Origin of the sequence: Ekhidna sp., from assembly GCF_040223195.1 — a bacterium.
GTDB lineage: Bacteria > Bacteroidota > Bacteroidia > Cytophagales > Cyclobacteriaceae > Ekhidna.
Genome location: NZ_JAVKDX010000021.1, coordinates 57672 through 115342 on the forward strand (window position 1 = coordinate 57672; position 57671 = coordinate 115342).

The 57671-nt window shown below is 43.4% G+C and carries 55 protein-coding genes, 1 tRNA gene and 1 pseudogene (2 of these 57 cut by a window edge); 44 read left to right on the plus strand and 13 right to left on the minus strand.

The window, feature by feature from the left end; translation table 11 throughout:
- Positions 1-552, plus strand: partial view of a DUF349 domain-containing protein gene (locus tag RLN88_RS12755; protein WP_350221794.1) — the 3' portion only. It extends 1464 nt beyond the left edge of the window; only the last 552 of its 2016 coding nucleotides appear in the window; its start codon lies off the left edge, out of view; it ends in the stop codon at positions 550-552.
- Positions 553-734: 182 nt separating this feature from the next.
- Positions 735-808, plus strand: a tRNA-Thr gene (locus tag RLN88_RS12760).
- Between the two features lie 120 nt (positions 809-928).
- Here the strand turns inward: RLN88_RS12760 and RLN88_RS12765 are convergent.
- Complete coding sequence (locus tag RLN88_RS12765; RefSeq protein ID WP_350221795.1) at positions 929-1423, minus strand: hypothetical protein; 495 nt, start codon at positions 1421-1423, stop codon at positions 929-931.
- A gap of 150 nt (positions 1424-1573) precedes the next feature.
- Here RLN88_RS12765 and RLN88_RS12770 point away from each other — a divergent pair, with 150 nt between their 5' ends.
- The 19 genes and pseudogenes from RLN88_RS12770 (at position 1574) to RLN88_RS12860 (ending at position 21137) form a co-directional block, all read left to right on the plus strand.
- A complete protein-coding gene (locus tag RLN88_RS12770) occupies positions 1574-2887 on the plus strand; it encodes a TolC family protein (RefSeq protein WP_350221796.1) in 1314 nt (437 codons plus the stop codon).
- 20 nt (positions 2888-2907) lie between these two features.
- On the plus strand, positions 2908-3978 hold the full coding sequence (locus tag RLN88_RS12775) for an efflux RND transporter periplasmic adaptor subunit (protein ID WP_350221797.1): 1071 nt from the start codon (positions 2908-2910) through the stop codon (positions 3976-3978).
- A 28-nt stretch (positions 3979-4006) separates the two neighbouring features.
- Complete coding sequence (locus RLN88_RS12780; protein WP_350221798.1) at positions 4007-7204, plus strand: efflux RND transporter permease subunit; 3198 nt, start codon at positions 4007-4009, stop codon at positions 7202-7204.
- 27 nt (positions 7205-7231) lie between these two features.
- A complete protein-coding gene (locus RLN88_RS12785; RefSeq protein ID WP_350221799.1) occupies positions 7232-7537 on the plus strand; it encodes a hypothetical protein in 306 nt (101 codons plus the stop codon).
- Positions 7538-7680: 143 nt separating this feature from the next.
- Positions 7681-7866, plus strand: coding sequence for a YgaP family membrane protein (locus RLN88_RS12790; RefSeq protein ID WP_350221800.1), 186 nt, complete (start codon positions 7681-7683; stop codon positions 7864-7866).
- A 100-nt stretch (positions 7867-7966) separates the two neighbouring features.
- Positions 7967-8596, plus strand: coding sequence for a Crp/Fnr family transcriptional regulator (locus RLN88_RS12795; RefSeq protein WP_350221801.1), 630 nt, complete (start codon positions 7967-7969; stop codon positions 8594-8596).
- Positions 8597-8850: 254 nt separating this feature from the next.
- Positions 8851-9171: a rhodanese-like domain-containing protein gene (locus RLN88_RS12800; RefSeq protein ID WP_350221802.1), complete on the plus strand. Its 321-nt coding sequence runs from the start codon at positions 8851-8853 to the stop codon at positions 9169-9171.
- Positions 9172-9236: 65 nt separating this feature from the next.
- A complete protein-coding gene (locus tag RLN88_RS12805; protein ID WP_350221803.1) occupies positions 9237-9401 on the plus strand; it encodes a hypothetical protein in 165 nt (54 codons plus the stop codon).
- Positions 9385-9606 (plus strand): hypothetical protein, encoded by a 222-nt coding sequence (locus RLN88_RS12810; RefSeq protein WP_350221804.1) that lies wholly within the window; start codon positions 9385-9387, stop codon positions 9604-9606. Before RLN88_RS12805 ends, RLN88_RS12810 begins: the two co-directional genes overlap by 17 nt.
- 132 nt (positions 9607-9738) lie before the next feature.
- Positions 9739-11391 carry a sensor histidine kinase gene (locus RLN88_RS12815; RefSeq protein ID WP_350221805.1) on the plus strand — a complete coding sequence of 551 codons (1653 nt, stop codon included), beginning with the start codon at positions 9739-9741 and terminating at the stop codon, positions 11389-11391.
- Positions 11384-11827, plus strand: a complete 444-nt coding sequence (locus tag RLN88_RS12820; protein WP_350221806.1) for a response regulator — start codon at positions 11384-11386, stop codon at positions 11825-11827. Before RLN88_RS12815 ends, RLN88_RS12820 begins: the two co-directional genes overlap by 8 nt.
- Positions 11828-11845: 18 nt before the next feature.
- Positions 11846-13615 carry a hybrid sensor histidine kinase/response regulator gene (locus RLN88_RS12825; protein ID WP_350221807.1) on the plus strand — a complete coding sequence of 590 codons (1770 nt, stop codon included), beginning with the start codon at positions 11846-11848 and terminating at the stop codon, positions 13613-13615.
- A 12-nt stretch (positions 13616-13627) separates the two neighbouring features.
- Entirely contained in the window at positions 13628-14266 is a 639-nt protein-coding gene (locus tag RLN88_RS12830) for a response regulator (RefSeq protein ID WP_350221808.1), read from the plus strand.
- Positions 14267-14341: 75 nt separating this feature from the next.
- Positions 14342-17095, plus strand: a pseudogene (locus tag RLN88_RS12835) (sigma 54-interacting transcriptional regulator); the annotation flags it as partial.
- A gap of 60 nt (positions 17096-17155) precedes the next feature.
- A complete protein-coding gene (locus tag RLN88_RS16750; protein WP_502880107.1) occupies positions 17156-17302 on the plus strand; it encodes a helix-turn-helix domain-containing protein in 147 nt (48 codons plus the stop codon).
- Between the two features lie 177 nt (positions 17303-17479).
- A complete protein-coding gene (locus tag RLN88_RS12845; protein ID WP_350221809.1) occupies positions 17480-17899 on the plus strand; it encodes a hypothetical protein in 420 nt (139 codons plus the stop codon).
- A 42-nt stretch (positions 17900-17941) separates the two neighbouring features.
- The gene (locus RLN88_RS12850) at positions 17942-19699 is read left to right on the plus strand and encodes a hybrid sensor histidine kinase/response regulator (RefSeq protein ID WP_350221810.1); all 1758 of its coding nucleotides are present in this window, start codon (positions 17942-17944) and stop codon (positions 19697-19699) included.
- Between the two features lie 155 nt (positions 19700-19854).
- Positions 19855-20616 carry a sterol desaturase family protein gene (locus RLN88_RS12855; RefSeq protein ID WP_350221811.1) on the plus strand — a complete coding sequence of 254 codons (762 nt, stop codon included), beginning with the start codon at positions 19855-19857 and terminating at the stop codon, positions 20614-20616.
- Positions 20617-20813: 197 nt separating this feature from the next.
- Entirely contained in the window at positions 20814-21137 is a 324-nt protein-coding gene (locus RLN88_RS12860; protein ID WP_350221812.1) for a GIY-YIG nuclease family protein, read from the plus strand.
- Positions 21138-21818: 681 nt separating this feature from the next.
- Here RLN88_RS12860 and RLN88_RS12865 read toward each other — a convergent pair.
- The 3 genes from RLN88_RS12865 to RLN88_RS12875 all read right to left on the minus strand — a co-directional run bounded on the left by RLN88_RS12865 (position 21819) and on the right by RLN88_RS12875 (position 24209).
- Positions 21819-22550, minus strand: a complete 732-nt coding sequence (locus RLN88_RS12865; protein WP_350221813.1) for a DUF6261 family protein — start codon at positions 22548-22550, stop codon at positions 21819-21821.
- A 403-nt stretch (positions 22551-22953) separates the two neighbouring features.
- Positions 22954-23931, minus strand: coding sequence for a PIN domain-containing protein (locus RLN88_RS12870; RefSeq protein ID WP_350221814.1), 978 nt, complete (start codon positions 23929-23931; stop codon positions 22954-22956).
- Between the two features lie 2 nt (positions 23932-23933).
- Positions 23934-24209 (minus strand): CRISPR-associated protein Cas2, encoded by a 276-nt coding sequence (locus RLN88_RS12875; protein WP_350221815.1) that lies wholly within the window; start codon positions 24207-24209, stop codon positions 23934-23936.
- Between the two features lie 303 nt (positions 24210-24512).
- Between RLN88_RS12875 and RLN88_RS12880 the strand changes: the two genes are divergently transcribed.
- The 8 genes from RLN88_RS12880 to RLN88_RS12915 all read left to right on the plus strand — a co-directional run bounded on the left by RLN88_RS12880 (position 24513) and on the right by RLN88_RS12915 (position 29306).
- A complete protein-coding gene (locus tag RLN88_RS12880; protein WP_350221816.1) occupies positions 24513-25043 on the plus strand; it encodes a hypothetical protein in 531 nt (176 codons plus the stop codon).
- Between the two features lie 361 nt (positions 25044-25404).
- Positions 25405-25866, plus strand: a complete 462-nt coding sequence (locus tag RLN88_RS12885; protein ID WP_350221817.1) for a hypothetical protein — start codon at positions 25405-25407, stop codon at positions 25864-25866.
- A 35-nt stretch (positions 25867-25901) separates the two neighbouring features.
- On the plus strand, positions 25902-26321 hold the full coding sequence (locus RLN88_RS12890) for a SiaC family regulatory phosphoprotein (RefSeq protein ID WP_350221818.1): 420 nt from the start codon (positions 25902-25904) through the stop codon (positions 26319-26321).
- 26 nt (positions 26322-26347) lie between these two features.
- On the plus strand, positions 26348-26779 hold the full coding sequence (locus tag RLN88_RS12895; protein WP_350221819.1) for a hypothetical protein: 432 nt from the start codon (positions 26348-26350) through the stop codon (positions 26777-26779).
- 10 nt (positions 26780-26789) lie between these two features.
- Positions 26790-27347: a hypothetical protein gene (locus tag RLN88_RS12900; RefSeq protein WP_350221820.1), complete on the plus strand. Its 558-nt coding sequence runs from the start codon at positions 26790-26792 to the stop codon at positions 27345-27347.
- Between the two features lie 32 nt (positions 27348-27379).
- Complete coding sequence (locus tag RLN88_RS12905) at positions 27380-27748, plus strand: LytR/AlgR family response regulator transcription factor (RefSeq protein ID WP_350221821.1); 369 nt, start codon at positions 27380-27382, stop codon at positions 27746-27748.
- 320 nt (positions 27749-28068) lie between these two features.
- The gene (locus RLN88_RS12910; protein ID WP_350221822.1) at positions 28069-28431 is read left to right on the plus strand and encodes a hypothetical protein; all 363 of its coding nucleotides are present in this window, start codon (positions 28069-28071) and stop codon (positions 28429-28431) included.
- Positions 28432-28790: 359 nt separating this feature from the next.
- Complete coding sequence (locus tag RLN88_RS12915) at positions 28791-29306, plus strand: hypothetical protein (RefSeq protein ID WP_350221823.1); 516 nt, start codon at positions 28791-28793, stop codon at positions 29304-29306.
- Here the strand turns inward: RLN88_RS12915 and RLN88_RS12920 are convergent, their stop codons facing one another.
- Together RLN88_RS12920 and RLN88_RS12925 are read right to left on the minus strand one after the other, a co-directional pair.
- Positions 29307-30377 (minus strand): ABC transporter permease, encoded by a 1071-nt coding sequence (locus tag RLN88_RS12920; RefSeq protein WP_350221824.1) that lies wholly within the window; start codon positions 30375-30377, stop codon positions 29307-29309. It lies immediately after the preceding gene.
- On the minus strand, positions 30343-31701 hold the full coding sequence (locus RLN88_RS12925) for an ABC transporter permease (protein ID WP_350221825.1): 1359 nt from the start codon (positions 31699-31701) through the stop codon (positions 30343-30345). Before RLN88_RS12925 ends, RLN88_RS12920 begins: the two co-directional genes overlap by 35 nt.
- A 132-nt stretch (positions 31702-31833) precedes the next feature.
- Between RLN88_RS12925 and RLN88_RS12930 the strand changes: the two genes are divergently transcribed.
- Both RLN88_RS12930 and RLN88_RS12935 read left to right on the plus strand, forming a co-directional pair.
- Positions 31834-34272 (plus strand): ABC transporter permease, encoded by a 2439-nt coding sequence (locus RLN88_RS12930; RefSeq protein ID WP_350221826.1) that lies wholly within the window; start codon positions 31834-31836, stop codon positions 34270-34272.
- Between the two features lie 60 nt (positions 34273-34332).
- Positions 34333-34563: a hypothetical protein gene (locus RLN88_RS12935; RefSeq protein ID WP_350221827.1), complete on the plus strand. Its 231-nt coding sequence runs from the start codon at positions 34333-34335 to the stop codon at positions 34561-34563.
- Between the two features lie 45 nt (positions 34564-34608).
- Here RLN88_RS12935 and RLN88_RS12940 read toward each other — a convergent pair whose 3' ends face one another.
- Positions 34609-35319: an RDD family protein gene (locus tag RLN88_RS12940; protein ID WP_350221828.1), complete on the minus strand. Its 711-nt coding sequence runs from the start codon at positions 35317-35319 to the stop codon at positions 34609-34611.
- Between the two features lie 69 nt (positions 35320-35388).
- On the opposite strand from RLN88_RS12940, the gene RLN88_RS12945 reads away from it, so the two are divergent.
- The 6 genes from RLN88_RS12945 to RLN88_RS12970 are packed head-to-tail and all read left to right on the plus strand — an operon-like array spanning position 35389 to position 41309.
- Positions 35389-36351 (plus strand): stage II sporulation protein M, encoded by a 963-nt coding sequence (locus tag RLN88_RS12945; RefSeq protein WP_350221829.1) that lies wholly within the window; start codon positions 35389-35391, stop codon positions 36349-36351.
- On the plus strand, positions 36332-37219 hold the full coding sequence (locus RLN88_RS12950) for a hypothetical protein (protein ID WP_350221830.1): 888 nt from the start codon (positions 36332-36334) through the stop codon (positions 37217-37219). The genes RLN88_RS12945 and RLN88_RS12950 overlap by 20 nt, the downstream gene beginning before the upstream one ends.
- Positions 37206-37880 (plus strand): DUF4129 domain-containing protein, encoded by a 675-nt coding sequence (locus RLN88_RS12955; protein WP_350221831.1) that lies wholly within the window; start codon positions 37206-37208, stop codon positions 37878-37880. Before RLN88_RS12950 ends, RLN88_RS12955 begins: the two co-directional genes overlap by 14 nt.
- Entirely contained in the window at positions 37877-39022 is a 1146-nt protein-coding gene (locus RLN88_RS12960) for a DUF4350 domain-containing protein (RefSeq protein ID WP_350221832.1), read from the plus strand. Before RLN88_RS12955 ends, RLN88_RS12960 begins: the two co-directional genes overlap by 4 nt.
- The gene (locus RLN88_RS12965) at positions 39019-39990 is read left to right on the plus strand and encodes an AAA family ATPase (RefSeq protein WP_350221833.1); all 972 of its coding nucleotides are present in this window, start codon (positions 39019-39021) and stop codon (positions 39988-39990) included. Before RLN88_RS12960 ends, RLN88_RS12965 begins: the two co-directional genes overlap by 4 nt.
- Positions 39990-41309, plus strand: coding sequence for a DUF58 domain-containing protein (locus RLN88_RS12970; RefSeq protein WP_350221834.1), 1320 nt, complete (start codon positions 39990-39992; stop codon positions 41307-41309). The genes RLN88_RS12965 and RLN88_RS12970 overlap by 1 nt, the downstream gene beginning before the upstream one ends.
- A gap of 51 nt (positions 41310-41360) precedes the next feature.
- On the opposite strand, the gene RLN88_RS12975 is transcribed toward RLN88_RS12970, so the two are convergent.
- From RLN88_RS12975 to RLN88_RS12990, 4 genes are all read right to left on the minus strand, one after another.
- On the minus strand, positions 41361-43529 hold the full coding sequence (locus RLN88_RS12975; RefSeq protein ID WP_350221835.1) for a S9 family peptidase: 2169 nt from the start codon (positions 43527-43529) through the stop codon (positions 41361-41363).
- Between the two features lie 128 nt (positions 43530-43657).
- Positions 43658-44548 carry a 3-hydroxybutyryl-CoA dehydrogenase gene (locus tag RLN88_RS12980; protein ID WP_350221836.1) on the minus strand — a complete coding sequence of 297 codons (891 nt, stop codon included), beginning with the start codon at positions 44546-44548 and terminating at the stop codon, positions 43658-43660.
- 75 nt (positions 44549-44623) lie between these two features.
- A complete protein-coding gene (gene fbaA, locus RLN88_RS12985) occupies positions 44624-45688 on the minus strand; it encodes a class II fructose-bisphosphate aldolase (RefSeq protein WP_350221837.1) in 1065 nt (354 codons plus the stop codon).
- Between the two features lie 377 nt (positions 45689-46065).
- The gene (locus RLN88_RS12990; RefSeq protein ID WP_350221838.1) at positions 46066-46398 is read right to left on the minus strand and encodes a DUF6249 domain-containing protein; all 333 of its coding nucleotides are present in this window, start codon (positions 46396-46398) and stop codon (positions 46066-46068) included.
- A 123-nt stretch (positions 46399-46521) separates the two neighbouring features.
- On the opposite strand from RLN88_RS12990, the gene RLN88_RS12995 reads away from it, so the two are divergent.
- Positions 46522-47067 (plus strand): RNA polymerase sigma factor, encoded by a 546-nt coding sequence (locus RLN88_RS12995; protein WP_350221839.1) that lies wholly within the window; start codon positions 46522-46524, stop codon positions 47065-47067.
- Positions 47064-47399 carry a hypothetical protein gene (locus RLN88_RS13000; protein ID WP_350221840.1) on the plus strand — a complete coding sequence of 112 codons (336 nt, stop codon included), beginning with the start codon at positions 47064-47066 and terminating at the stop codon, positions 47397-47399. The genes RLN88_RS12995 and RLN88_RS13000 overlap by 4 nt, the downstream gene beginning before the upstream one ends.
- 2 nt (positions 47400-47401) lie before the next feature.
- Here the strand turns inward: RLN88_RS13000 and RLN88_RS13005 are convergent, their stop codons facing one another.
- Together RLN88_RS13005 and RLN88_RS13010 are read right to left on the minus strand one after the other, a co-directional pair.
- Positions 47402-47794: a VOC family protein gene (locus RLN88_RS13005; RefSeq protein ID WP_350221841.1), complete on the minus strand. Its 393-nt coding sequence runs from the start codon at positions 47792-47794 to the stop codon at positions 47402-47404.
- 79 nt (positions 47795-47873) lie between these two features.
- On the minus strand, positions 47874-48116 hold the full coding sequence (locus RLN88_RS13010; protein WP_350221842.1) for a hypothetical protein: 243 nt from the start codon (positions 48114-48116) through the stop codon (positions 47874-47876).
- 136 nt (positions 48117-48252) lie between these two features.
- On the opposite strand from RLN88_RS13010, the gene RLN88_RS13015 reads away from it, so the two are divergent.
- From RLN88_RS13015 to RLN88_RS13035, 5 genes are all read left to right on the plus strand, one after another.
- Positions 48253-50391, plus strand: coding sequence for a carboxy terminal-processing peptidase (locus RLN88_RS13015; protein ID WP_350221843.1), 2139 nt, complete (start codon positions 48253-48255; stop codon positions 50389-50391).
- Positions 50392-50416: 25 nt separating this feature from the next.
- Positions 50417-52192 carry a carboxy terminal-processing peptidase gene (locus tag RLN88_RS13020; RefSeq protein WP_350221844.1) on the plus strand — a complete coding sequence of 592 codons (1776 nt, stop codon included), beginning with the start codon at positions 50417-50419 and terminating at the stop codon, positions 52190-52192.
- A gap of 46 nt (positions 52193-52238) precedes the next feature.
- Positions 52239-53147: a DUF4097 family beta strand repeat-containing protein gene (locus RLN88_RS13025; RefSeq protein WP_350221845.1), complete on the plus strand. Its 909-nt coding sequence runs from the start codon at positions 52239-52241 to the stop codon at positions 53145-53147.
- A 110-nt stretch (positions 53148-53257) separates the two neighbouring features.
- Positions 53258-55237 carry an OPT family oligopeptide transporter gene (locus RLN88_RS13030; protein WP_350221846.1) on the plus strand — a complete coding sequence of 660 codons (1980 nt, stop codon included), beginning with the start codon at positions 53258-53260 and terminating at the stop codon, positions 55235-55237.
- 139 nt (positions 55238-55376) lie between these two features.
- Positions 55377-57671: the 5' portion of an ABC transporter permease gene (locus tag RLN88_RS13035; RefSeq protein WP_350221847.1), read on the plus strand. 135 nt of this gene lie beyond the right edge of the window; 2295 of the gene's 2430 nt are visible here — the first part of the coding sequence; the start codon lies at positions 55377-55379; its stop codon lies off the right edge, out of view.

Genomic DNA, 57671 nt, shown 5'->3' on the forward strand with positions numbered 1-57671 from the left:
AAGTTTAAGGCTGCCTGTGATCACTTCTTCAATAGAAGGAGGGAGCAGAATCAGGATCAATTCAAGGCGTTTGAGGACAATCTTCAGTTGAAGTTAAAGATATGCGATCAACTGGAAGAGGCCGGAGCTGGTGATGATGTAAACCTGGATGATATTTATGATCTGGTAGACAACTTTACCTCAATCGGTTTTGTACCGAAGAATGCGATTAAGAAAATAAGAAATCGATTTGATGCTGTGAAAGAGAAGGTGCTTTCCAATGAAGCCATTCATGAGGATGATCGTCAGGATTTGAGAAATCACATAGCGATGGGCAGGTTGAAGAATACACCTGGTGGAGATCAGAAGCTCCATCGCAAAGAGCATTCAATTAAGCGCAAGATATCAAGTATCGAAAATGATATTTCGACATGGAATACCAACATGGAATTCTTTGCTGAATCAGCTACAGCAGACAAGTTAAAAGCAGAGATGCAGGAGCGAATTAGTCAGGCGGAAAATGAGTTGGAAGATTTAAAATCTCAACTTGCAGCAATTTCTGCACAAAATTGAAAAATAGGTTTGCGAAATAGCAGCACCCTGCTATTTTTGCAAACCGTTTTTAGCACCTCAAACGAGAGGTGTAGTTATATAAGATATTGCCTCCATAGCTCAGCTGCGGTTCGACGGTTCGACAAGAGCAACTGACTTGGAATTCACCACCTCAAGCGAGAGGTGTAGTTATATAAGATATTGCCTCCATAGCTCAGCTGGCCAGAGCAACTGACTTGTAATCAGTAGGTCGTTGGTTCGAATCCGACTGGGGGCTCTTGAAAATCAGGCACTTACGAATTTCGTGAGTGCCTTTTTTGTTTTCGGTTTAATCAACCTTAATTCGATCTCCCCTAACTCAATTATATGAGCAGGAGGAATAAGAGGGTTTTTCGCTTTAATCAACCTTTACACGGTCTCCAGAAAGCTTTTCATAAAAATGATGAATATCAAACATTTGCTGTGCCCCTAATTTTTGTCCGGCCTGAGCTGAGAAATACAGGATGATGGCGATTATCGCAAAAATTGGAATTGTCCATAAGATAGATGCGTCGAGCCCCAGACTGAATCGAGTCAATCCCCATAGGCCTATAAACATGGTGAGAATGCCAAGAGCCACATAGCTAAAGAAGAAAATAGCCCAAACGGTCGGGTTGGGTCCGTACAGACCTTTGACAATCACCTGATCGTCTTCCTGCTCAAGGGTCAGGTGAAGCTGCGGTGACCAGAAATGCTGATGGTTGGGATGTATTTTGATGTATACATGTCCTGGCAAGAAGTTGTGAACGAACTGAGTATCCTTTTCCAGATTCTCCACTATTCGCTTCTCCAGTTCCTCCTTATTCCCCTTGTAAATATGCTTAAACCGGGGGCGTATCTTAAAACTTGACATGATGCCAAGCTAGCGCAATGACGCATTGGAAAAAATGATTAATGTCAGTGGTTCTTGCTACTTCACTCTGTATCTACTGCTATTCCTCTGTAACAAACGTTACAATCTCCGCTTTATCACCCACGTACTTTTGCTTAAACGATTTTAAAAATGGACAAAAAACAGTTGATAGCAGGAGTGATGGTGCTGGCAGTAGTGCTTGCAAAAGGGCAGGATACGTTGATGATTTCAAAGACGCAGTTGCTTGAGCAGGTAGCGGCTGAAAACCATCAGATACGAATTGCTGAAATGCAGGCCGAGATGGCTGGAGCTGATTACCAGCAATCGAATTCACTCTACTTGCCACAGGTTTCGGCATCCTATACCGGCATCACCACCAATAACCCCTTGATGGCCTTCGGCTCCAAGCTGAACCAGGAAATTTTGACTCAGGCTGACTTCAACCCGGCCTTGCTTAATGATCCCGATAACGTGGAGAATTTTGCCACGGAGATTCTAATTCTTCAACCTCTATTAAATCTGGATGGAGTATATGGGCGAAATGCAGCCAAAATCCAGAAGGAAGCTTATGAGCTCAAAACCGGGCGGATGAAAGAGTACCTGGAGCTGGAAGCAGTGAAGTGGTACATGCAATTGCAGCTGGCCTACGAAGCTGTGCAGGTGCTTGAAAGGGCTGTTCAGACCTCTCAGGAAGCACTGGACATGATAACTGATTACTATGATCAAGGCATGTTGCAAAAAGCAGACTTGCTCGATGTACAGGTAAGAGCAAATGAGGTTCAAAATCAATTAAGATATGCGAAATCCAACGTGCAGAATACCTCTGATCAGTTGGCTATCCTGCTTGGTGAGAGACCAGGATTGGTGACCTATAAACCTGAAGAACGTGCAGCCATGGAATATGAGCAGTCTTCTTTCCCGATGATGCTACCCGAAGGAAGAAAGGATTTGCTGGCCATGAACAAGTCAGTGCAGGGATACGAAAGTCTAATGCAATCATCCCGTATGAAATTTTTGCCAAGAATCAACGCCTTTGGGAGCTTTCAGCTATATGATAACCAGCCGCTGGGGTTCGATGCTTCCGGTTATGTAATTGGCGCCAAACTTTCCTGGGACATCTTCAAAGGATACACGCAGATAGCACAGGCAAACAAGGCTAAGATTGAAGCTTTAAAAGCACGCGTAGAACAGGAACAATACAGTGCGCAACAGCAAGCTGAATTGAGCAAGGCAAACAGGATGTTTCTGGATGCACTTGAGAAGATAGCATCATCAGAATTAGCCTTTGATCAGGCAAGCGAAGCATATAAAGTACGAAAGGATCGCTTTGAACAGGGGCTCGAAAAAACCAGCGATTTACTCACGGCAGAGACCCAAATGTTCAATAAGGAACTGGAATTCAGGCAGGCGGTATTCGAGTACAACTTCTCAAAAGAGTACCTCCATTTTTTAACAAGACAATAAGAGACATAGACATAAAACAAATGAAAAGAGTAACGTACATATTGATTGCACCGGTTTTAGCAGGATTCCTGGCAGGGTGCGGTGCATCGGAAAATCACTCCATTGCGGAGCTACCGGCTGTTTCAGTAAAGGCCAGTGTTGCGAAATCGCAGCAGGAACAAGCGGTCGTTTCTGTGAGTGGAAAAATGGAAGCCGGAAGCAGCGCCAACATCAGCACACGCATGATGGGCAATGTGAGCAGCGTGAGCGTGCAGCCTGGCGATAAAGTATCCAAAGGCGACTTGCTATTGACCATTTCCAGCACAGACTTGAGCGCAAAAAGGGCACAAGTGGACGCTTCCATTGCCCAGGCTCAGAGCGGCTTTGAAAATGCGAAGAAGGACTTGGAGCGATTCAAAGTGCTATTCGAAAAGGGAAGCGCTTCTGAAAAGGAGCTGGAAAACATGACCACCCGGTTTGAAATGGCGGAGGCCGGGCTTGAAGCGGCTAAGCAAATGAAAGCTGAAGTGGATGCGCAGTTCGCCTATACCAATCTGAGAGCACCTTTTTCTGGTGTAGTGGCAAATACCTTCGTGAAGGTTGGAGACATAACCAATCCGGGAATGCCCCTGGTAACCGTGGAGGGTATTTCGAAATACGAAGCAACGGTGCTTGTTCCTGAGTCTCAGATTTCAGAAGTAAAGGTCGGAGCAGCCGCACAGGTGATCATCAAATCGAATAATAAGGTTCTGGAAGGTACGGTGAAGGAAGTAAGTCCATCCGCAAAGAATACAGGAGGGCAGTTTCTAGTGAAGGTTGATCTTGGAAATGCTGAAGGGGTGCTTCCTGGCATGTTCGTCAATGTGGACATTACAACTGAAGGAACAGCTAAAAGTGCACCGGTTGTCCCCGCATCAGCTCTGGTTCGAAACGGCCAATTGACGGGGCTCTATACTATCAGTGATGAAAGTACCGCAGTGCTTAGATGGGTGAGACTGGGAAAAGAGGAGGACGAAAGAGTGGAAGTCTTGTCTGGCCTGGCAGAAGGTGAGAAGTACATCGTCAGTGCAGAAGGCAAGCTCTTCAATGGAGCTAAAGTATCGGTACAGTAACAGGGGCAAACCTTTAAAAAAAGAAACAATGCAAGAAGGAATATCAGGTAAAGTTGCCAACTTTTTCATCCACTCAAAGCTGACAGTGCTTTTGATGGTGGCGCTGATGATCATTGGTGTATACAGCTCCTTTCTCATCCCCAGGGAGGAGGAGCCACAGATCATTGTGCCGATGGCCGACATCATGGTGGGCTATCCGGGAGCTACTCCGACGGAGGTGGAGCGAAGGGTAGTTAAACCATTGGAAAAAATCATCTCCAACATCAAAGGGGTGGAGCATGTGCATAGCATGGCCATGAATGGCATGGCCGTGATGGTAATCCAGTTTTATGTGGGCGAGGATACAGAGCGATCTTATGTGAAGCTCTATGACGAGTTGATGAAGTACAAGGGAATTCTCCCGGAAACCGTTTTCGAACCCATCGTGAAGACACGCTCCATTGATGATGTACCTATGCTGGGATTGACACTTTGGAGCAAATCCTACGACGATTATCAGCTTCGTTTGCTGGCGGAGGAAGTCACTTCGGAAATTGAGAAGGTCAAAGATGTGGCCATCACCAAGCAGATCGGTGGCAGGCCAAGAGAGCTACGAATCGTAGTAGATAAAGACCAGATGGCAGAAAATGGCGTGGATGTGCTCAGCATCATGCAGATGGTCAAAGCCAGCAACAGCAGCTCCCAATCAGGCAAGTTTGTGCAGTCAGATGAGGAGTTCTTATTGAAAACGGGACAATTCCTTTCCTCTTCAAAAGATGTGGAAGGGATCGTAGTGGGAGTAAATAACGGCTTGCCCGTGTATTTGCACCAGGTAGCCACCGTATTGGATGGCCCAGCCAAACCCAAAGACTATGTAGCATTTGGTTATGGAAAAGCCAATGAAGAATATTCTGAAAGCCCATCCACCTATCCGGCCGTTACCATCTCAGTAGCAAAGGTAAAAGGTGCGGATGCGATGAAGGTGTCAGACAAAATTTTGGAGAGCGTCGCGGACCTTCGAAAAACCCTGATCCCGGATGATGTGGAGGTGGAGATCACCAGAAATTATGGTGAAACTGCCTCACACAAAGTAGGGGAACTGTTGCTTCACCTGGGTGTAGCGATCGTGGCGGTAACTGTGCTGGTGATGTTGGCAATGGGCTGGCGAGGTGGCTTGGTGGTTTTCCTTTCGGTTCCTTTGACGTTCGCATTGACGCTATTCAGCTATTACATGCTGGGTTACACGCTCAATCGGATCACCCTGTTCGCGCTGGTGTTCGTGGTGGGTATTGTCGTGGATGACAGTATCATCATTGCGGAGAACATGCACCGCCATTTCAAGTCGAAGCGACTGCCATTTGCGCAAGCAGCCATCTATGCGATCAATGAAGTGGGGAATCCCACGATTTTGGCAACTTTCACAGTGATAGCCGCAATTCTACCTATGGCTTTTGTATCAGGAATGATGGGACCTTATATGAGTCCTATGCCGATTGGAGCCTCTATTGCCATGATGCTTTCGTTGTTTGTTGCCCTCACTGTGACACCTTATTTAGGTTATCACCTCCTTAGAGAAAAAGAAAAATCAGGTAAGGAAGCTGAAGGCCATCATGATCATGGGGGTGGTTGGATCCATCGGGTGTACAACAAGATCGAAAAACCATTTCTGGAAAGTGGAGTGAAGCGATGGGTAATGCTTGGGATCACAGTAGTGCTACTCTTTGGATCAATGATTATGTTCTTTACTAAATCGGTGGTGGTAAAAATGCTTCCGTTCGATAACAAGAACGAGTTTCAGGTGGTGATTGATATGCCGGAAGGAACCACGCTGGAGCGAACTGCAGCCGTGACTACAGAGATTGCTCAGTACTTGTCTGGAGTATCCGAGGTGGTCAATTATCAGGCGTATGCCGGTACTTCTGCTCCCATCACCTTCAATGGGCTGGTGAGGCACTATGACCTCAGGGGAGGCAGCAACATGGCGGATATCCAGGTCAATCTACTCCATAAGGAGCATCGGTCGGATGACAGCCATACCATTGCGTCTCGTGTGAGACCGGAAGTACAGAAAATAGCTAAGAAATATGGTGCCAATGTCAAAATTGTGGAAGTACCTCCTGGCCCTCCGGTATTGTCAACTCTGGTAGCTGAAGTATATGGCCCGGACTATGCAGAGCAAATTAAAGTGGCCGATCAAGTGAAAGAAATTCTTGAGAATACACAGGATGTGGTAGATGTGGATTGGAATGTGGAAGCCCCGCAAACCGAATTCCAACTGAATGTGGATCGCGAGAAAGCCATGATGTACGGGATCGTTCCTCAGCAGGTGGTGGGCAACCTGACCTACCTGATCGGAGGTCACCCGATTTCGACACTTTATGACGAGCGTGCCGATAATCCGGTAGAGATCACCATGGCGCTGGAAGATAAAGACCAGGCCAGTATAGAAGCCATACAAAGCCTCAAGGTGAGAGGCACGACCGGTCAGATGGTGCCTGTAACTGATATAGTGAAAGTGAAGGAAGCTACACTTCAGCCGACCATATACCGCAAAGATCAGAAGCATGTAGTATATGTGCTTGCCGATATGGCAGGTGAGTTGGAAAGCCCCGCTTACGCTATCCTCGGAATGACGAAGAAGCTGGAGGAGATGGACTTGCCTAAAGGCTATAGCGTGACCGAGCTGTATATGAGCCAGCCGGACGATGAATCAGACTTCACAGTGAAATGGGACGGAGAGTGGCAAATCACCCTGGAGGTTTTCAGGGATCTGGGAGGAGCCTTTGTGGTGGTAATTATTGTGATTTACATGCTTATCGTAGGCTGGTTCCAAAACTTTAAAACACCGATTGTGATGATGCTTGCCATCCCGCTTTCATTGATCGGAATCGTGCTGGGACACTGGCTGCTGGGAGCATTTTTTACAGCAACTTCCTTCATCGGGATGATAGCGCTGGCAGGGGTGATGGTAAGAAACTCCGTGCTACTAATTGACTTCATCGAAATACGGCTGAAGGACGGGGTAGACTTGAAAACGGCCATCATCGAGGCAGGGGCAGTACGTACCACACCCATCTTGCTGACCACAGGAGCTGTGGTGATCGGAGCTTCCATCATCCTGTTCGATCCGATCTTCCAGGGATTAGCCATCTCGCTTGTGGCCGGAGCAATTGTGTCGACCATGCTCACCCTCATTGTGGTACCACTCATCTACTACATGACCGAACGAAAGAAGTGGGAGGCGTAAACCATATAAGACTAAAACACATCAATCATGGAATTATTAATCATAACAGCAGTAAAGGCTTTCGAGGAAGACATCAAAAAGCTTCTGAGAAACAATCAGGTGAAAGCCTATTCACATATGGATGTGAATGGGTACAAAGACCTGTCTGAAGAATCTCAGGAAGACAACTGGTTTGCGTCTGGCACAGGCGAGCATAGATCCTCACTTTTCTACGCTTTTGTAGCTAAACAACATGTGGATGCAGTTCTAGATGCAATCAAAAAATTGAATGACGAACAGGAATCGAAATCACATGTTCATGCGCTAGTGCTGGATATCAAAAAAAGTATTTAACCACCAATTAATAAAGAGTATGAAATGTCCATAAAGCGAGCTATACCAACCGAAGATGAATATCCGGGTAAAAATCAGGATTTGATGCAGTTTCAACCTATCCGGACATTCCATGTGGCCTTTAAAAACCAAATTATATACACATGAAAAACAGATTAATCAGAGCCATAGCAGGCTCATTTATCCTTATCAGCCTATGGTTGGCCATTTATGTCAATATCAATTGGCTGTGGTTCACGGCATTTGTGGGAGCTAACCTTCTTCAATCGTCCATGACTAAATGGTGCCTGATGGAGGATATTCTTGCAAAGCTGGGAGTAAAGGACTGAGGACCATTTGAACCTAATTACATCGATTGTCATTCTTAAGTTGATAGTTTGAAATATCTGCTAATTTTCCTATCCGGAAATCCTAGATAAACAATCAACCATGCAGGAACACATTGATGCAATCCTAAAGAATACAGGTCTTGAGCCTAAGCTGATAGACGAAATTGTGACCATCGGCAGATTGAAGAAAGTGTCTGCCGGTAATGTGGTTATCAGTCCGGATAGCCCTGGCAATGAGATGCCCATCGTGCTTTCCGGACTGCTTAAAGTCATGAGACAGGACCCTGACGGGAATGAGGTGTTTCTTTACTACCTGGAAGGGGGTGAAACCTGCGCCATGTCCATCACCTGCTGCATTGAGGGGCGCAAGGCCTCCTACAAAGTGATGGCAGAAGAAGACTCCACCCTCTGGATGATCCCTATGACCTACATGGATTCCTGGATTAAAAAATATGAGTCTTTTCGCCGGTTTGTTTTTGGTGCCTATCAGACCCGCTTCGATGAGCTTCTGATGACGATTGACAGTGTAGTATTCCATAAGATGGATGAGCGCCTGTACAGATATCTGCTTGATACCAAGCAGGCGACCGGCTCCTATGAAATCCACAAAACCCACGAGCAAATTGCCAATGAACTCAACACTTCCCGGGTGGTCATTTCCCGACTATTGAAAGGCCTGGAGCGGGAAGGAAAAATAGAACAGCACAGAAATAAAATCGAGATTCTTTAAAGTTTCAGGCATTGTTTTATCAGAGCCAATGTAACAAATGTTACACCGTGAATAATGTAGAAATCGTTATTTAGTGTGTGATTATAAGGTCATCTAAGGATGACTGTATTAATAGTTGAGTTAGTAGTTAGAGTGTGATTTGGAGGCCATTTGGTGAGGTGGCCTCCTTTTTTGTTTCACAGTCCCCCGTGTAACAATTGTTACGACCTTCGCGATCCCGATTTTGTACCTTTACAGGGTAAAAAAAGAACAATATGAATTACGAAAACATCGAAGTAAGCAGGTTTGCAACCCTGATGGAAGAAGGAGATCACGTGGTGCTGGATGTTAGGAGCCCGCAGGAGCTGGCCGAAGGATCCATCCCGGGCCATGTCATGATCAACTTTTTCGATCCTGACTTTAGAAATGAAGTGGAGAAATTGGACAAATCAAAAGCCTATTTGATTTACTGCAGGAGCGGAAACCGAAGCGGTCAGGCATGTCACATGATGTCCGCCATGGGGTTTGACAGATTATACAACCTGATCGGAGGCATTGGCGCATGGAACGCACACAGTGCCATGACAAATAGATAGCGACCACCTGACAGATTTTTACAATTCGTGAGGGAGTTTTCTACCTCGCATAACTAAATACAACCATGGATTATATCAGCATACCAGAAGACGACTACAAGGCAATTGAGCAGATGATTGCCAGTACCGAAAGTGTGGTTGGCATAGATGCCAAGCGAACACACATCATCATCATTCACAAATTGTTGGAAATCGAAAAGCGAATGAAAGCCCTTGAAGCCAAACAATAACCTCTCCATGGCCATCATCGCCTCGCTTACTCTGGGCCTTGCTCCATTTTTCCCTGAGCCACATATCTGGGGCAAGCTCAAATGGCTCGCAGGTGGCGCGGTAGGTATGCAGCCCTTGGATTTTCTTGATTTGATCTTTCATGGTGCGCCATGGGTGTATTTGATTGTTTCGATCATCCAACGCATCATAAAGAGACACGCATAATCCAACGGTTCAAATTTGGCGACCGATTCTTAATTAGTAATCTGATCTTTGGTTTCAGTTAATTAATTTCCGTTACTTTTAATGGTAGATTAATCATCATCCTGATTGTGAGTTTAACCAAAGACCAGTATTATGAAGCGGTTATCAGGATTACTAACTCTTGCCCCATTATTGGTTGGTGCAAAGGGTGATGAAGATTTACCAATACCAGAGCAATCTGTTTCAGTTTGCTCAGTACAGCAGGTTCAAAACCCGTCTACAGGAGAATATTTTGCAAATTTATTGACCACATCCAACTGGCCTGCCCGGTGGACCTGTGGGACATGGTCTGCTACGGATGGGTGGATTTATATTATCTCTGACCTCACCATATTCGCAGCGTATTTATCCATCCCCATTATGCTATTCATCTATCTCTGGAGGCGTGATTTGGGGTTATTTAAACTACTCACTTTTTCATTCGGTGTTTTTATCCTGGCATGTGGTTTTACACACCTTATAGACGCAATAATCTTTTGGGAGCCCATATACCGTTTTAGCGGATTTGTCCGGGCCATCACGGCTGTGGTATCTGTAGCTACCGTAGGTCTGATGATAAAATCCATCCCAATTGCGCTTACTTTCAAAAGCCCGAAAGCCTTGCAGCTACAGGTAGACAAGGCTGTCGCTGAGGCGGAGGAGTTAAATAGCATTCTTCAGGAGTCTTTTAGTATTGCCAAGATTGGTACCTGGAAATTGGACCTTAAATCCAATGTGGTTAGCTGGAGTGATTCCTTATACGATATTTATGAAATTCCCTTAGGAACGCCAATTGATTTGGAAGCAAGTCTAGAAATGTATAAAGGGCAGGAAAAGCTAATTCAGGATACAATAGCAAATGCTATTTCTGCCAAAAGCAAGTATAACCTTGAGCTCCTTTTGACGAAACCAAATGGCAGTCAGCTCTGGACAAAAGCAATAGGAATACCTGAGGTAGAGGGTGATGAGGTAGTAAGTATAAGGGGCTATGTAATGGATATTGATGCTAGTAAGCAACTCGAAATTGAACGAAAAAAATCACGGGAAAAGTTGGAGGAGGAGGTGAATGCCAGGACAAGCGAGCTGAAAGCCGCAAATCAGGAGTTGGAGTCGTTTAGCTACTATATCTCCCATGACCTGAGGGCGCCTCTTAGGGCGATCAACGGATTTTCAGAAGCACTTCAGGAGGATTACCGGTCCAAGCTTGATGAGGAAGCAGTAAGATACCTCGATCGTATTGCATACAATAGCCGTAAAATGGGGGATTTGATTGATGATATCCTTGCTTTTAGCCGGATGCATCGCAAGCAGACGAATTTCAAGAAGGTAGACCTGAATGGAGTAATTACGGACATCATCGATCATCTTTTTGTAGAGTCTAAAGCCTTCATCGAAGTGAGTCCACTACCGGAAATTCACGGAGATAAGGAAATGATCAACCAGGTATTCGCGAACCTGATATCCAATGCGATCAAATATTCCTCTAAAGAAGAATCTCCTGCCATAGAAATAGCTGGAGAAGAATACGACGACTCTTATCTGATAAAAATAACTGATAATGGTGTCGGGTTCAATATGCAATATGCTGATAAGCTTTTCATGGTCTTTCAAAGGCTACATGCGGATGAGGAATTTGAAGGGACAGGTGTGGGGCTGGCCCTGTGCCACAAGATCATGAGTATGCATGATGGTGAAATATGGGCGAAAAGTGAAGAGGGAGCCGGGGCGACTTTTTTCTTGAAATTTAAAAAGCAGGTCAATGACTGAATTAAGGGAAATTCAAATAATCCTGGTGGAAGACAGCCCGGATGATGCAGAGCTTACCATGCGTTCCTTGAAAAAGGGCAATGTTGTGAATGATGTTATATGGCTGAAAGATGGGGAAGAAGCGCTGAATTACCTGCTAAGGAAAGGAGCGTATGCGCAGCGTGAATTATTGACCAAACCAAAGCTGATATTGCTGGACTTAAAACTGCCCAAAGTAAGTGGAATAGAAGTACTGGAAGTGATAAAGAAAGATGATGAACTCAAAACAATACCGGTGGTAATTATGACATCATCCAGAGAAAATAAAGATTTGGAAAAATGCTATGAACTGGGAGTGAACAGCTATGTGGTGAAGCCCATTAATTTCAACAAATTTATGGATATGGCCAATGAAGTGAGTATGTACTGGGTCATGATCAACAAAACCCCTGATTGATAAGAAGAAAGGTTGAACATGGATAATAAAAAACAGCCGATCAGAATACTTTACCTGGAGGACAATGAAGATGATGTAGATCTTCTCCGGATCACCCTGAAGAAATCAGACATCTTCCATGAATTGGATTTCGTATCATCCAAGCAGTCATTCTTTGATCTGAAGCTTTCAGATTATGATTTGATCATTACAGATTACAATCTGAAGGACTATGATGGCCTCTCCGCTATTAAATATATCAGAACTCTTGATGAGGCTGTTCCGATAATACTACTATCCGGAACGGTGGGTGAAGAATTGGCTGCTGACTTACTGCGCGCCGGGGCAAATGACTTTGTTCTAAAATCCAACATTAAAAAAATTACAATTGCAATTGAGCGGGTCATCAAGGAGACCTCCATGACCCGCGAAAAACAGCGTTTTCAAAGAGAGCTTTTGGAGAAAAACCTTATTCTGGATACCATCTTTGACAGCTTCGAAGATTTGATCTTCTTAAAGGATGCCAACGGGAGATACCGAAAAGTGAATAAGGCTTTTTGTGAATTCATCAAAATGCATGAGGCAGAATTGGTAGGACACACAGATACGGAGTTGTTCACCGGTAAAATTGCCGAGCAATCCAAAGAACAGGATGAGTATGTAAAGCTATCCGGTAAGCCGGTGACTTATGAAGTGGAAATGACCATCGATAATCAAAGAAAGGTACTTGAAGCTACCAAAACACCCCTCATTATCGATGATGAGGTGACCGGTATAGTCGGCAAGTTCCATGATATCACCACACGAAAGATACTTCTGGACGAAACCATGAAAGCCAAATCCATCCTGAGCCAGGCCGAAAAGCTAACACGCTCTGGGAGTTTTGAATACGACGCTGAACTTGATTTGATTAGCTGCAGCTCCAACCTAAAGCATATCCTCAGGTTACAGATAGCAGGCGATACGATCTCATTCCGAAAGTTGACGCAGCTAGTCAAAGAAGAAGATCGTGGACTTTTTGTAGAGGGGATTAGCAAAGCCATAGAGAATTATGAGGAGTATCATAACGAGCACCGTTTCAGGGTTGAAATGGGAGAGAAATGTTTCATTTACTATTTCAAAGTAGTATTGCGCCCCGACTATAAAGACAAAAAGGGGAAGAGGTTTTATGGTACTATCGTGGACGTAACATCCGAACATGATAACCAAATCTATCAGTTGGAAAGGCAGGAACGTGACCGAAAGGAGATCGCACGTGAACTTCATGACAACCTGGGGCAAAAAATGAATGCCATTTCTATGTTTATCAGCAAGATTTCGGATAATATCCCAGACAATAAAGACCTGCTAAAAGTGAGGAATCTCGCCCATGAATCTATAGACGATCTCGGATACCTCATCAATACTATTTCTGTAAAGCAAATAGAGGAGCACAGTCTGGGCTATGCCATAGACAAACTTATTGGATATATGCCGGAAGATATTTTGATCAATAGGAAATACAATATAAATGAAAAAGTACTCTCCCCCTTCGTCAGGGCACAAATCTATCGGATCGTACAAGAAGCGCTAAACAATATCGTCAAGTACAGTAAAGCATCTGAGGTTCAATTAAGCCTATTACAGGAGGGTGGGGTTCTGAGCCTGAAAATTGACGATAATGGAAAAGGTTTTTCCAAAGAAAAAGTACTTACTGGGAATGGGCTTCAAAACATAATCCATCGGGTAAGGCGCAGCAACGGGCTAGTAGATATAGACTCAAAAATAGGGGAAGGCACTCGAATCAATGTGAAAGTACCGGTGAGCTAAAAAAGTAATGACATGAAAACACTGCTATTGGTGGATGACCACCAGATTATACGAGACGGCATTCGGTTTTATTTTGAAGGTGATAAGGAATTCGTAATTAAAGATGAAGCTGAAAACGGGCTCGATGCACTGGACCTATTGAGGGAGAATGAATACGACATCATCCTTACAGATATCAACATGCCCAAAATGGATGGCTTAGAGTTCATGAAAGCCCTAAAGGAAAACCATCCTGATCAAAAAGTGCTTGTGCTTTCAATGTACAATGAAGCGGGCTATATCAACAAAATGATCGCACTGGGAGCCAATGGCTATGTGTTAAAGAAATCTACCAAGGACGAGCTGGTGCAAGCCATCAAAAAAATCCTGGACGGAGGGGATCACTATTCCGAGGAAGTATACAAAACAATCATTGGAAACATTGCCGGTAGGAAGCCCAAAGAACGACTCACCCTTGAAGCCGAACTTTCTGAGCGTGAAAAAGAGGTGCTGGTGCTCATCGCCAATGAATACTCAAACCAGGAGATTGCAGATAAACTTTTCATCAGCATCCGCACGGTAGAAACCCATAAAAGAAACCTCCTGGAAAAGACCGGATGCAAGAATGTGGCAGGGCTGGTGATGTACGCTGTGGAGCGAAACCTTGTTTAACCTGCCGTTCTTTTTAATCTTTGAAATTTTCATTAACTTATTAGAATCTTCCAATTAAGGAAGATTCATTTTTATATGGATTACCAGCTATTAATCAAAGATTCACCTAACCCAGTAGTCATCCTGAATGTAGATGAGGGTCATTTTGTTGAATGCAACAACAAAGCACTTGATTTTTTCCATCTGACGAAAGAGGAAATACTGAAGAAAAGTCCTTACGAACTCAGCCCCGCAAATATCTATGGACATGAAGCAGAAGCCTATAGTCGGCAAGTCATCCAAGAGGCACTGGCAGGGGCTAATCCAGTGTTCGATTGGATCCACATTGACAAGGAAGGCAATGAAATTCCCTGTGAAGTACGGTTGATCCGTTTTCCTCCCTTTACAAAAAGCCTGGTACGAGGCACCATCATAGATAAGCGGACGGACGCCCAGTTCATTTTGCGCGAAAGTGAAGAACGTCTGCGGCTTACACTGGACTCTGCCAGGTTAGGGTCTTTTGATTGGTATCCAAAGGAAAACCGGCTGACATGGGATGATCACTTATTCTCAATTTTTGAACTTGACCCGAATACCTCCATTGATTTGAATAAGCATTTCTTTGAAATTATTCATCCGGGCGACAAAGAGAGAGTGGAGAGAGAGTTTCAGAAATCAATGGCGAAAAATGGCCCAACAACCAACGAAATTAAATATCGCGTGATCCTAAACGGGACGGTAAAACACCTGCTTGCTCATAGTAGGATGATCCGAGATGATAGCGGAGAGTTGATAAGAATGCTAGGTACCACACAGGATTTCACCGAGTTGAGAGAGTCTGAAGAGAAGCTCAGGCAAAGTGAAAACCTGTTTCGCTCAATCGTTCAGGATCAGGAGGAGATGATCGTGAGATGGAAGCCGGGGGGCATTCGTACGTTTGCTAATCGTGCATATTGTGAAAAATTTAGCTTAACCGAAGAAGAAGTGATAGGTTCCAGCTTTTTCGAGTTAATTGATGAAAAGGATCAGAAAGAGGTAATCCATAAGCTTGAATCCCTCACACCGAAAAACCCAACAGCCACCAAAATTCATCGCGTAAAACTACCTGACGGCTCCACTGGGTGGCAGGAGTGGACGGATAGGGTGCTGTTCAATGAAAATGGCGAGGTAATTGAATACCAAAGCACGGGCAGGGACATTACCGAGATTGTGAAAGCGCGTGAGAAACTGGAAGAAAGTGAAAGACGCTACCGAAACGTCTTTAACCAGCAGTTTCAATTCAGTGCTCTGTTGGATTTGGACTGTAAGATCACCCATATAAATGAACTTGCTCTTAAGACTCAAGGAGTCTTTGAGGATGAGTTCATAGGAAAGCTTTTTTGGGATGTTCCCGGCTGGAAAGGGAATGCTGAAATGCAGAGGAAAGTAAAGCAACAGCTGGATAAATTAAAAAGGGACGAACAACCTCTTTTTGTAGAAGATCAGTTCAAAGACCCAATGGGCAATATGCATTATGCCCAATCACATTATAGTTTGATAAGAAATTCCAATGGCGAAATTGAAAATATCCTGGTGCAAGCTATGGATATCACTGTCCAAAAAAGGGCAGGGCAAGAACTGGAACTAAATGCAAAAAAACTCTCCAGTATCTTCAATGCATCCACCGATATTATGCTGCTGCTGAAGCTGGAAGATAATGGATATGTAGTGGATGAAATAAACGAGGCATCCTTACGTCTCAACAAGTTTTTTGGGGCTAACCTGAGTAGGGAAGATTACCTGGGCATGTCCAGTGAGGTTCTTTTTCGGGAAGTGATGAAGTTGGATCAGACAGAAATAGACAACCGTCACCAAAAATATCTTGAAGTAATAAAAAGCAGAAAACCCATCCATTACCAGCAGGAAATAGAACGAAATGGTGCCGTATTGGTAACTGACATCCTGCTACAGCCAATCTTTAAAGAGCATGAAGTCTCACACCTTCTTGTAAGTGCCAGAGATATCACCGAAGAAACCTTGAGCAGAAGAAAACTGGAAAGTGCATACGAAGAAGTAGCAAAGCTAAAAGCCCAACTTGAGCAGGAAAACATCTACCTGAGGGAGGAAATCAGGCAAGAGCATGATGTTGAGAATATGGTTTTCAAGAGTACTGCATTTCGTAAAGTGCTCAACCAGGTGGAGCAGGTGGCTAAAACCGGTGCTACGGTCCTGATTACAGGAGAAACGGGTACTGGAAAAGAATTGATCGCACGTGCCATTCACAACATCAGCAAGCGATCAGAAAAACCCATGATCAAAGTGAATGCAGCCGCCATTCCCAAAGACCTGATCGAAAGTGAGCTCTTTGGCTTTGAGAAAGGAGCTTTCACCGGAGCTACTGTGGAGAAGCCCGGGAAATTTGAACTGGCAGATGGAGGTACTATATTTCTGGATGAAATTGGCGATATGCCCATAGACCTGCAGGTGAAAATTTTGCGAGTCTTGCAAGAGGGAGAGGTGGAGAGACTTGGGAGTACCTAACCAAAGAAAATTGATATTAGGATCATTACCGCCACCAATAAAGACCTGGATCAGGCCATAAAGGATGGGAAATTTCGAGAGGACCTTTATTTCCGATTGAATGTCTTCCCTATTGAGATACCGCCATTGCGCTCACGACCCGATGATGTCCCCATCCTTGTGGAGCATTTTATAGCTAAGTACAATGTGAAGCATAGCAAGCAGATACAGTCCGTGTCAAAATCAGTGATGAACTTCTTGAGAAATTATGCCTGGCCCGGCAATGTAAGGGAACTTGAAAACATTGTGGAGAGGGCGGTTATTCTATCCCCGGCTAACAGCCTGGAACTACCTGAAATTGTAGACAGTGAGGCGACAAGGGACAAGTGGGAACATGATAATTCACTCGATGTGATTCAGGAAAACCATATCAGAAAAGTGCTGTCCGAATGCCATTGGAAAATTGAAGGGCCTGAGGGCGCAGCGCGGCAGCTGAAAATCAACCCCAGTACCCTGAGGGACAAAATGAAAAAGTTTAACATAAAACGTCCCCGATAAGTATCCACGGTATTTCACGGCCTCAACTATTTATACCGGTTTTACCCTTGGTATTTCGTGGATTTATATTGATAAGCATTTTACTTATGCATATTTAATACTGCTGATCACCAGATAGTTACATGTGCAATTCTATGCGTTTATATACCTGGCACACCCATTGGTATAGGGTTTTGCGTGACAGTTTCAAAGAATCAAATAGAGCTGAAGACCGGCACCCACAGTGTAGAGGATCAGTGTGTGCATTCTGCGTTTTTCATTCCCCCCGGCTGCCCCATGATTGACAGCCGCATGGTCAGGGAGCATATTGAAGCGTTGTGTCAGTTTTTGGACACCAAAGTGTTTTTTATGATTGACTTCACATCGTCAGAGTGCATACTCAGCTTCGATGCATTGAAAGCATGGGGGCAGAGTGGTGACCTAAACACCTATCGGTTGGCAGAGGTCTATGTAGTGGACAGCCTGGCCGATTTGATTTTTCTGAAACAGCACATCCGGTTAAATAAGCTGAGCTACCCTGCCAATGTATTTCAATCTGTTAAACAAGCGAAAGACTGGCTCGGAAAAATCGGAAAAGATCACCACAGTCCTATTTAATTATTTAGAATAAGACACTAGAACTAGTAAATGGAAATGAATATGGAAGGCGTTTGGGAAAGTGATATCAGGATACTCATGCTGGAAGATGATCCGGATGATGTGCTGTTGACCCAGGGGATATTATCAAAATCCGGTATTAGCTATACCATGCGGATAATAGACACAGAGGGAGAATTGAAGGCAGAAGACTTGCATGAATACGATCTGGTCCTCTGCGATTACAATCTCAAAGATTATGATGGCCTTCGGTCAGTTCAATACATCCGTGAGGTCACCGACATTCCGATAATTGTTGTGTCAGGTTCCATCAGTGAAGAGATGGGAGTGGGTTTGCTGGAAGCAGGCGCAAACGAATTTGTAAAAAGGACATGTTTGAATGTACTTCCCCAGGTAGTAAGGAAGGCACTATACCACCATAGCCTCAAAGAGAGGTATGAAGCTTGTGCAAAAAAGCACGATGAGACTTCTCAGATGTTTGATACGCTATTTGATAGCTTGGAAAACCCGGTGTTTATCAAAGACACTGACGGAAGGTACAAGCGAGTAAATGCCGCTTTTTGTCGGCTTTATGAGAGAAGTGAAGCTGAGCTGATAGGCAAATCGGACGATGAGCTCAACTGGATGCATAAAAGTGAACAATTCATCAGGGATGACAGGCACATTTTGGATAAAGGCGTATCGTCCCACTATGAGTTGAATTACCTCAATGAAAAGGGCGAGCGGGTATGTCTGGAAGTCACTAAAAGCCCCATTTTCACTGATGGAAAAATCTCAGGAATACTGGGGCAGGTACGGGACATTACCCGACGCAAGAATGCCATCGCCACAATGGAAAAGTCGCAGTACGTACTGTATCAAACCGAGGAGCTTACCAGGGCAGGCAGTTTTGAATACGATGTGGATTTAGACTTGGTGACATGTTCCAAAAACCTCATGAGGATGCTTGGCCTTCATTCCAGTCAGATATCCCTGGGTAGGCTGGTTCGGTTGATCAAGAAAGAGGACAGGGACATGTTTTTGGATGGGATAAATAACAGCATTGAAACGAAGCGGGAATACAGGATGGAACATCGCTTCATGCTGAATGAGAAGAACCATGGCTATTTTGAAATCCTGTTTCGCCCTGATTACAGGGATGATACAGGCAATACTTTTTATGGGATCATAGTAGATATTACCAAAGAATCCACGGAAAGCATCTCCCGATTGGAATATTATGAGGAATCCAAAAATGAGATAGCCAGAGAGCTGCATGACAACCTGGGACAAAAGCTAAATGCGGCTTCCATGTACCTGGGCAAGATGGAACCATGCGATAGTTGTACGCCTTTGGTTTCCAAGGCAACAGATATTTTACAAGAGGGAATAGCTGATCTAGGCCGCCTGGTCACGGGTATTTCCGTAAAGCATATTGATGATATTTCATTGCAGTATGCGCTGGAGAAATTGACCCTTTGCCTGCCTGAAGAAATGAACCTGAATTTTGAATGCAACATTGATGAGTCTGCCATTTCGAAATTTGTGAAGCGGCAGGTATTTCGTGTGGTGCAGGAGGCTGTAAATAATGCGGTGAAATACAGTCAGGCAAAAAACCTCGACATTACCCTGAATCATGATGGTGGTATCCTAAGTATGACAATAGAGGATGATGGCAATGGGTTTGATATAATGTCTGCCACCAAAGGGAACGGGCTGATCAATATCACGCATCGGGTAAAAAAGTCGAATGGGCTGATCAACATTGATTCGAGAAGAGGAGAGGGTACCAGGGTGATGGTAAAAATGCCGGTGGCCTAGTTCAAAAAGAAACTTGCAGCAAAATATTTAGGTGAGATGCCTCTATCTCAGAGGCAGTGATTAGGTGAGGGCCTGTCCGCCAGCTGGTGGATGGGCTTTTTTATTCTTGATTGGGATCACCAAATTCGCTTCCCACTGATTAAATTAGAAGGGTGATGGAGTTAGAAAAGTTGACGGATCTTTTCCCAAAAGTATATTTCAATATTGGGATACGCTACCTGCTGGCTGCCGGGTTGGCTTTTTTAGTTTTTTATGTACTGTTTCGCTCCAGGTTTCTGACCCGAAGAATCCAGCAGGCTTTTCCCAGAACGGCTGACTATCGAAGAGACCTGCTCTATTCTTTGCTGACCGTATTTTTCTTTACCATTATTGCGCTGCTGACCTTCTTCGTGCTCAGGCCATACACGCTGCTATACGTTTCACTGAGTGACAAGACCGTCTGGTACTGGTTGCTCACGGTTATCCCCATGTTTTTCATCCACGACTTTTACTTCTACTGGGCACATCGGCTCATGCACCACCCAAAACTTTTCAAGGCCGTCCACAAAATCCATCACCTCTCTACCAACCCATCCCCCTGGACAGCCTATGCCTTTCATCCGCTGGAAGCCTTCATTGAGGCCGCCATTATTTTGATACTGGCCTTCACTGTGCCTACCCATGCCTTTGTGATCATGCTCTTCATGATCTTCCAGATCATTTACAATGTGTATGGCCACCTGGGCTATGAGCTCTTTCCGGCCGGCTTTCATAAAACGTGGATCGGAAAATACATCAACACCTCTGTGGCTCACAATCAGCACCACGCCCGCTTCCACGGAAACTATGGCCTGTATACCCTCATCTGGGACAGGCTGTTTGGAACGGTGAGGGAAGATTACGATGCATCGTTTGAGCAGGCAACAGGTAAGCAATGAGGAAAGCAGATGCTGAAACAAGTGCGGGTGGCTAGCCTCAGCATGACGTTCTATTGTTGTTTCTGCTATATTAAAATCCGGACGTCACCCTGAGCAAACCCCTTCGTCACCCTGAGCAAACCCCTTCGTCACCCTGAGCAAACCCCTTCGTCACCCTGAATTTATTTCAGGGTCTAAATTGATGCTTAAATTTAAGTGTGAAATACGGGTATACATACATCCTATCAAATTACAAGCGTACATCCCTGTACATAGGCTCCACCAATGACATAGAGAGAAGAACGTTAGAACATAAAGCAGGCATTGGTTCTTCCCATACTAGCAAGTATCAACTTAAATATTTGATGCACTTTGAAAAGTGCCCTGATATGAGGTCAGCGATTGAGAGAGAACATCAGCTCAAAAATTGGCATAAGGAGTGGAAGTGGAATCTGATTAAAGAGCACAATCCTGACCTTGAAGATTTAGCTGCTGACTGGTTTGCTCAGGAAGACATAAGAGGAGCAGCTGGTCAGAAATAGATGCTGAAACAAGTGCGGTCGGCTAGCCTCAGCATGACGTACTGGATATGGGGACTGCTATCTCAAAACTGGGCGTCACCCTGAACAAACCCCTTCGTCACCCTGAACAAACCCCTTCGTCACCCTGAATTTATTTCAGGGTCTAAGCTTAACATACTTTATCGTCATTAGATGCTGAAACAAGTTCAGCATGACGCACGGAAATAAAGAAATGCTTTTAGTTAAATCGTCTCCTGATCAAACCCTCGTCAACCTGAGCAAGCACCCCTAGTCACCCTGAGCAAGCACCCCTAGTCACCCTGAACTCGTTTCAGGGTCTAAACTTAACCTACTTTATCGTCATTAGATGCTGAAACAAGTTCAGCATGACTTTTCCATTGTTATTTCTGCTACATTAAAATCTGGACGTCACCCTGAATTTATTTCAGGGTCCATGTATGTAGATGCTGAAACATGTGCGGTCGGCTAGCCTCAGCATGACGTACTGGATATGGGGACTGCTATCTCAAAACTGGACGTCACCCTGACCAAACCCCTCCGTCACCCTGAATTTATTTCAGGGTCTATCAAAATAGCGGAGCGGGTTACACGAAGATGCTGAAACAAGTCTAAACCCCTCTCCTGTAGGAGAGGGGCTACTCCTTATCCTTAAGGAGAAGGCCGGGATGAGGTCATTAAATATCACTCAGCCGCTTCCAATTCCTCTCCACTCTCACCCCGCGACTTTCTGGCACGAGCCACCGCCATAATGCTTGTGGTGATGCCGTTGAGTTTGTCGATCAGTGCGCCGTGCGTCCCCGGATCAGTCTCATCCAGGATGTTGATCGCATCCAGCAGGATATTTACGTGCGGCACGGTCTTGCTCTTCGCCTCGCTCAGCGTAGGGTAGTTCTTTTTGGTGTCTTCATCCAGACGGCTATTGTAAATGGTAACAAAATCAGCCTGTGCCTGCTTCAGGTCTGCATAGATGCCATCTGCATGCATAGTAGCCAGTGCTGTCTGATTTTCCGGTTTGTCCAGTTCGGTAAAGAGTGCCTCCAGTTTACCACTCTGCTCCGCATAGCCTAGTGTGTAAAGGCGTGTGCCTGCCTGGTAGATGATGGGCCAAATTTGCTCATAGGCATCCACCAGTGCCTGGTTTTTTCTGCGCTTGTAGGCATCTACCAGATCTTTGAATCCAATAAATAAATCATCCCGAAGCGCATCAGCTGCAGCTACATCATCCACGAGCTTATTTAGGCGCACGGCAGTGATGGCCGCATTCAGGTTGTCAATATCGGTTTGCAGCAGCCCGGTGATGCGGGCGATAAACGGGTCGGCGGCAGACAAGTCAGCCGTGGCGGCCACATACTTACTGGCTGTTTCAGATAGCTCCGCAGGAAGGAGAAAACTGGTTCTTAATTGTTTGATCATCTGTTTGAATTGTTTTAATGTGAAAAAAAATGATTTACAAGTAATGTTATCGGTATTTGCTACGAAATACAAGATACATGGTGATGAAAAACGGTATTGGGGCGAAAAAAATAGACTTTTCTTTAGCTACAGTTGTTTTGAAACAAAAAAAAAGTGGTGCGGACTTCTACCGGCGTTTGGAGGCAAAAAAGATTTTATTTAGAGTTCTACGGATGTTTTGGCGTGAAAAAACTTTTTTTTAGCGTTCTACGAGTGTTTTGCTCCGAAAAAGGCTTTTTTTACACTTCTACGGACGTTTTGGAGCAAAAACGGATTTTTTTGGAGTGGTACGGGTGTTGGAGGGGGAGGGTATGAAGCAATCACAAACTGAGGTGGGGAAGTTACTTTTGTGCTAGAGGAGGGTTTAAAGACCCCCTAGAGCACTAGATTCGGATGATCGTTGGTTAGTTATTGAAACTGATCCTTCAACTGTTGACTCACTAGTTGATTCATCGATTTCAGACTCTGATTCTGTTTCCTCTATTGTTCGTGACTTTTCAATGAAATCTCCAACTTCTTCGAGTATATCTTCGCCAATTTTAGCATCAAGGTATTCATTGGAATATTTCAGAAAACTATCAGTCGAATAACAGTAGAACAGATTGTTCTTTTCCTTTTTTAGTTCCGAAATCAGTTCAGGTCTTGGTCCTATTGTCATTCCCATTTCCACCTGAAACCAATCCTCTTTAGTATCACCAGTAACAAAAATGACAGGCTGATCAATACTTTTGTTTTTCTTAAGAATCTCTTTCCAAACAATTAGGTCACCGTATTTATCAGGTTCACCTTTTTTATTATCCAAATAGCCAGGAGGTTGTTTTTTAAAGTACCTTGATTCTCCTTCTGTAAAAATTATCTTAAGCTCATCGTCTGTAAAGGGTTCACCAATTGAGTTTTCTAATATATCTGCTAACCGCTCTTTAGTTGGATTACTTAGGATAAGCTCTTTTACATTTTTTTGCTTTTTGTCAAGAACACTATCGAATTTTTCGCAAAATGCCTCAATCTCTTGATGTAATTCTAGCTCTAAAAACGGATGACTTCTCTTTTCATCTATTTGTTTTTTGAATTCAAGGAGAGTTCTAATGCTTTCCCCATATTTTTTTACTTGACCTGATATGATCTTATTCAAATTTTTATGGTATTCTTCGGAAACTTGATAGGGAATCCAAATTCGATCCTTCAAAGTTTCCATTATTTGCAAAAGAGAGTTCACAGTACTTTCCGAGAATCTATAAAGATCGAGTAGCACATTTGTGTCAAATACAAACAAACCTTCTGACCATAATTTTCGGAAATCATCTTTGGATGGTTTGTAATATCCGGGGAAGTGCTTTCTCATGCTCATACCTTGGGTAGATGTTTTTTTAACCAATCATTCTCAGCGATTACATTCCTCCAGGCAGCTTCCCCACCTGATTTAATGACAAATATCCTATCATTAACATCAATATGTTTCAGTAGGTAATCACGAATTTGAGCTGCTGACTGTGTTGTAATAATTGCCCAAGTAGATTCAGTGACCTTACCCCAAGTACCATATGATTTGATAGCATCATATAGAGCATTATAATTTCTACCTGGACTTCTAAGATCATATGATATTATATAGGATTTCATCCTTGAATTCTAAATTTTGGGCTAAGATAAATATTGAGAATTTGGTAAGCATATAAATTACTATGTAATGCACTCAACAACCGAATATAATGCACCTTTTAAGCACATTGAAATAATTCGCATTGGTTCAAGATAGGCCAATACCCCATTATTCTCCAAAAAAGTCACAGCGTTGTGCTCAAGTTCTTCTTTTAGGTAAACTGATACTTAGCGGAGTGCAATTTGCGGGGCGGTTTGGTGATAAATAGTTCAGAGTAACGTTTTTATTACTTAAATTGGATAGCATTAAACGCTTTATCATGTATGAAAACGATCTACTGCTGCATATTCCTTTTCCTCACGTTTGCAACGTCAGCCCAGGACACTTCCACTGATCCAAAACCAAATGCCCTCTATCTCGAGCTTTTTGGAAATGGTATTATGTATTCGATAAACTATGACCGCCTGATCACCACCAGCGGTAACCTAAAAATCTCAGGAAGGGTGGGGTATTCCTATGTAAATATTGACCTGTTTGATGAGGTTAAAGGAAATGTGATACCTGTTGAAATTCTTGGCTGGGTTGGCAATAATAAAGGCCATGTAGAATTTGGTGTGGGTCTATCCTCGCAGTTTGTAGAGACCAAGGACGTGTCTATACTAGGACCGACCCAGGAGACAAAATCCAATGCCTACTACCTCACCGGAAGAGTAGGGTACAGACTTCAAAAGCCGGATGGAGGGTTTCTATTCAGGGCAGGTTTCGTCCCTATGTATCTGCTTTCGGAAAGTACTTCCACCGACCGCCCGGAGTTTGTTCCCTGGTTTGGGCTGAGTTTCGGTTATTCTTTTTGATAATTCTATCCGGGCTACTTTGTAATAGCATGCACCTATTAGAATGAAGATGCTGAAACAAGCCTGTCTGCCGACTCAGGCAGGTTCAGCATGACGCACGGAAATAAAAAATGCGTTTAGTTAGATCACACCCTGAAAACACCCCTCGTCACCCTGAGTAAACATCCCAAAATCCCTTACTCAACCCTCCGTATTCCCCGCTGCGTGTATCCCTTATTTTTCTAAGGGCTAGCCCGTATGCGCATCTCACGCACTTTTTTACGGGTATTTCTGAATCTTTTCAAACCCGAAAATCCCTCTCATTTCCGGCCCTTCATTTTCTGAATTTTGAACTATCAAACAAACAAAAACACATAAGAAAATGAAAAAGCAACTGTTATTACCGCTTCTTTTTGCCGCCGTTCTAGGAACCGCATCTGCGCAAAATGTAATTGTAAGAACCTATGTAGAAAAGACCAACATGAGCCCTAAGACAGGGACCTCCATCGGATTTGAAAACCGGTACCAGTGGGAGTATGGGGCATTCTTTCAGGAGGCTTCTTTAATGGAATCATTCATGATGAGTGAAGAGGATCTGGAGGCACTTCCACACCAGTACGAAAAGGACTTTGCCGGACTATACTTTGCCGTGCCTGTCATTTCCCGGGAGCTATTCGTAGTAAAAGCCAATGTACGTACAGGAATGTCTAACGGAGAGAACTTCGTGATCACACCATCGGTGCTGGCCGACTATAAGCCAATTAAGCATGTGCGTATCGGGATGGGAGTAGGCTCAAGAGCTTTTCGTCCTACTCTTCAGGCATCTGTAGCACTTTCTTTCTAAGCAAATCAGTCATTCAATTTAGAAGTCAAAATAGTATGAACGCCCAGGTAGCATTTATGGATCAGCAGCAAGAGGTTTCCCCACTTAGAGTAGTGAAAGCCATTTCGAAAATTTTTAACATCAGATACATGGAAAACCTAAACCTGATGATGGTGACAGGTTGGAGTATCACTGATGATGCCTGGATCAAGTACTGTCAGATGCTGGCCGATATCGAGTCGCACCTGAGGGTCAGGGAAGAGCTGAACATTTACTTCAAGTTTGAACTGTTCAATACTTCTTCAGCAAAATATCTTTTCAAGATCATCAAGCGCCTAAACAAAGCACATAAGGAAGGTAAAATGGTGAAGATATACTGGAGCTGTAGTGCCAGTGAGCATGAAAATGAGATGATTGAGTCGGGGTTGGACTTTGCCAGCATGAGCGACTTCCAATTCAAAATTTCCCTCAACTGATAAATTGAATCCTAAACCCAACTGTCATGAAAAAGCTATTCGTCCTCATGTTCCTGACAACCATCCTGAAGTTCTGCTGCAATGCACAGGTACTGACTGGAGAAGCGTATGTGCAGAACACGGTGATGGGGCTTCAAAAAGGGTATGGACTGAGAATCCAAACCAACAAGGGGCTAGGGATAGGACTGGTACATCAGTCAAACCTGAATGTAAAAGGTGAGAGCCTGGATGAGAAGTATCCCTTCTACGGGATCGAGACCATCGTGCCACTGACACGGTGCGGAAACATGCGCCTCTTTTTCACACCGAAGGCAGGGTTTGTAAACGAGCATTTCTTCGTCATCATCCCGGAAGTAGAGACGGAGATCAGAATCTCTGATACGTTTTCCACCGCACTTACAGCCGGCATTCGTGCCAGGGAATCGGCCGTGGGAGTGAAGCTAATGGTACACTTATAAACCAAATATCATGAGACAGCCAATACTTATACCATTGATTTTTGCCTTGTTTTCCTGTGAGCCACCGATGGAACATCCGTATGAAAACTTCATCATCCCGGCAGGCAGGCACGATAACGGGTGGAAGCTACAGTCGCTTCAATCCAATACGCTGAGTTTTGCTACCATCTTTGATCAGTCGGCAATCTACCAGACCAGCACCACCGAAAACCAGCACGACATCAACAAGCTGATGGGCTTTTCGGATTGCAACTCCACCCACCATGAAAACAGTGCCCGTTTCGGCTGGAGATGGCTGGATGGCAAGCTGGAGATCTATGCTTATGCCTACGTAAATGGTGAGCGTATCACTGAATACATCGGGGATGTGGAGCTGGATCAGCCTGCAGACTACCAGCTACAGATCACAAATGATCATTATCTCTTTTACCTGCAAGGCCATGATCCTGTAAGCATCAGGCGAGAGGCTCCCTGCAGCAAAGGTCTCTACTACATGCTCTTTCCCTACTTCGGGGGAGATGAAGTGGCACCCCACGATATACGCATTCAAATTTTAACCAAATACTAAAAACATACATAAGAACTTAAATGACTACCACCATGCAAGTACTAAAAACAGAAACACCAAACATAAAAGATCGGATAGATCAATTTGAGGGAAGCATTTTCCTAAATGTAGGCAGACAGATCCAGCGAGTATCACTAAACAGTATCGAATACATCAAAGGATATGGCGACTACATGAAGGTGAAATGTCAGGATAAGAGCCACACGGTACATATTACTATGAAAAACCTGCTGAGGGTCCTTCCTTCATCGGATTTCTACAGGATTCACAAGTCCTACATCATCCGGTTAGATAAAATTGAGAATCTGTCATCCTCGCATGTGCAGATAAATGAAACAAACATCCCGATAAGCAGAAATAATAAGCAGGAGCTATTGTCGCTTATCCCATTGGTGAAATAAGTGTGTTTTTTGGTGGTTAGTAAGGGTGGCTCAGCAATGGGTCACCCTTTTTTTCAAAAGGAATAATTGATGGCACCAGCCAGCGCAAGAGAAAAACAAGAAACTGGTTCAAGTGTCCCACTTGGACCTTTTTTGTTATATGGAAAATGACCATCTTAGAATAGGCACAAGCGGACGCTTGCGCCAGAGGGGGGTAATAATGATAAGCTTGCAATACATGCAAAATGAAGTCTATATCTTTATTTTAGTGATTAAAGTGTAAAACACGCGTTGCAAACGCGCGCTAGCAAGTATTATATCTGAACTAAAAATTTAAAAAGATGAATGTTAAGAAAATGATACAAGTTGGTGGAATAATTACCATAGTTGGATTGATTGCAGGTTCAATATCTAATAAGATAGAACAAATCATTACGTATAATAATAATTATAATCTAGAATGCTATGGTATTATAGAGGATATTAGAATTAGTGATGAAAGAGCCACTCCATACTTTTTGATTGGTGGCGAATGGAAATACCTAAACCTTTATGGTTTCAATATGGTGAAGCACACTGAAAAATATGATTCCGTTGCTAAAGCAAAAGGAGAAAAAGTGCTGTATTTGTATCGAAAAAACAATCTAGGGACATATAGATTAGTTCTTGAGACAACACCTAGGAAACGAGAACTTTATCAATAGATAGGTCACCTATCAAACCATCACCCCCGCTAGCGCGCGTTTGCAACGCGTGCAAATTGAAACCTCGTACTGCTTGCAGCTTATTTTAAGATCGTTCAGCCACCAAATCATCAACCACTTCCCCACAATCCACTACCTTTACATCGCTCCGGCATAGCAATATACAAATCTGAGAATGTAACCATAAATGGGTTTGTTCGGTGCGCTAAATCACGCCCACTATGGGGATCATTGAATGCGCTGACTAATCCATAATCCTTCTTTAATAGAGGTTTGGTATGTGCATGCCGGAGTTTTTGTTTTCAATACTTGATCTCTACTTCTGAATTGTTTTAGTTTAGGATAGCAAATTCAATTCGATGAGATCAAAATCTACCCTTACGCTAATTTTTATCTTGTTTTCTCTTCAGGGTTTTTCGCAGATCTGCAAGTACCTGGTGAATGAGAAGGACCCCATCACCGATGACATCATCCGCACCGTGAAGACACGGCTCACCGGGCCGGTACCTTACTACTTCTTTTCCTACATCCGAAACGGGAGCGACTATACCTTTCAGGTAGAGGTAGGTGATTATGGTGAAGTCAGCGAACCCATTGCAGCAGGAAGTGAGCTGATCATGCGAGCAGGAAATGGTGCGGTGATCCGTATGCAATCCATCGAAAAGGCTATCCCCGAAATCATTGACGATTTTGGCAGCAAGATCACCCGCTATGATATCACTTTCAGTATGACGGAGGAGGATATGAAAAACATCGCCGAATCAGGCATTGTGTTCATACGGATCAAAGACATGAAAAATACATTCAGCGATCAGGAAATACCGGAAGCGGTTGTTCAGATTTCCAAAGAAAACGCTGAATGTATTTTCAAGTAATTACTCAGATCTTAATGTTTCAGTTGGGTTCTTATTAGCATTTATCCAGACTTGTGAAAGAATGGTGACCGTAGCAATGATGCCTACAATTATGAGTGTAGGAATGAAAATGGTATGATCAATCGGGGCATGAAAAGCCATTTCATTGACCCAAAGCCCATTTGCCCACATCGCAAATGGAATTGCAATAATTGAAGTGATTACTATCATAATGATGAATCCTTTTCCCATAGAAACGGTGAGAGAGCGGAATGAGGCACCCAATACTTTCCGTATTCCTATTTCTTTCACTTTGGTTTTTAATTCAAAACTGACCATCCCAAGAAAACCCAATCCGGTGATGGAAAGGGCTATCATGGCGACATAAGTCAGAATGTTACCCAGGTCGTAAAAGAACTGATAAAATTCATCCAATTGTTCGTTTAGGAAACCTCCTTCGTATTCTCTATTTGCATCAAATGAAGCCCAGGCTTGCTCAAACTTCTTTTTCTGAGCTACCATATCCTCACTCCTTACCTTTAGATATGTGTATTCATACCTGTCTGGTATTACCCTTAAGGCAAGCGGCCGAATGGACTTCATTAGTGGCTCCCAATGATAATCTTTCACTACCCCAATGATTTGAAGTCCGAGTGTATCCAGCATCATGGTTTCACCAATTGCCTGGCTTGCAGACTCAAAACCATATGCTTCTACAGCTTTCTGATTGATGATCATGAACTTTTCATTTTGCGTGGAAATATCTCGTGGAAAATCATTTCCGGCAACCAACTCTAGCTCCATCACATCTATGTAGTTTGGATCTACCGAGAAGTAGTAGAGTGTGATGGGCTCCTGATCTTTTTTCCACTGCGCATCTCCTCCATGGGATCGTCCTACTGCAGGATGGTGAGAAGCAAATGTTACATTTTCCACCCCGGAGATGGATTCAAAATGCTGCTTTATTGAGGCGGGGTTTTGTTTGTGTGTATTTACGTAAAAAACCTCTGACTCATTAAAGCCATACTTAGAGTTGACAAGAAACTCGCCCTGCTTCTTAAGGATGAGAATAGTCACCAGTAAACTGTACACTGATTAATGTACGCTTACCTGTCAGATGTTTGAATACTGATCGTTTTCTGGATTTTATTTGAGTCAGGTTTCCTTTAAGTGAGTTTACCGCCTTTATTCTTGCAAGAAAAACGGCCGGTCCGATCCCGGTCAGTAGTCCAAGGATGATGGTGAATAGGATGAAGTATCCATAAGTTCCCAGGGAGTCTTCCAGTGAAATGCCGATCATATTGAAAATCCATATTTCATTAAAGGAAATGATCAGAAATCGATAAATCACCACTGCAAAAAGGAGAGACAGGAATGCCGTTATCACAGACTCTGTAAGAAACTGTGAGATAATCTGTTTTTTGCTTGCACCATTCACTTTTCGTATGGCTATTTCTTTCGCACGACTCAGCGCTTTGGCAATAGTCAGGTTGGTATAATTAATGGAAGCGGTGATCAATACAATGAGCCCCAGTAGGCCAAAAAACATCAATACGAACCACGGCAGGGTGAATGCAATTTCGTTAGAGGTGATGTCTCCAGGCACAATATCATTTAGTGATTGAAGTCTAAAAATTAGTTCCTGCTCATTTTCCTCATATTTTATTTTTTCTGATGCAAGCGCATTGATAGCCGCCTCAGCTTCATTTTTGAATGACGGATCACTCAAAATAAGATAGTTGTATCCACTCCAATGTTCTTTCCAGCTATTGTAGTTTTTAGAAACGAGATCCTTTTCAGCCAGCACCGGAAGGGTGCTCAATGATCCCAATGCCTCGAACTGCATGTGTGTCTTCCCCGGAGGAGACTTGACTACACCGGTTACCTTATAACTTCCATGGTCTTCAAATTCAATTGTCTGTCCCAATGCTGATTGGTCTGGAAACAACTTATCGGATAGCTCCTCACTCAAAACGATGCTAAATGGTTCTACTAATGCTTTACCGTTTCCCTCCTTTAGCTCAAAACCGAATACCTCAAAGAAGGCTTCATCCGCATACAGCGATCGGATATTTAGGATTTTATGAGGTGACCGAATTTCTCCTCGTAAATAAGAATTTAGGTTGGTACCTCCTTGAATGAATGAGAAGCGTTCATTTAATTCATTTTTAAAAGGCAGGGGAGAAGTAGCATACTTTTCACTGAATGGCCCCTCGTGCCCTTTAATATCAGTAGTGATTCGGTAAATTCTATCACCCTTCGGGTGGAATTTGTCATATTGAAAATGATCATAGACCAATAGGATCAGTACCAGGCATACCGACATGCTCAATGAAAGACCCATGATGTTTAGCCCGGTGAATAGCTTGTGCTTCCATAGATTACGAAGGGCAATTTTGATGTAGTTTTTTAGCATACTTGAGGAATTTTGAGTTAGACCTATGCAGATTTGACAGCAGTTGTTGGTAAGATGTTGCAGCCGGGCAATGGTTGTATGAAACCTGAAAGTATAATTAGAGTATAAGTATGAACCTATCTCAACTTACTTATGCTAAAGAATCTATTCGTTTCTGCCTTAAGAAGCCTTAAGAAGAAACCTGGTTTTACAACCATCAATGTATTGGGGCTGGCCATCGGCATGGCTACCTGCCTCTCCATCTTACTTTATGTCAATCATGAGTTGTCCTATGATAGTTTTCAGGACGACAATGTGTACCGGTTGGCTTTAAACCGGGTCTACCCTGAGCGGGAAGTGGATTTTGTGATCATACCACATTCCATTAGTCCGCAAATGGTAAATGATTTTCCAGAGGTGGTGAATCAAACCCGTCTATTCAGGATTCCAAACGTGGCTACTTTTCAGTATGAAGGCGAGACCATTACAGAGGATAAGCTGGTTTTTGCAGACTCCACCATTTTTTCATTGCTTTCTATCAAGCTTATTGAAGGAGATGTGAAAACAGCCTTGAAGGAGCCCAACTCGATCGTAATCACGGAATCTGCTGCTAAAAAATACTTTGGGGATGAGAAGCCCCTGGGTAAGATTTTGCAGGGGCCGCAGGGAAATACGTTGGAGGTTACAGCCATAGCTGAAGACTACCCTGAGAAATCGCACTTTGAATTTGGAGCCATCGTAGCACTTCACTCGATCCCTTTCTTAAGCTCTCCAAACTGGGCAAGCTTCTCGGTGATGTCATACATCGAGCTGGCACCAGGAGCTTCCTATGAAGAGTTGGAAGAAAAGATGCCTGCCTTCATCAAGCAATATGCAGAAGGTGAAATTCAGCAACGAAACGGGATATCCTATGACGAATACATAGCCGCTGGGAATGGATACAATTACTCCTTTCAGCCTATCAGGGACATTTACCTCACCAGTCATTTATCTGGTGAAATGAAGCCAAATGGGAATATCACTTATGTCTATATCTTCTCCATTGCCGCGGCTTTTATACTCATTATCGCCTGCATCAACTTTATGAACCTTTCCACGGCTCGTTCCGTGGAGCGGGCCAAGGAAGTGGGGATCAGAAAAGTGATGGGCTCCCATCGAAAGCAGCTAGTGGCTCAGTTTCTGTCGGAATCAACATTGGTGGCTATGCTAAGTGCAATGCTGGCCATTGTCATCGCTTGGCTATTCCAACCAGTTTTTGCCCAACTCTCAGGGAGGGATCTTTCTGTTCTGGGTTTTTTCACCCCGGTGAATATCCTGATTCTAATAGGGGTGGTTATAGCAATAGGGGTGCTTGCAGGCTTGTACCCAGCGTTCTTCATCTCTTCGTATTCCCCCATAGGTATCCTGAGAGGATCGATGAAAACCTCGGGAAAAGGTGTGATGCTGAGAAATGTACTAGTGGTTCTTCAGTTTTCCATTTCCATTGCACTTATTTCGGCTACTCTACTGATATATAATCAGATGGATTTCATGCTAAACAAGCCACTCGGGTTTGATAAAGAGCAGGTAGTGGTGATAGAGAATGGGTTTGCGGTAAACAATAACCCGCAGCAACCAAACTGGGATAGGTTCAAGACTTTTAGGAATGAATTGGTATCTACTCAAGAGGTTTCTAGCGCAGGATATAGCTCTTCATTACCAGGCGATGTGCTTCAGGGGTTTATTGTGAGAGTGCCGGGAGATGGACAAAAGGAAAGTCTGGTCACGCGGATGCTCTCTATGGATGACCAATTTATGGAGACCATGGGTATGGAAATACTGGAAGGAAGGGGGTTTTCTCCAGAGTTTAACGATTCACTCTCCATCATTTTGAATGAAGCCACGGTGGAGAAGCTAGCCCTCTCAGATCCGATCGGGAAAAGGATTATTCATGTGGATGATTCATCACAGGTTTCCTACACAGTCATAGGAGTAGTGAAAGACTTTCATTTTGAATCCCTTCATTCAGCCATGGAGCCAATAGCTATTACCAGCATGGGTAGCCCCCAGAGCTTTGTGAATAAATATGCGGTGAAAATATCCCTGGAAGACATGCAAAGGGGGTTGGCTTCAATTGAAGAGAAATGGAATGAGTTTGCCCCGCAGACACCATTTAGATATTATTTTCTTGACAACAGTTTGGAGAGCTTTTACGAATCAGAAAAAGCCTCCGGGCGACTATTTACGGTGTTTACAGTGCTTGCCGTCATTGTAGCATGCATTGGCTTACTAGGGCTTTCAGCTTTCATCATTACCCAAAAGACCAAAGAAATAGGAGTGAGAAAGGTGCTGGGAAGTAGTGTGTCGGGGATTGTATTCCTTCTATCTAAGGACATAATTAAACTCATTGTGATTTCGACGGTGATCGCTATTCCAGCGGCGTATTTCTGGGTTTCTGGCTGGCTTGAAAACTTTGCCTATGCAGATAGGATAAACTGGCTAATCTTCATTGTGGCAGGCTTAGGCGCACTCCTTATTGCATTTTTGACTACCAGTATCCAATCGACCAAAGCAGCAAGGGCAAATCCGGTAGAATCTCTGAGGGATGAGTAAAGTTTTTTAAAAGGAAAAAAAGCAATAAATTCATTGTTTTATTAACCTAACTAAAAAACTATGTCTGATTCTTCAATGAGTGTTAAAGATTGGTTGATTACCATGATTATCACAGCAATTCCAATAGTTGGATTTGTAATGCTATTTGTTTGGTCTTTCGGAAGTGGAACGCCGGCAGTCAAGGCTAACTGGGCAAAAGCAGTTCTAATTTTCTATGCAATAATGATTGTATTGTATATGATTTTTGGTGCTGCATTGCTGGGAGGTATTATGGCAGCAGGGTCATATTAGAACCTAATTTTTTAATTTCTTAAAAGCCCTCTCGCAGGGCTTTTTTTATGTCCCGAAAGTTTGATTCGCCAGGTATTCGTAATCGGCAATGATCGTATAAAGGAACTTTACGTCCGGCAGCTCCGATTCGATGTTGAGCTTCTCTTTGATCTTCTGTGATAGTACCGTCACTCCATCTGCACTAAACCCTTCCTTTCTCATTTTCAAAGCCTTTTTGATCAGCTCAATCTGATCATCTGTGAGTGATTTTACCTGGCTGAACGTGACCTGATGATCATCTTTCGCCACACTCTTGAAAGCCTGGGCGACTTCCACTTTTCTGACTTTAATTACCGTAGTGCCCGCCACTAGGTCTCCGATCCGCTGGCCATTTTTGGTGGCAATGATAGAAATTACCGCTGGGGCAAACACAATCGGATATAGCCAAAGGTCAATAATGCGGAAAAGCCACCGGAGCAGATAGCTGCCAATCGTGGGTGTGGTACCATCCAGCTTCACCACTTTGATGTTCATGGCCCGCTTTCCGGGAGTTTGCCCTCCACCGAAGTATTCAAAAGCAAAGCTGTAAAACATGGCTGGGATATATATTAGCAATATTGCCCATTCTCCTGAAAACATATAAGCAAGGGATGCATTCAGGGTAATCATAACAACAATCAGGATCACAAAATCTATGATAAAGGCCAGGATGCGATCCCCCAGACTCCCCAGCTCCAGATCTATTTCAATATTTTGATTGGTGACGAACTTTGGCATGCAAAAATTTTACGCAATTATCTGAAAACTTTGCCTACGATCCACATAATTCCGCATATTTGGAACCGAATGAAGCAGGCCTTCTTTGTAAAGCTAAATCAGGATAAATGGGCTGGATATGAACAGCAGTTGGATCAGGGCAGTACCTCAGCGGATGACCTGGCCAAAATGTATGTTCACCTGACTGAAGACCTTGCGTTTGCCAAGGCAAAGTATCCTCGTACATCACTCACTGCCTACCTGAACAAGCTCAGCCTCAAAGTCCATAACCTGATATACCGAAACAAACCTGAGAATAAAGGCAGGCTTACACGATTCTGGAAATTTGAGGTGCCATATGAGATGGCCATGGCAGGCAAGCCTATGCTCTATGCTTTCCTGATCATGACTGTAGGAGTGGTGGTGGGTATTATTAGCACTGCGAATGATGAGACTTTTGCCCGGCTGATTCTTGGTGATGCCTATGTTGATATGACATTGGAAAACATCAAAAAAGGAGACCCGATGGGCGTATATGGCAGCATGGATCAATGGTCCATGTTTTTCATGATTACCTCCAACAATATTCGTGTGTCTTTTCTCGCTTTCGTGTTTGGTTTCCTGACTTCTGCTGGCACAGGCATGATCCTTTTCAGGAATGGAATTATGCTTGGGGTGTTCAATTATTTCTTTGTGCAGCAAGGGCTCTTTGATGAAACAATGCTTTCTGTCTGGGTACACGGTACCATCGAAATATCAGCCATCGTGATAGCCGGGGGAGCTGGGATCAAGATGGGGAACGGCTTGCTTTTTCCAGGGTCATATCCGCGGGCATACGCATTTAAGAAAGCCGCGAAAAGCGGGCTGAAGATCGTAATGGGGCTGGTGCCGTTCTTTATATTGGCCGGCTTCATTGAGTCATTTCTCACCCGATACACTCAATGGCCACTGGCGGCCAAGCTTGCCATTATCCTTGGCTCATTTGCATTGATCGTCTATTATTTTATTCTTTTACCAATCAAAACCTACCGAAATGTCACAACCAAAAATTGAGTTTTACAAAATCAGAGATTTTGGGGCTAAAATGAATGCTACTATCGAGTTCCTTCGGGAGAATATGGGAAGATTATTTCTCAACCTTCTTTTCATCGGTGGCCCGGTAGCATTGCTCATGAGCATTATTTTTACCAATATTTTTTCTTCGATGGGGGATGCTGTGGGGATAGAGGACGAAAGCCAGGCACTCAATTTTTTTGCTGTGCTGGGTGGCAACTATTTCATGATCATGCTGATTAGCTGGCTGGCCGGCTCCATGGTGATATGTGTGTCCATGACCTATGTGAGGCTATACAACGAAGGTGTGGCCAAGGAGACCCCTGTTGGGGATGTGCTCAAGCTCGCCTTAAAGAAGTACGGAGGTGTGCTGTTGCTGGGCATTCTGGTTGCGTTCATTGTGTTCATCAGCTTCTTCGTTTTCATTTTGCCGGGGATATTTATGTTGTTTGTGTTGCCTTTGGCATTTGCCACCTACATGTTTGAAGACATCTCCGCCCCCAATGCACTTGGGCGTACCTTCACACTGTTGAAAGATAAGTGGTGGAGCACGTTTGGAATCGGGTTGGTGGGATACATACTGGCCTATGTGATCCAGTTAGTTTTTTCGCTACCAACCATGGTTGTCTATTTCGCAAATATTTTCACGTTGATAGAGGAAGCGTCAAACAATCCATCTGATCCCTCAGCAGTTTTCGAAATGTTTTCCAGTGGGTACATGACAGCCGCTTTTGCGATTTCCATGGTGGGTGGTTACCTGTCTTACAGCATTCCACTGATTGCGTACAGCTACCAATATGCCAATCTTGTGGAAAGGTCTGAAGGCAGAGGTCTTATGAATGAAATCGAAGGTTTTGATAAAGAATAACCACCGCTTAGCTGTTTGTTTCACGCTTTTCATAACCTTTTTTTTAGCAGGAGGACAGCAGGTATCTGTACGAACCTTTGATGAAGAAGGTATGAGGGTGTATGCTCAGCAGCAGGCGTTTGATTATATGAACTATACGGTACGGCCACCCTCGATCTGGGAGCAGGTCAGCTGGTGGTTCCAGAGTATGCTTCAGGAGATATTCCTAAATCCAAACACACCATGGCTCACACGAATTGTGTATTATCTGATCATCCTGATCGTATTGGGAGCCGCTATCTACTACATCATCCGGATTAGGTATGGTGGAGGGATCACTCCGGATTATAATACGCACATGTCTCCTGTGGCAGGCATTGCACAGACTACCCCTGAAGATTTTGATCAATCGATAGCAGGGGCCATTAAAGAGAAGAATTTTAAGCTGGCGATTCGATATGTTTATTTGAAGACGCTTTCATCTTTAGCAAAAAAGGGAATGATTAGCCTGAAGGATTGGAAGTCTCCCTATGACTATGAGCGTGAGCTTCAGGGTGATATGGCCAGTTCATATCAAGAGATGGCCAGGTTATTCGAGTATGTCTGGTATGGCGATTTTGATGCTGGCGAGGAAGAATTCAATAAGGGCAGAGATCTTTCCATCAAACTTGAAAATGCATGAGGAGGGGAGAAAAAAAGTTTTTGATCATCCTAATTTTGCTGTTTGTGGTCTACGTTGCAACAAGCTTCCTGGCTCCAAAACCTGTGGATTGGAGGGTCACATTTGGGGTAAAGGACAAAAATCCGTTTGGTGCTTATATCCTTAATGAACGTTCACAGGATTTGTTCGATGGATCGCTGGAAGTATCCAATAGCACCATCTCAGAAATGTCGGATTTGGAAAACCTGCTGATACTCTCAGATTTTGCTGAAATTACGGGTGCAGATTATCGCAGCTTGATGAGATGGCTCGACAGTGGTGTCCATGTTTTCATTGCCGCCAATGAGTTTTCCTCGGTGCTTAAGGACTCACTCTCTTTCAATAACTCGGTTAGCTTCCATAACCTCAATCAGTCCATTTTTGAGGCCGCAACAAGTCCCGTTAGATTGATCGATTCCACTTCCTATGAGTATCCATTTTCCTTGGTTTCCAATTATTTCAACCTGAGCGATACCAGCGAATGGACGACTTATGCTTATCTGGAAGACAATCCGATTTTGATTTCCAGATCATTTGGAAAGGGAAAATTGATACTTTGTTCTACTCCTTATATTTTCACAAACTTTGGTTTGCTATTCGATGAAAATTATCAGTGCGCTGCAAAGATGTTATCTAAACTACCGGAAAGCAGGACTCATTTCACTCAGTTCTACCAGCTGGGTAAGGGTGAAGTCACGACTCCTTTCCGGTATTTTTTGCGTCAGCCTCCGCTCAAATGGTCTATCTATGTTGGGCTATTTACGATCCTGGTCTTCCTGATCATTACCTCCAGGAGGACTCAGCGACCAATCCCGGTGATTACACCTCCGGACAATGCCACAGTCGGTTACGTGCAGACACTGGGTGCACTTTTCTATCGGGAGCGCAAGCATAAGAAAGCTGCTCAGCGATTAATCAACTATTTTCTCAGAGATATTAAAGAGCGATATTTTCTGAGTATTGAATACACCGAAAAATTTTACAAACATCTAAGTGCAAAGTCCGGTGTGGACATTAACATCGTGATCCAGACTTTCGAGTTGATTTTGAAGGTGAGGGATTTGCCGCATGTGGATGAGAAAACATTAATCGATTTATCAAAAAAAATTGAACAGTTCAAATGAGTGATTTTGAAAACAGAGTAGACTTAAGTCAGCTATCCGTGAAGATTGCTAAACTTCGTGAAGAGGCCTCCAAAGCATTGATTGGCCAGCAGGAAATGCTTGATTTGATGCTTACTGCCATGTTTGCCGGAGGCCATGTATTGATAGAAGGTGTGCCAGGGATTGCTAAGACTTTAGCAGCTAAGCTGGTTTCTAAGCTCGTTGAGGCCGACTTCAAGCGGATTCAGTTTACGCCTGACCTGATGCCATCTGATGTGCTAGGCACCTCCGTATTCAATCCGAAGACGGCTTCATTTGATTATAGGAGAGGCCCCATCTTTTCCAACCTGGTTTTGATTGATGAGATCAATCGGGCTCCAGCCAAGACACAGGCTTCCCTCTTTGAGGTAATGGAAGAAAAGCAGATATCCAATGATGGACAAACGTATTATCTGGAAAGCCTCTTCATGGTGTTGGCTACCCAAAACCCGATTGAGCAGGAGGGAACCTACCGGCTGCCGGAAGCGCAATTGGATCGGTTCATCTTCAAGATTGTGGTGGACTATCCGGAAAATGGAGAAGAGAGCCAGATACTGCAGATGACCAATAAAAACACCAACCACCACAAGCTGAACTTTATCGAGTCTGTAATCGGGAAGGAGGAAATTGTGATTCTTCGGGAGAATTTGGAAAGTATTGTGATGAAGGATTCGCTGATTGATTACATTGTGAAGCTGGTAGCAAAAACGCGGGATCATCATTCCCTGTATCTTGGGGCTTCACCTCGTGCATCCATTGATTTGATGAAGGCATCCAAAGCCTTTGCGGCGATTCAGGGAAGGGATTTTGTTTCCCCGGAAGACATCAAGCGATTGTTCAGACCGGTGGTTGAGCATCGTATCATCCTTTCGCCTGAGGCTGAACTTCAAGGTATTACCATCAAGGAGGTAGCCGAGCAGATATTGCAACAAGTGGAAGTGCCAAAGTAGTGCGAATTTTTCCTACATATCGCTTTTATGTAATTATCATCACTTGTGCAGTCCTGCTTTTTATTGGGTACTATTATGACTTTGTGTTTAGCCTGGCGAAGGGCTTGACACTATCACTGCTGGTATTGGCGCTTGCGGATATCATCCTTCTTTTTTTTAGTAATGGAAGGATTGTACTTGAGCGTTTTCTGCCGGATCGTTTCTCCAATGCCGATGAAAATGAAGTTTCTTTTTCAATCCTCAATAATTATGGGTTGGAGATGGATTTGACCATTCTGGATGAGCTTCCTGCACAGTTTCAGATCCGTGATTCAGAGATCAGGTTGAATCTGAAATCTGGAAAGCAAACTTATGTTACCTATTCCCTCAGACCTGCGCAAAGGGGAGAATACCATTTTGGCAAGACGAATGTTTTGGTGAATTCACCATTGAAATTGATTACGCGCAGGTTTAGGTTTGGTGTAGAACATGTTGTGAAAGTTTATCCCTCCTTTCTGAATCTGGAGAAGTATGAACTCTCCGCTATTTCTCAGTCGCTGAAGCTCAGTGGTCAGAAGCGGATGAAGCGAATAGGTCAGAGTACCGAGTTTGACCACATCAAAGACTATGTGATTGGAGATGATCCCCGTCATATCAACTGGAAAGCGTCGGCAAGGGGGAGGGGGCTTATGGTCAACCACTATGTGGATGAAAAATCGCAACCTATCTACTCGGTGATCGACAAAGGAAGGCCAATGAGAATGCCCTTTGAAGGAATGACCTTGCTTGACTACTCCATCAATGCTTCACTGGTATTGTCCAATGTGGCCATAAAGAGAGGAGACAGGGCCGGATTGGTGACATTCCAACACAAACCTGAAACATTCGTTTCAGCACAGAAAAGAAACCTGCAGATTAACTACTTACTGGAGACACTTTATAATCAGGAGACGCAGTTTAATGAACCGGATTTTGCTTCGCTGTATTGGTTTTTAATGCAAAAAATAAAGCAAAGAAGTTTGCTATTGCTTTATACCAACTTTGAGTCAATTTATACCCTGGAAAGACAGCTCCCTTACCTCAAAATGATCAATCGCCATCATCTTTTATTGCTGGTGTTTTTTCGGAATACGGAGCTGGATAAGGTGATTGACGCTCCTTCCAACACTACCATTGATATCTACAATAAATCGATTGCGAAGCAGATAGCAGATGAAAAAGCCAACATTCAGAAGGTGCTTTTTCAAAATGGGATCATTTCGCTCTACACCCGCCCACAAAACCTCAACACCGACGTAATCAATAAGTATATTGAAATCAAGACCAAGCGGTTGCTGTAAAAAAAAAAGCCCCGAAATCACTTCGGGGCTTTTAAGAAAATTATTTTGAATCTACTTCTCTATCCCTTCCAGATCAAGAAGGAAAGCATATTGCAGCGCAGTAGTTTTATACCGCTTGAATCGGCCTGATGCCCCACCGTGACCGGCTTCCATATCTGTGTCGAGAATCAGTGTATTCTGATCTGTTTTCATGTCCCTTAGCTTGGCAACCCATTTTGCTGGCTCCCAATATTGAACCTGAGAGTCAAACAATCCTGTAGTTACCAGCATGTTTGGATAATCCTGCTCTTTCACCTGATCATAAGGTGAATAGGACATCATGTACTCGTAGGATTCCAGGTCTTTCGGATTACCCCACTCATCAAATTCATTGGTAGTCAAAGGAATGGTCTCATCCCACATGGTAGATACTACATCCACAAACGGTACTGCAGCCAGAATTCCCTTGTATAGCTCGGGCGCCATGTTCACTACCGCACCCATGAGCAGCCCACCGGCACTGCCTCCCTGGGCATAGAGGTGCTCAGCAGAGGTGTATTTTTCTTCAATTAAGAATTTAGAACAATCTATGAAGTCATTGAATGTGTTCATCTTTTTGAACATTTTTCCGTCTTCATACCACTGACGGCCCATCATTTGTCCGCCACGGATGTGAGCGATGGCAAACGCAAATCCCCTGTCCAATAGACTTAATCGTACCGAGCTAAAGCTGGCATCAATCGTGTTGCCATAAGATCCATAGCCATACTGAAGTAGGGGCCCATTCCCATTCTTTTTGAAGCCTTTTTTATACACGATAGATATTGGCACTTTGGCTCCATCCCTCACTGTAGCCCAAATCCGCTCCGTCACATACTCATCCGGATTGTGGCCTCCCACTACTTCCTGCTGCTTCATCAGGGTTTTTTCCTTGGTTTCCATATTGTAATCAAATGTGGAATTTGGAGTTGTAAGTGAGGTATACCCAAATCTCAGAATCTTGGTATCAAACTCTGCATTGGTTGAGATGTAGGCCGTGTATGCTGGCTCACCAAAATCCAGGTAATGCTCATCACCGGATCGTTGGTTAATAATTCGTAGATTGGATAGACCGTCTTTTCGCTCATCCACCACCATGAAGTCGTTGAACAACTCAATCCCCTCCAGGAGCACATCCTCTCGGTGAGCTATGACCTCTTTCCAATTTTCCTTACCAGTAGCATTGGCAGGTGTTTCCATCAGCCGGAAATTGATGGCATCCCAGTTGGTCACGATGTAGAATTTATCTTCAAAGTGTGCGATGCTGTATTCATGCGCTTTTTCATCTCTTGGGATAAACTGTTGAAACTTTCCCTTTGGATTGTCAGCATCCAGAATGTGGTAGTCGCTCACCAGGGTACTGCTGTTCCAGATGATTACATAATCATCTGATTTGGATTTGTATACGCCTATATAATACGAAGGATCCTTTTCATGATACACCATCACGTCTGTCTCTGGCTGGGTGCCAAGTTCGTGTCGATAGATTTTTTCGGACAGGAGAGACACTTTATTCTTAGCAGTATAGAAAAAAGTCTTGTTGTCATTTGCCCAGGCACCTCCTCCTGTGGTATTCTCAATTTGATCATCGATCATTTCTCCGGTTTCCAGATTTTTGAATCGTATGGTATAAATCCTTCGACTCAAGGTATCTTCAGCAAACGCCAGAATTTTATTGTCAGGGCTTACGTTGATCCCTCCTGCGGAATAATAGCCATAGCCTTCTGCCAGTTCATTCACATTGATCAGAATTTCTTCAGAAGCATCTAAAGTGCCTTTTTTCCTACAGTAGATCGGATATTCTCCACCTTCTTCATACCTCGTGTAGTACCAGTATCCGTTGGATAGGTAGGGCACAGACTCATCAGTCTGCTTGATACGACCCACAATCTCATCATATAATTTTTGCTGAAGCTCTTCCGTATGAGACATGACCGTTTTGGTATAGTCATTCTCAGCATTCAGGTAGGCCAGCACCTCTTTGGTATGATCATCAGGGGTCTCAGATCTTTTCTGATCATCCGTAAGCCTCAGCCAGAAGTATGGATCAATCCTGGTTTGACCATGCTCTTTTAGTACGGTATCTGCCTTTGCCGCAATAGGTGCTTCAGGTCTCATTTTCGTTTCCTCGGTTGTTTGGTTAGTACATGATGCCAGCAGGAGTATTCCCGCTAGTAAAGTCATTGATTGGATATGCTTCATTTTAAGTGAATTTTAGGATCAGCAAGTTCCCTATTCACACCAAAAAATCCTAATCGGTTTATATGATCGGTTTTAAATAAAAAAGGACAGGCGAAAAGGGCCTGTCCAGAATAACGTTTTGTGATGAATTATTTGGTAAACATTTCACTCACCACCAGGTCTTTGGATCCCGGAGTGTATTTATAAAAACCTTCACCGGTTTTGGCACCCAAGTATCCTGCCGTCACCATATTTACCAGCAGGGGGCATGGAGCGTACTTTGGATTTCCAAAACCCTCATATAAGACATTCATGATGGAGAGACATACATCCAAACCGATGAAGTCTGCCAACTGTAAAGGTCCCATCGGATGGGCCATTCCAAGCTTCATTACCGTGTCAATCTCCTCAACACCAGCAACTCCTTCATGCAGGGTGATGATGGCTTCATTGATCATTGGCATTAGAATTCTGTTGGCAACAAATCCGGGGTAGTCATTTACCTCTACAGGAACCTTTTGCAGGTTTTTACTCATTTCCATGATGGTGTTGGTCGTCTCATTAGAGGTGGCATAGCCTCTGATCACCTCGATCAGCTTCATCACGGGAACAGGATTCATAAAGTGCATGCCTATCACTTTGTCGGGGCGCTTGGTTGCTGCCGCAATTTTTGTAATAGAAATAGAAGAAGTATTTGTAGCCAGAATGGCTCCTGCTGGAGCGTGAGCGTCCATTGCTTCAAAAATCTTCTTTTTAATGTCGAAGTTTTCCGTTGCTGCTTCTACCACCAAATCTGCATTTTTTACTCCTTCCTCAGTGGAAGTGAAAGTGCTGATATTTTTAAGTGCTGATTCCTTGTCAGCTTCAGTGATTTTCTCCTTCTGAACCATTCGATCCAAATTCTTGGATATGGTGGCGAGTGCTCTTTCCAAAGCTGCCTCGTTGATATCTATGAGAGAAACATTGTATCCACTTTGGGCAAAGACATGGGCGATACCATTGCCCATAGTTCCACTTCCTATTACTGATATATTTTTCATATTTTCTTTGGGTTGATATTTTTATCTCAATTTGGAATTGAGAATTAAAAAAGCCGCTTGGGGCGGCTAGATGTCTTAAGCGTTTTTGCCCACACAGTTCAGGTCTTCAAAAGCGACTTTTAATCTCTCAACAAAAGATTTTTCTGCTTCTCTTACCCAAACCCTTGGATCGTAGTATTTTTTATTTGGCTTGTCGTCACCCTCAGGGTTACCGATCTGTCCTTGCAGGTATCCTTCTTTTGATTGGTAGTAACCACGCACACCATCCCAGTATGCCCATTGAAGATCAGTGTCGATGTTCATTTTGATGGCGCCATAGGAGATAGCTTCCCTGATTTCTGCCCTTGAAGAGCCTGAACCCCCGTGAAATACAAAATTTACCGGGTTGTGGACGGTGTTGTGCTTTTCCTGAATGTGATCTTGTGAGTTTTTAAGGATGATTGGTGTGAGCTTTACATTGCCCGGCTTGTATACGCCGTGTACGTTTCCAAAAGCAGCAGCAATAGTGAAGTTTTCACTGACTTCTTTTAGCTTCTCATATGCATAGGCTACTTCCTCAGGCTGGGTGTAAAGCATCGAGTTATCAACCCCTGTATTATCCACTCCATCTTCCTCGCCACCGGTTACCCCAAGCTCAATCTCAAGGGTCATTCCCATCTTGCTCATTCGCTTGAAATACTCAACGCACGTCCCAATGTTCTCCTCGATTGGCTCCTCAGAAAGGTCTAGCATATGAGAGGAGTATAGTGGCTTGCCGGTTTGCTCAAAGTGTTTTTCACCTGCATCCAGCAGTCCATCAATCCATGGAAGTAAGTTTCTGGCGGCATGATCTGTATGAAGGATTACTGAAACGCCGTACGCCTCGGCCAGCTGATGTACATGGTGTGCTCCTGCTATGCCTCCTGCTATTGCAGCTTTTTGGTTGTCATTGGATAGCCCTTTTCCTGCCATAAAAGCAGCTCCTCCATTGGAGAATTGGATCATCACAGGAGAGTTGATATCTCTGGCGGTTTCCAAAACAGCATTGACCGTGCTGGAGCTGGTCACATTGACTGCAGGAAGTGCAAAGTCATTTTGGTTGGCATAGTTTAGAAGGTCTGTTACCTCCTGTCCGGTAAGTACACCAGGTCTGAATTTCATTGTATAAGGATTTGAGAGTTATTAACAGAATTTTGTGCTGCAAATATAACTTCAATGGGAGGGGAATGAAAACAAAAGCTTACGCTTCGTGAAAGGCTTGTTGGATCGTTGAAGGATCAACTTGAGGATCAGAATCTATTAGCTGGGATTCTCTATCCCACGAGTAGGCCGCTACCGCGAATAGAACGATTAAGTAAAGTAGTTTGATTAGGATTTTCCACTTCATGACCTTTTGGACACACCATTGATCCTAAAGGTTTAAAAAGGTTTTAAAAAATTTCATCTTGTAGACGAAAGTTGAATTTCTGTAGACGAAATAAAAAATGGCGCAACATCCATTTTTTGAGTTTTTGACCTTTGAGTTGCGCCATTAGTCCTTAATCGTTCATTTCTTTTTTCATCATTGCGTAGTAGATAAGGAAACCTACTGCAATGCACACTGCTTCAATTCCGTACGGCATTGCATCATCTCCGTCTAGTCCCATAGCGTCAATGATGATCAATCCCAATCCTCCAAACAATACAATCAAACCCCATTTCAGGGCACTGTGCTTACTGTCTTGCTTGCTGAAAAGGTTTGCCGTTTCCGGATTTACCATGTCTTTTTCAATAAGCCTTTTTTTCAAGGAATAATTTGTCAGTGTAGATACAAATAATATTATTGATCCAAATACTGAAATGATTCCTATTACTGGTACTAAGTCGTCCATAATGTGTAAATTTTAGTTGAACATTTCTCCGTATGACAGCCCTCTGATCATTGGATGTTGCACCTGGACAAAATATTTTTTTACTGCAACATTTCAGACCGATGGACTGACTAATAAGTATTCATGGATGAAAAACAATTGGTGCGACAAGTATTGGGTGGTAGTGAATCTGCCATTCGTTTGCTTATAGGTAAATATGAGCGACTTGTAGTCCATATGGTTTCGCGTGCGGTTTACAACGATCAGGATAGGGAAGAGCTCTGTCAGGATGTGTTTATCAAGGTTATTGATAAGCTCGGTACGTTTAATTTTGATTCTAAACTTTCCACCTGGATTGCCACGATTGCGTTTCGGATGGCGGTAAATTTTGCAAAAAAGAAGAAACTGGATCAGGTAGAATTGGAAGAGGTAGAGTTTAGAATAGGAGAGACTGTGGAGGTAACGGAACAGGAAGACATGAATCGATTTATTTTGAGATTGGTGGATCAGCTTCCGTTAAATTATAAATCGGTGTTGACATTGTTTTACCTGGATGGTTTTAGCTATCCGGAGATCGTGGAGATAACAGGTATGCCAGAGGGTACTGTAAAAAATTACATTCACAGGGCACGCTTGAAATTGAAAAAAATCGTTGAAGAACAAGCCAAAAAGGAGGTAGCATTGCTATGAATGAAATAGAAAAAATGATAGATCAGGCTTTGAAGACAGAGCCGTCTTTTCAGCTAAGAAAAGATTTTAAAGATCGGGTGGTAAGCATGATCAGGAGAAAGGAAAAAGCAAGCCAGAGGAGGTTGTATTTCTGGATGTCTTTGGGCACACTCGTGATCTTTGGGTTTGGCTATGCAGCCATTTCTTATTTTATGCCATCACTTTTCCAAAGCCTGCGAGGGGCTTCCGATGGAGTCTCCCAATTGGTACCACTTGCCGTTTTGATTGGCGTGATCCTCACCGTGATCCAGTTTCTGGATAAGCGGCTGGTGAAGGATAAAATGATGATTTAGGTTTAAAGGAAAGGTGCATCAATAGGCTCCCAAAGCTCGATCTTGCGTCCTTCCGGATCCATGATCCACCCAAATTTACCGTACTCATACTCTTCAATTTCGCCTACTACCTGCACGCCCTCCTGCTTCAAAGCCTCAAGAAGTTCCACCAGGTTTTCAACTCGGTAGTTGAACATGTAATCTTTCTGGCTGGGATCAAAGTATTTGGTGTCCTTGTTGAAAGGTCCCCATACTGTGGTGCAGACCTTCTCCTTTTGTTCATGGTCCCGCCACTTGAATAGGCCACCATATTGATCGGATGCTATGCCGAGATGTTTGTGGTACCATTCTTTCATTTTATGGGGATCTTCCGTCTTGAAGAAGATGCCCCCAATGCCTGTTACTCTCTTTTTCATTTTGTTGTGCTTTTTGTCAAATAAAGAGAGAAAATGAGATCATCAAAAATGAAATCTGAAAATCACCTGAAAGGGTGAGTTATTTAGATTGACATTCCAGCAAAGCTTTGCGCGCTTCAGCTTCCACTTGACGTGCCATAGCGGCTGCTTCCTGTGCTGCCTCCTGAAGTGCCATGGCCTGGTCTCTTAGTTTTTCAGCTTCCCATCTTTGTTCTTCGGCCATTATTCCAGCTTTTTCAGCCTCATCTGCTTTGATGAATGCATACAATAGGAAAAATAGGGTTGTAATAGAGAGTAAAATGATTGGAATGTTCTTTTTCATGACTTAGGACAAGTGTTAAAGTTTATTAAATCTATGGGTTTTGGATCAGTAATTGAACCGCTCACAAAAAATCAGCTATTTTTAAAATCAATCTTTTCAATATTGCGTTGAAAGATTACGTCTAAAAAAAAATCATATGAACAAGTTGCTGTTGATTGCCGGGTTTGCTCTTCTTACATCATTCGGAGTTACTACTGAATATAGTAGCGATATTCAGTTCCTTCTGGAAGGAGACACACTGAAGAAGCTGGAGCCAAAAGAAGAACATCTTTATGAAACTCAAATAATTACGGGTTATCTAAGTCAAATTCATTATAGGAAACTACAGCTTTCTGATTCAATTTCCTCTGTGATTTTTAATAATTACTTCGAATCACTGGATCCCAATAAGGCTTATTTCTATGCATCAGATATATCCAAGTTTGAGAAGTTTAGATACGAGCTTGATGATCAAATTCCTCAGGGAGAATTGCAATTTGCCTATGACGTGTTTGAGTTATACCGGGAGCGGGCATTGGATCAGATCGATTACGTTTTTTCGCTATTAGAAACGGAATTTGATTTCTCAAAAGACGAGAGCTATATGTTTGATCGTGAAGATGAAGGCTGGCCTTCAACCAAGCAAGAACAAAATGAGATCTGGAGGAAGATTATCAAGAACCAGGCTTTGAGCTATAAACTGGCAGGACGTGAATGGAAAGATATTTCAAAAAGCTTAACCAATAGATACAAGCGAATTCAGAAAGCCATTTATCAATACAATAGCGAAGATGTATTTCAGAGCTATATGAATGCCTACACAAGTTCCTATGATCCTCACACCGATTACTTTTCTCCACCGGAGGCCGAACGTTTTGAAATAGAGATGAGTCTTTCATTAGAAGGTATTGGTGCACGTCTGATGCAAAATCTGGACTACACTCAGGTTGCGGAGATTATTCCCGGAGGTCCTGCCTATCGAAGCAATGCAATTCATAAAGATGATAAAATCATTGGAGTAGCTCAGGGGGATGATGGTGAGTTTGTAGATGTGATTGGTATGAGACTTGATGAGGTTGTATCAAAGATTAAAGGCCCTAAGGGTACAATAGTAAGACTTCAATTGTTAAAGGCTGAGGATGGAATAAATGCGCTTCCTGACACGCTGAGGTTGGTACGAGATAAAATTAATCTGGAAGAGCAGGCTGCCAAGGCAGAGATGATTCCAATTACCGAGGGAAATACCACCTATAATCTAGGGGTGATAACTGTACCAAGTTTCTATTTGAACTTCGAAGAATTGAGGGAAGGAAAAGAAGACTATCGGAGCACGACCAGGGATGTAAGGAAATTGATCACGGAGCTAAAGGGGCAAGGAATGGACGGTCTGATGATCGATCTGCGCTTCAATGGTGGGGGCTCACTGCAAGAAGCAATAGAAATGAGTGGCCTTTTCATTCCGGATGGGCCTGTTGTTCAGGTTCGTAATTATGATCAATCGGTTGACAGAATGGATGATGAAGACGGGGGAGAGGTTTTCTATGATGGCCCTTTGGCTGTTTTGGTTAATCGTGGAAGTGCTTCAGCTTCTGAAATCTTTTCCGGGGCGATTCAGGATTATAGACGCGGTGTAATCATAGGTGAAAGCACCTTCGGAAAAGGTACTGTCCAGAATGTGATTGATTTAAAACCGGAATTGATGAGAAGAATAAATTCGTCAATAAGTAGAAATTCCCAGTATGGCAATAAGTCTGACGTAATGAAGCTCACTGAATTAAAAAACTCATTGAGAGACATAAATCTAGGTCAGGTAAAGATGACTCTTGCAAAGTTCTATCGAGCAACAGGTAGTAGCAATCAGCGCGTGGGAATTGCACCGGATGTTCAATTTCCATCAATTTATTCTCAAGAGGATTTCGGAGAGGCCAGCAGGGAAAATGCCCTGCCTTGGGATGAAATAGCCAGCGCAAAATTTAAGCCTACCAATACCATTTCGGAGGAACTGCTGGATCATCTGAATACGCTTTACCGTGATGATTTGAATACTGATCCTGATTTGCAAAAACTGGTACGGGACATAGAAAAAGCAAAAGAAAGCCGGGAACAGAAGTCGGTTTCGTTAAATCTGGAAACAAGGAGGGCAGCCAATAATGATGACGATGATGACCTAGCCACCTCTGTGGATAGCGGTGAAGTTTCAGACACAAATGATATTGATGACAAGCTTAAGAAAGACCCATATCTAAAAGAAGGATTGCGGCTGTTGGCAGCCATGAAAAAATATAAGATTGGGTAAACACAATCGGCTCTACTAAAGTTTGATGAAATACTGCTCTACTTCTTTTGTTTTTTGCCTAATTCATTTGGCAGCTCTTTCTCAATCTTATGTTTTTGAGAAAGTTCAGCCTTTGAAACCAACGGATCAGCACTCAAGCGAAGCTTATATAATTGCATCATTATTAAACCGATTGCATTATAATCAACTAACATTTTCGGATTCCGTTTCATCTGAAATTTTTGATGGCTACTTTGATTTGCTTGATCCAAGAAGAATTTATTTTTTGGAAGATGACATACTAAGTTTTGAAAACTTCCGATATAGATTGGATGATCAAATCACAAAAGGTGAGATTTCTTTTGCGTTTGATGTGTACAATTTATTTAGGAGTCGTGTAATTGATCAGTTAAATGATGTTTTTAACTCAATTCATTTAGAGCCTGACTATACTATTGATGAAAATTATCATTTGAGCTTATATAGAATAGCTTGGCAAGCCTCCCATGAACAAAAGAATGATCTTTGGAGAAAAATCATCAAAAATCAGGCGGTTGATTATAAGAATGAGGGATTGAGTTGGAATGATATCTCTGAAATTGTATCATTAAGATTAAGAAGCATTGGAAATGCAGTGTTGAGTCATAATAGTGACTATGTATTTTGCAAGTATATGAATGCAATTAGTCAAGTGTTTGATCCTTCAACAAAATATTTTTTATCTCCCGAAAAAGGCAAATTCGATAGTAACCTTAATCCTTTTCTGGAATCTGGATTTGATTCACTTCATTATAATGGAATATCAAATCCTTTTGAATTCGCTTCAAAAACTTATGAAGTTGATTTAGATAATGAAGGATATAAATTAGGAGTAATAACTGTACCAAATTTTTATCTAGATTTTGATGCATTAAGTGCTGGAAGGCAGGAATATGAGAGTGCTTCAAATGACGTGAAAAAACACCTTTCCGCTTTAATAGAAGAAGGAATTGACGGACTCATGTTGGACTTAAGATTTAATGGAGGAGGCTCTTTGCAGGAAGCAATAGAAATGTGTGGATTGTTTATTCCTGATGGTCCTGTGGTTCAGGTTCGAAACTATGATCAATCTTTGGATACCATGGATGACGAAGATGGTGGGGTAATTTTATACAATGGACCTCTCGCCATCTTAGTGAATAGAGGAAGTGCAGCTGCTTCAGAGGTATTTTGTTCTGCCATGCAAGACTACAAAAGAGGTGTCATACTTGGAGAATCTACCTATGGCAAAGGTTCTATCCAAAGTATCATTGACCTAAAGAAGTATTTAAGAAATCCTAAGGTCAATCCTGGTTATTTAAAAATCACTTTAGCGAAACTCTATAGGGTAAATGGACAAAATTTTCAACGGATCGGTGTTATTCCGGATGTTCAGTTTCCATCCATATATTCTCAAGAGGATTTTGGTGAGGCCAGTAGACAGAATGCTTTGCCTTGGGATGAAATCGCCAGCGCAAAATTTAAGCCTACCAATACCATTTCGGAGGAGTTATTGGATCATCTGAATACACTTTATCGCGAAGACCTAAACTCAGACCCGGATTTGCAAAAGTTGGTACGAGATATAGAGAAAGCGAAGGAAAACAGAGAGCGAAAGTCTGTTTCGCTTAACCTCGAAACGAGAAGAGCTGCTAATGAAGATGATGATGACGATCTTACAACTTCTATTGATGATAGTGAAGTTTCAGGTGCGGATGAGATAGATGAAAAGCTTAAGAAAGACCCCTATTTAAAAGAAGGGTTGAGGCTTTTGGCTGCTATGAAAAAATATAAGATTGGTTAAGGCAACCATTCAGAACATTCAGCATCCTTAAGAATAAAGAGAAGTTATGAAGAATATATTATCACTTATCACCTTGTTATTATGCGTTTCAGGTTTTGCTCAAAACACTTTGGCAAAAGCGGAATTGGAGGCAGAAAATGTAGATGAAGTACGTATTGAGGGGTCCTTTGTAGACGTGTTTGTAAATTCCGGTGACCGGGTGTACTTCAAAGGGATAATCACCGGGAGTGGGGATGAAGGAGACTATAGCTTTGATACGGACATAGTAGGGAGGACATTGGTAATCCGAGTGGACAGAAGGAATAGCAATAACTGGAAAAATTTCAGAATTACAGAATCCCGAATAGACCTAACCATCACTGATGGAATAAAACTCGACATTGATAATTCATCAGGAGATGTGAATGTGGCCAACCTGAGGGCTTCATCATCCAACATCGAAGCGACCAGCGGAGACATCACTTTGCGAAGCATTGTTGCAAACCTGAATGTAGAAACCTCCAGTGGGGATATAGATATTGACGGTCTCACGGGTGATTCTGAGATTGAATCTACCAGTGGGGATCAGGAGATATACAATTCAAAAGGGAATATAGAAACCAGATCAAGTTCGGGCGACATTACCATCTCTGGATTTAATGGTAAGATTGAAATTCAGGCTACTTCCGGAGATGTGGAAATAAGAAAAGGAGTAGGGGCAATCAAAGCGCGCACCTCATCAGGAAATATCGATGGGTACGGAATAGAGCTAAACGATAACACTTATTTTGATGCGACATCCGGAAATATTGAAATCGACTTTGTGAATGATCTCGATGATCTAAGTTTTGATTTGACGGCCACCTCAGGCGATCTGGAGGTGGGTAGCAGATCAGGAGATAAGCGGCTGGTGATCGATCGCGGAGGCATCAAAGTAATTGGGACCACCTCGAGTGGTGATCAGGAATACGAGTGATAAAACCTCTTGAAATTTATAAGGGTGACCAACAGTCACCCTTTTTTGTTTTATACATCACAAATAGACATTTTTGTTGGTCAACGTAAACCTAACTTTAAACCTAAGCAATGGAAAAACCTTACATCGATTCGAACACCAGCCTGCCGGAAATTACCGTGAAAGCGGTGGTATTGGGGGCTATTCTTTCAGTGGTACTATCTGCAGCCAATGCCTACTTTGGGTTGTTTGCCGGACTCACCGTTTCGGCTTCTATTCCCGCTGCGGTCATTTCAATGGCCCTTCTGAAAGTCTTTAAAAATTCAAACATCCTGGAAAACAACCTGGTGCAAACTGCAGCTTCAGCGGGGGAGTCACTGGCTGCCGGGGTAATTTTTACGATCCCAGCCCTGGTGATCATGGGCTACTGGGAAGAGTTCAATTACTTCGAAACAATGGCCATCGCACTGTGTGGCGGGGTGCTTGGTGTGCTTTTCACCATTCCATTGAGAAAAGCATTGATCGTGGAAGAAAATCTTAAATTCCCAGAGGGTGTGGCAACTGCGGAAGTGTTGAAAACGGGCGAAGAAGGGGGAAAAGCAGTAAAATACCTCATATGGGGATCAGTGATTGGAGGGCTGTTTAAGCTGGCTGATTCACTTCTGAACCTGTGGAGTGGACTATTCGAAAAAGCCGCCTTGTTCGGACAAAGATTTTATGGCTACTTCAGCTTAAACCTTTCACCTGCATTGGTTGCGGTAGGATATATCGTCGGTCTCAACATTGCCTTCCTTGTATTCTTTGGAGGTGTCATCACCTGGTGGATCGGCATGCCGATTTATATCGGATCCGAAGGATTTGATGCGGTAGCTGCTGAGCTTGTGGCTTTAGGGAAATTTACAAGTGTCAGCGATGTGAATGTAGATAACATTGGTGGAGCACTTTGGAGTGCCAAAATGCGATACCTTGGAGTAGGGGCCATGGTAGTAGGCGGGCTGTGGGCACTGTTGAGCCTTGCCGGATCTTTGGGTACAGCTTTTAAAGCTGGGATTTCAGCTTTCAAAAAGGGTGGAACCTCCATGAAAGATCAGCTTAGAACGGAAATGGATGCACCTATGTCGTGGGTGATCATAGCCATAGGCGTGCTTGTTGTACCAATATTCCTCATTTATCAATCTGCAATCGGGGATGTTACGGTTTCCACCACCATGACGCTCATTATGGTTGTTGCCGGATTTTTGTTTGCCGCAGTGGCTGGCTACATGGCTGGTTTAGTGGGCAGTTCAAACAACCCGATTTCCGGGGTTACCATTGCGACCATTCTATTCGCATCCATCCTTCTTCTGACATTGATGGGAACAGGAAACGAAATGGCCGGAGCTGCCGGCGCGATTCTCATTGGTGCGGTTGTTTGCTGTGCCGCAGCGATAGCCGGGGACAATATGCAGGACTTGAAGGCTGGGCACATTCTTGGTGCTACGCCTTACAAGCAGCAGATCATGCAGATAGTGGGAGTAGTGGCAGGTGCACTTGCTATCCCAATTGTTTTGAACATTTTATTGATAGGGAATGGCATAGGGGCACCTACCCCAGAGCAGCCTGAATCATTGGCAGCACCGCAAGCCACGCTGATGATGAGTGTGGCACAAGGGATTTTTGGTGGAGGCTTACCGTGGAATATTATTTATATTGGTGCAGGAATTGCGGTGGCGATCATTGCATTTGATCAATATCTAAAATCAAAAGGATCTGAGTTTAGGATGCCGGTACTGGCAGTAGCAGTTGGGCTCTATCTCCCCTTTGAGTTAGACTCGTCCATTTTTGTGGGAGGCGTGCTTGCCTATCTCCTCACTAAGGCCACAAAATCAAATAAAAATATTGAAAGGGGCAATAACGCAGGGTTGTTGCTAGCCTCGGGACTAATTACCGGTGAGGCCCTGATGGGGATTTTGATTGCAGGATTGACTGTAGGTGTGATGAAATCCGGTGGAGACCCCAACTCAATGCGTGTTTTTGAAGATGCATCCAGTTGGCCGGGTCTAATAATTTTTGGGTTGATTATCTATTTCATCTATAAAGTAGTGATCAAAGTATCGAAAGAGCAGGAATAGCGCTGTTCGATACTGAACGAAAATAGTGTACACCTGGCTTCACTTTTGAGAGTGGGGTCAGGTGTATTTTTTTGTAAATCAGTGAGTTAGCCATAATGGCATGATTTTGTCCCCCATTCCTCATGAAAACCTTAAGTCCATGCTAAAAAATTATCTAAAAACCGCCCTTCGAAACCTAACTCGAAACAAAGTATACAGTGTCCTGAATGTCCTTGGCCTGGCTCTGGGTATTGGGTGTTCTCTGGTCATTTATAAGGTAATCGTTTTTGAAAAGAGCTTTGATAAGCACCAGAAGAACTATGAAAATATCTACCGAGTGGTGGGTCAGAGCATTAGAGCAGGTGTGGTGAGCAAGGGATCAGGCACACCTCATCCTGTGGGTACTTCACTTCGCGAAGATTTTCCGGATATGCAAAAAGTGGCCAGGGTGCACTACGTCTGGGGTAATCAAATCAATATAAAAGAGGGCACGGAGGTTAAAAAGTTCTTATTGGAAGAAGGAGTGGTATTCCTCGATCCCGAATTCTTTGATGTTTTTACGGTTGAGTTCATCGCAGGAGATAAGGGGTCTGCTCTGACGGAACCAAATACAGTCGTGATTGCAGCTTCTGAATGCCGCAAGTTTTTTGGGCTTGAGGAAGGTGAGGAAGGATTGGCTATGGGTAAAACCGTCAATGTTGGGAATCTGCAGGATTACAAAGTAGTGGGTGTTATTGCCGATCCACCTGAGTCTACCAATTTCAAATTTACAGTGCTGCTGGATTATGAATCTCAGAAATCCCAGAATCCCTACTACAATGACGGGAAACAATGGAATTCTACCAGCTCAAGCACGAACACTTACATTCTGGTGGGAGATGGGTTTGATCAGGAGGCGTTTGATACCAAGCTCATTGATTTTGTGGAAAAGCATTATGAGGAGGGAGCTTCTGAGCGAAGAAGATTTGTGACACAGCCACTGGCAGAAATTCACTTTGACGATGAATATGGAAACTATGTCTACTCCACCTCGCCCGAGTTGATCCGTGCGCTGGCTATCATCGCCATCTTCCTGGTGCTCACGGCCTGTATCAACTTTGTGAATTTGGCCACTGCCCAGGCAGCAAACCGCTCCAAAGAGATAGGTATCAGAAAAGCTATTGGAGGATACTCTACACAGCTAATCGTTCAGTTCTTTGCAGAAATCACATTGATTACCCTGGTGGCACTCTTCTGTTCTCTGGCTATTGCTGAATTCTTGTTTGTGCAGTTGGAGGATGTGATCGGCACCAGGCTTTCGCTCAATCTTTTCACAGGCTTTGAGACCATCGGATTTCTGCTATTGCTCCTGGTGTTGGTGAGCTTTTTATCAGGCTTCTATCCATCCATTCTGCTCAGCAGTATGAATACTGTGAAGGCCCTGAAAAGCAAAATAACGGCAAAGGATCATTCGGGTGGGCTCAACATCCGAAAGGCATTGGTGATCACCCAGTTTACCATTTCCCAATTTCTGATCATCGGTACTGTGATCATTTCCGCACAAATGAAATACTTCATTGAGAAAGACCTGGGGTTTGAGAAAGAGGCGATCATCAAAAGCTATCTGCCCGAACGGGACGAAGTAAAAAATGCACGTTTTAAAGCGATGCTGTTGGAGGATCCATCAATCGAAAGCATTACGTTCTCGCTGAGCTCGCCAACAGGAAACTCAAACTCACATTCAAACTTCAATTATGCCCCGCTCAACATTGAGGAAGATTTTAATGCCAGCTACAAACCTGCAGATGAGGAGTACATGGATTTGTATGGGTTGCAGCTCTTGGCTGGTAGGAATATTCGTAAAAATGACAGCAGTTACTTCGTTGTGATCAATCAGCGGATTGCGGATTTGATGGGCTTCAAGGATAATTACGAGGGTGCCATTGGTGAGCGGCTTTCATCGGGTTGGAGAGGCTATTCCTTAAAAGTAATTGGCGTGATGAAAGACTTTCATTCGCAGGATCTGAGCGAAGGATATCAGTATGTCCTGCTGTTAAGAGAGCCTGAAATTTATTACGAACTGGCATTTAAAACCCGTGATGGGGCCAATGTAAAACAAGCTATCACCCACTTCCAGAATACCTGGGAAAGTGTATATCCGGAGTTTGTACAGGATTGGCAATTCTATGATGAGGAACTTGCAGAGAATTATGAACAGGAGCAAAACATCGCAACCCTCATGACTACCTTCTCCGGTGTTTCCATCATTATAGGCTGCCTGGGCCTTTATGGATTGATTGCTTTCATAGCTGCCAACCGAACCAAGGAAGTAGGCATCAGAAAGGTACTTGGGGCTTCCATCATGAGCATCATTGGTAAGTTTACAAAGGAAGTATTTGCCCTGGTGATCATTGCATTTTTGATTGCCGCACCAATCGCTTATTATATACTTAATCAGTGGCTCAACGACTATGAA

Excerpts from the sequence above, each read along its gene's own strand:
- RLN88_RS12785 (WP_350221799.1), top strand. The coding sequence starts at position 7,232 with ATGGAATTATTAATCATAACAGCAGTAAAGGCTTTCGAGGAAGACATC.
- RLN88_RS12775 (WP_350221797.1), top strand. The coding sequence starts at position 2,908 with ATGAAAAGAGTAACGTACATATTGATTGCACCGGTTTTAGCAGGATTC.
- RLN88_RS12965 (WP_350221833.1), top strand. The coding sequence starts at position 39,019 with ATGAGTGATTTTGAAAACAGAGTAGACTTAAGTCAGCTATCCGTGAAG.
- RLN88_RS12980 (WP_350221836.1), bottom strand. The coding sequence starts at position 44,548 with ATGAAAAATATATCAGTAATAGGAAGTGGAACTATGGGCAATGGTATC.
- RLN88_RS12975 (WP_350221835.1), bottom strand. The coding sequence starts at position 43,529 with ATGAAGCATATCCAATCAATGACTTTACTAGCGGGAATACTCCTGCTG.
- RLN88_RS12935 (WP_350221827.1), top strand. The coding sequence starts at position 34,333 with ATGTCTGATTCTTCAATGAGTGTTAAAGATTGGTTGATTACCATGATT.
- RLN88_RS12870 (WP_350221814.1), bottom strand. The coding sequence starts at position 23,931 with ATGAGAAAGCACTTCCCCGGATATTACAAACCATCCAAAGATGATTTC.
- RLN88_RS12795 (WP_350221801.1), top strand. The coding sequence starts at position 7,967 with ATGCAGGAACACATTGATGCAATCCTAAAGAATACAGGTCTTGAGCCT.
- RLN88_RS12960 (WP_350221832.1), top strand. The coding sequence starts at position 37,877 with ATGAGGAGGGGAGAAAAAAAGTTTTTGATCATCCTAATTTTGCTGTTT.
- RLN88_RS12990 (WP_350221838.1), bottom strand. The coding sequence starts at position 46,398 with ATGGACGACTTAGTACCAGTAATAGGAATCATTTCAGTATTTGGATCA.
- RLN88_RS12815 (WP_350221805.1), top strand. The coding sequence starts at position 9,739 with ATGAAGCGGTTATCAGGATTACTAACTCTTGCCCCATTATTGGTTGGT.
- RLN88_RS13010 (WP_350221842.1), bottom strand. The coding sequence starts at position 48,116 with ATGAAAAAGAACATTCCAATCATTTTACTCTCTATTACAACCCTATTT.
- RLN88_RS12950 (WP_350221830.1), top strand. The coding sequence starts at position 36,332 with ATGTCACAACCAAAAATTGAGTTTTACAAAATCAGAGATTTTGGGGCT.
- RLN88_RS13020 (WP_350221844.1), top strand. The coding sequence starts at position 50,417 with ATGAAATACTGCTCTACTTCTTTTGTTTTTTGCCTAATTCATTTGGCA.
- RLN88_RS13000 (WP_350221840.1), top strand. The coding sequence starts at position 47,064 with ATGAATGAAATAGAAAAAATGATAGATCAGGCTTTGAAGACAGAGCCG.
- RLN88_RS12830 (WP_350221808.1), top strand. The coding sequence starts at position 13,628 with ATGAAAACACTGCTATTGGTGGATGACCACCAGATTATACGAGACGGC.
- RLN88_RS12930 (WP_350221826.1), top strand. The coding sequence starts at position 31,834 with ATGCTAAAGAATCTATTCGTTTCTGCCTTAAGAAGCCTTAAGAAGAAA.
- RLN88_RS12895 (WP_350221819.1), top strand. The coding sequence starts at position 26,348 with ATGAAAAAGCTATTCGTCCTCATGTTCCTGACAACCATCCTGAAGTTC.
- RLN88_RS12875 (WP_350221815.1), bottom strand. The coding sequence starts at position 24,209 with ATGAAATCCTATATAATATCATATGATCTTAGAAGTCCAGGTAGAAAT.
- RLN88_RS13025 (WP_350221845.1), top strand. The coding sequence starts at position 52,239 with ATGAAGAATATATTATCACTTATCACCTTGTTATTATGCGTTTCAGGT.
- RLN88_RS12765 (WP_350221795.1), bottom strand. The coding sequence starts at position 1,423 with ATGTCAAGTTTTAAGATACGCCCCCGGTTTAAGCATATTTACAAGGGG.
- RLN88_RS12915 (WP_350221823.1), top strand. The coding sequence starts at position 28,791 with ATGAGATCAAAATCTACCCTTACGCTAATTTTTATCTTGTTTTCTCTT.
- fbaA (WP_350221837.1), bottom strand. The coding sequence starts at position 45,688 with ATGAAATTCAGACCTGGTGTACTTACCGGACAGGAGGTAACAGACCTT.
- RLN88_RS13015 (WP_350221843.1), top strand. The coding sequence starts at position 48,253 with ATGAACAAGTTGCTGTTGATTGCCGGGTTTGCTCTTCTTACATCATTC.
- RLN88_RS12825 (WP_350221807.1), top strand. The coding sequence starts at position 11,846 with ATGGATAATAAAAAACAGCCGATCAGAATACTTTACCTGGAGGACAAT.
- RLN88_RS12910 (WP_350221822.1), top strand. The coding sequence starts at position 28,069 with ATGAATGTTAAGAAAATGATACAAGTTGGTGGAATAATTACCATAGTT.
- RLN88_RS12880 (WP_350221816.1), top strand. The coding sequence starts at position 24,513 with ATGAAAACGATCTACTGCTGCATATTCCTTTTCCTCACGTTTGCAACG.
- RLN88_RS12945 (WP_350221829.1), top strand. The coding sequence starts at position 35,389 with ATGAAGCAGGCCTTCTTTGTAAAGCTAAATCAGGATAAATGGGCTGGA.
- RLN88_RS12805 (WP_350221803.1), top strand. The coding sequence starts at position 9,237 with ATGGATTATATCAGCATACCAGAAGACGACTACAAGGCAATTGAGCAG.
- RLN88_RS12940 (WP_350221828.1), bottom strand. The coding sequence starts at position 35,319 with ATGCCAAAGTTCGTCACCAATCAAAATATTGAAATAGATCTGGAGCTG.
- RLN88_RS12790 (WP_350221800.1), top strand. The coding sequence starts at position 7,681 with ATGAAAAACAGATTAATCAGAGCCATAGCAGGCTCATTTATCCTTATC.
- RLN88_RS12770 (WP_350221796.1), top strand. The coding sequence starts at position 1,574 with ATGGACAAAAAACAGTTGATAGCAGGAGTGATGGTGCTGGCAGTAGTG.
- RLN88_RS12925 (WP_350221825.1), bottom strand. The coding sequence starts at position 31,701 with ATGCTAAAAAACTACATCAAAATTGCCCTTCGTAATCTATGGAAGCAC.
- RLN88_RS13030 (WP_350221846.1), top strand. The coding sequence starts at position 53,258 with ATGGAAAAACCTTACATCGATTCGAACACCAGCCTGCCGGAAATTACC.
- RLN88_RS12905 (WP_350221821.1), top strand. The coding sequence starts at position 27,380 with ATGCAAGTACTAAAAACAGAAACACCAAACATAAAAGATCGGATAGAT.
- RLN88_RS12800 (WP_350221802.1), top strand. The coding sequence starts at position 8,851 with ATGAATTACGAAAACATCGAAGTAAGCAGGTTTGCAACCCTGATGGAA.
- RLN88_RS12890 (WP_350221818.1), top strand. The coding sequence starts at position 25,902 with ATGAACGCCCAGGTAGCATTTATGGATCAGCAGCAAGAGGTTTCCCCA.
- RLN88_RS12995 (WP_350221839.1), top strand. The coding sequence starts at position 46,522 with ATGGATGAAAAACAATTGGTGCGACAAGTATTGGGTGGTAGTGAATCT.
- RLN88_RS13005 (WP_350221841.1), bottom strand. The coding sequence starts at position 47,794 with ATGAAAAAGAGAGTAACAGGCATTGGGGGCATCTTCTTCAAGACGGAA.
- RLN88_RS12820 (WP_350221806.1), top strand. The coding sequence starts at position 11,384 with ATGACTGAATTAAGGGAAATTCAAATAATCCTGGTGGAAGACAGCCCG.
- RLN88_RS12865 (WP_350221813.1), bottom strand. The coding sequence starts at position 22,550 with ATGATCAAACAATTAAGAACCAGTTTTCTCCTTCCTGCGGAGCTATCT.
- RLN88_RS12850 (WP_350221810.1), top strand. The coding sequence starts at position 17,942 with ATGGAAGGCGTTTGGGAAAGTGATATCAGGATACTCATGCTGGAAGAT.
- RLN88_RS12780 (WP_350221798.1), top strand. The coding sequence starts at position 4,007 with ATGCAAGAAGGAATATCAGGTAAAGTTGCCAACTTTTTCATCCACTCA.
- RLN88_RS12885 (WP_350221817.1), top strand. The coding sequence starts at position 25,405 with ATGAAAAAGCAACTGTTATTACCGCTTCTTTTTGCCGCCGTTCTAGGA.
- RLN88_RS12900 (WP_350221820.1), top strand. The coding sequence starts at position 26,790 with ATGAGACAGCCAATACTTATACCATTGATTTTTGCCTTGTTTTCCTGT.
- RLN88_RS12855 (WP_350221811.1), top strand. The coding sequence starts at position 19,855 with ATGGAGTTAGAAAAGTTGACGGATCTTTTCCCAAAAGTATATTTCAAT.